Source organism: Microbacterium sp. JB110 (genome assembly GCF_003335195.1).
GTDB lineage: Bacteria > Actinomycetota > Actinomycetes > Actinomycetales > Microbacteriaceae > Microbacterium.
Genome location: NZ_QPGM01000010.1, coordinates 113472 through 170818 on the forward strand (window position 1 = coordinate 113472; position 57347 = coordinate 170818).

Annotated in this window: 54 protein-coding genes and 1 tRNA gene (2 of these 55 cut by a window edge); 38 read left to right on the forward strand and 17 right to left on the reverse strand. The window is 68.2% G+C overall.

What is annotated here, in order from left to right; translation table 11 throughout:
* The 4 genes from CIK77_RS16005 to CIK77_RS16020 form a co-directional block, all read left to right on the forward strand.
* Positions 1-508, forward strand: the 3' portion of a protein-coding gene (locus CIK77_RS16005; RefSeq protein WP_087056369.1) for a DUF3097 domain-containing protein. Its footprint begins 332 nt before the window's first position; the window shows 508 of its 840 coding nt (coding positions 333-840); its start codon lies off the left edge, out of view; its stop codon occupies positions 506-508.
* Positions 509-620: 112 nt separating this feature from the next.
* A complete protein-coding gene (trmB, locus tag CIK77_RS16010) occupies positions 621-1283 on the forward strand; it encodes a tRNA (guanosine(46)-N7)-methyltransferase TrmB (protein WP_087056605.1) in 663 nt (220 codons plus the stop codon).
* Between the two features lie 4 nt (positions 1284-1287).
* On the forward strand, positions 1288-1872 hold the full coding sequence (locus CIK77_RS16015) for a hypothetical protein (RefSeq protein ID WP_087056370.1): 585 nt from the start codon (positions 1288-1290) through the stop codon (positions 1870-1872).
* 64 nt (positions 1873-1936) lie between these two features.
* On the forward strand, positions 1937-2647 hold the full coding sequence (locus CIK77_RS16020; RefSeq protein WP_170934251.1) for a YcnI family copper-binding membrane protein: 711 nt from the start codon (positions 1937-1939) through the stop codon (positions 2645-2647).
* A gap of 56 nt (positions 2648-2703) precedes the next feature.
* Here CIK77_RS16020 and CIK77_RS16025 read toward each other — a convergent pair whose 3' ends face one another.
* Together CIK77_RS16025 and CIK77_RS16030 are read right to left on the reverse strand one after the other, a co-directional pair.
* A complete protein-coding gene (locus tag CIK77_RS16025; RefSeq protein ID WP_087056372.1) occupies positions 2704-4650 on the reverse strand; it encodes an HNH endonuclease signature motif containing protein in 1947 nt (648 codons plus the stop codon).
* A gap of 407 nt (positions 4651-5057) precedes the next feature.
* Complete coding sequence (locus CIK77_RS16030) at positions 5058-6173, reverse strand: fatty acid desaturase family protein (RefSeq protein WP_249268744.1); 1116 nt, start codon at positions 6171-6173, stop codon at positions 5058-5060.
* 235 nt (positions 6174-6408) lie between these two features.
* Here CIK77_RS16030 and CIK77_RS16035 point away from each other — a divergent pair, with 235 nt between their 5' ends.
* Both CIK77_RS16035 and CIK77_RS17775 read left to right on the forward strand, forming a co-directional pair.
* Complete coding sequence (locus tag CIK77_RS16035; protein WP_087056373.1) at positions 6409-7395, forward strand: aldo/keto reductase; 987 nt, start codon at positions 6409-6411, stop codon at positions 7393-7395.
* 406 nt (positions 7396-7801) lie between these two features.
* Complete coding sequence (locus CIK77_RS17775) at positions 7802-7954, forward strand: hypothetical protein (protein ID WP_170934252.1); 153 nt, start codon at positions 7802-7804, stop codon at positions 7952-7954.
* 149 nt (positions 7955-8103) lie between these two features.
* Here the strand turns inward: CIK77_RS17775 and CIK77_RS16040 are convergent, their stop codons facing one another.
* The gene (locus CIK77_RS16040) at positions 8104-9354 is read right to left on the reverse strand and encodes an IS256 family transposase (protein WP_087056374.1); all 1251 of its coding nucleotides are present in this window, start codon (positions 9352-9354) and stop codon (positions 8104-8106) included.
* A complete protein-coding gene (locus CIK77_RS16045) occupies positions 9287-9688 on the reverse strand; it encodes a transposase (protein ID WP_087056375.1) in 402 nt (133 codons plus the stop codon). Before CIK77_RS16045 ends, CIK77_RS16040 begins: the two co-directional genes overlap by 68 nt.
* Positions 9689-10061: 373 nt before the next feature.
* Here CIK77_RS16045 and CIK77_RS16050 point away from each other — a divergent pair, with 373 nt between their 5' ends.
* The 3 genes from CIK77_RS16050 to CIK77_RS16060 are packed head-to-tail and all read left to right on the forward strand — an operon-like array spanning position 10062 to position 12030.
* Complete coding sequence (locus tag CIK77_RS16050) at positions 10062-10421, forward strand: GntR family transcriptional regulator (protein WP_087056376.1); 360 nt, start codon at positions 10062-10064, stop codon at positions 10419-10421.
* On the forward strand, positions 10418-11314 hold the full coding sequence (locus CIK77_RS16055; RefSeq protein WP_087056377.1) for an ABC transporter ATP-binding protein: 897 nt from the start codon (positions 10418-10420) through the stop codon (positions 11312-11314). The genes CIK77_RS16050 and CIK77_RS16055 overlap by 4 nt, the downstream gene beginning before the upstream one ends.
* A gap of 5 nt (positions 11315-11319) precedes the next feature.
* On the forward strand, positions 11320-12030 hold the full coding sequence (locus CIK77_RS16060) for a hypothetical protein (protein ID WP_087056378.1): 711 nt from the start codon (positions 11320-11322) through the stop codon (positions 12028-12030).
* A 413-nt stretch (positions 12031-12443) separates the two neighbouring features.
* Here CIK77_RS16060 and CIK77_RS16065 read toward each other — a convergent pair.
* Positions 12444-12516 (reverse strand) — tRNA-Arg (locus CIK77_RS16065).
* A 91-nt stretch (positions 12517-12607) separates the two neighbouring features.
* A complete protein-coding gene (locus CIK77_RS16070; RefSeq protein ID WP_087056379.1) occupies positions 12608-13387 on the reverse strand; it encodes an SGNH/GDSL hydrolase family protein in 780 nt (259 codons plus the stop codon).
* Between the two features lie 172 nt (positions 13388-13559).
* On the opposite strand from CIK77_RS16070, the gene argS reads away from it, so the two are divergent.
* The 9 genes from argS to CIK77_RS17785 all read left to right on the forward strand — a co-directional run bounded on the left by argS (position 13560) and on the right by CIK77_RS17785 (position 26841).
* Complete coding sequence (gene argS / locus CIK77_RS16075) at positions 13560-15215, forward strand: arginine--tRNA ligase (protein WP_087056380.1); 1656 nt, start codon at positions 13560-13562, stop codon at positions 15213-15215.
* 18 nt (positions 15216-15233) lie between these two features.
* Positions 15234-16055 (forward strand): LmeA family phospholipid-binding protein, encoded by an 822-nt coding sequence (locus CIK77_RS17780; RefSeq protein ID WP_170934253.1) that lies wholly within the window; start codon positions 15234-15236, stop codon positions 16053-16055.
* A gap of 81 nt (positions 16056-16136) precedes the next feature.
* Positions 16137-17570, forward strand: a complete 1434-nt coding sequence (gene lysA / locus CIK77_RS16085; protein WP_087056382.1) for a diaminopimelate decarboxylase — start codon at positions 16137-16139, stop codon at positions 17568-17570.
* On the forward strand, positions 17567-18883 hold the full coding sequence (locus tag CIK77_RS16090) for a homoserine dehydrogenase (protein WP_087056383.1): 1317 nt from the start codon (positions 17567-17569) through the stop codon (positions 18881-18883). Before lysA ends, CIK77_RS16090 begins: the two co-directional genes overlap by 4 nt.
* A gap of 30 nt (positions 18884-18913) precedes the next feature.
* Positions 18914-19861, forward strand: coding sequence for a homoserine kinase (thrB, locus tag CIK77_RS16095; protein ID WP_087056384.1), 948 nt, complete (start codon positions 18914-18916; stop codon positions 19859-19861).
* Between the two features lie 166 nt (positions 19862-20027).
* Positions 20028-22139: a transcription termination factor Rho gene (gene rho, locus CIK77_RS16100; RefSeq protein WP_087056385.1), complete on the forward strand. Its 2112-nt coding sequence runs from the start codon at positions 20028-20030 to the stop codon at positions 22137-22139.
* Positions 22140-22151: 12 nt separating this feature from the next.
* Entirely contained in the window at positions 22152-23225 is a 1074-nt protein-coding gene (gene prfA, locus CIK77_RS16105) for a peptide chain release factor 1 (protein ID WP_087056386.1), read from the forward strand.
* A gap of 121 nt (positions 23226-23346) precedes the next feature.
* The gene (locus CIK77_RS16110) at positions 23347-24297 is read left to right on the forward strand and encodes a hypothetical protein (protein ID WP_087056387.1); all 951 of its coding nucleotides are present in this window, start codon (positions 23347-23349) and stop codon (positions 24295-24297) included.
* A 354-nt stretch (positions 24298-24651) separates the two neighbouring features.
* Positions 24652-26841 carry a prealbumin-like fold domain-containing protein gene (locus CIK77_RS17785; RefSeq protein WP_181861429.1) on the forward strand — a complete coding sequence of 730 codons (2190 nt, stop codon included), beginning with the start codon at positions 24652-24654 and terminating at the stop codon, positions 26839-26841.
* Positions 26842-26958: 117 nt separating this feature from the next.
* Here the strand turns inward: CIK77_RS17785 and CIK77_RS16120 are convergent, their stop codons facing one another.
* Genes CIK77_RS16120 through CIK77_RS16135 form a run of 4 tightly spaced genes read right to left on the reverse strand, consistent with a single transcriptional unit; the run spans position 26959 to position 29219 of the window.
* On the reverse strand, positions 26959-27723 hold the full coding sequence (locus CIK77_RS16120; protein WP_087056388.1) for an ABC transporter permease: 765 nt from the start codon (positions 27721-27723) through the stop codon (positions 26959-26961).
* Entirely contained in the window at positions 27720-28520 is an 801-nt protein-coding gene (locus CIK77_RS16125; protein ID WP_087056389.1) for an ABC transporter ATP-binding protein, read from the reverse strand. Before CIK77_RS16125 ends, CIK77_RS16120 begins: the two co-directional genes overlap by 4 nt.
* Positions 28517-28888: a DUF1048 domain-containing protein gene (locus tag CIK77_RS16130; protein WP_087056390.1), complete on the reverse strand. Its 372-nt coding sequence runs from the start codon at positions 28886-28888 to the stop codon at positions 28517-28519. The genes CIK77_RS16125 and CIK77_RS16130 overlap by 4 nt, the downstream gene beginning before the upstream one ends.
* Position 28889: 1 nt before the next feature.
* Positions 28890-29219 carry a PadR family transcriptional regulator gene (locus tag CIK77_RS16135; RefSeq protein WP_087056391.1) on the reverse strand — a complete coding sequence of 110 codons (330 nt, stop codon included), beginning with the start codon at positions 29217-29219 and terminating at the stop codon, positions 28890-28892.
* 133 nt (positions 29220-29352) lie between these two features.
* Between CIK77_RS16135 and CIK77_RS16140 the strand changes: the two genes are divergently transcribed.
* A complete protein-coding gene (locus CIK77_RS16140; RefSeq protein ID WP_087056392.1) occupies positions 29353-30756 on the forward strand; it encodes an amidase in 1404 nt (467 codons plus the stop codon).
* A gap of 3 nt (positions 30757-30759) precedes the next feature.
* On the opposite strand, the gene epsC is transcribed toward CIK77_RS16140, so the two are convergent.
* The 5 genes from epsC to cysK all read right to left on the reverse strand — a co-directional run bounded on the left by epsC (position 30760) and on the right by cysK (position 37778).
* Positions 30760-31323, reverse strand: a complete 564-nt coding sequence (gene epsC, locus CIK77_RS16145) for a serine O-acetyltransferase EpsC (protein WP_087056393.1) — start codon at positions 31321-31323, stop codon at positions 30760-30762.
* Positions 31324-31414: 91 nt separating this feature from the next.
* Positions 31415-33028 carry a GMC family oxidoreductase gene (locus tag CIK77_RS16150; RefSeq protein WP_087056394.1) on the reverse strand — a complete coding sequence of 538 codons (1614 nt, stop codon included), beginning with the start codon at positions 33026-33028 and terminating at the stop codon, positions 31415-31417.
* Positions 33025-34542: an aldehyde dehydrogenase family protein gene (locus CIK77_RS16155; RefSeq protein WP_087056395.1), complete on the reverse strand. Its 1518-nt coding sequence runs from the start codon at positions 34540-34542 to the stop codon at positions 33025-33027. Before CIK77_RS16155 ends, CIK77_RS16150 begins: the two co-directional genes overlap by 4 nt.
* Positions 34539-36608 carry a choline BCCT transporter BetT gene (gene betT, locus CIK77_RS16160; protein ID WP_087056607.1) on the reverse strand — a complete coding sequence of 690 codons (2070 nt, stop codon included), beginning with the start codon at positions 36606-36608 and terminating at the stop codon, positions 34539-34541. The genes CIK77_RS16155 and betT overlap by 4 nt, the downstream gene beginning before the upstream one ends.
* Before the next feature lie 231 nt (positions 36609-36839).
* The gene (gene cysK / locus CIK77_RS16165; protein ID WP_087056396.1) at positions 36840-37778 is read right to left on the reverse strand and encodes a cysteine synthase A; all 939 of its coding nucleotides are present in this window, start codon (positions 37776-37778) and stop codon (positions 36840-36842) included.
* Between the two features lie 185 nt (positions 37779-37963).
* On the opposite strand from cysK, the gene prmC reads away from it, so the two are divergent.
* The 16 genes from prmC (at position 37964) to CIK77_RS16245 (ending at position 53468) form a co-directional block, all read left to right on the forward strand.
* The gene (gene prmC, locus CIK77_RS16170) at positions 37964-38860 is read left to right on the forward strand and encodes a peptide chain release factor N(5)-glutamine methyltransferase (protein WP_087056397.1); all 897 of its coding nucleotides are present in this window, start codon (positions 37964-37966) and stop codon (positions 38858-38860) included.
* Positions 38861-38939: 79 nt separating this feature from the next.
* Positions 38940-39728 (forward strand): L-threonylcarbamoyladenylate synthase, encoded by a 789-nt coding sequence (locus CIK77_RS16175; RefSeq protein WP_087056398.1) that lies wholly within the window; start codon positions 38940-38942, stop codon positions 39726-39728.
* On the forward strand, positions 39725-40930 hold the full coding sequence (locus CIK77_RS16180) for an MraY family glycosyltransferase (RefSeq protein ID WP_087056399.1): 1206 nt from the start codon (positions 39725-39727) through the stop codon (positions 40928-40930). Before CIK77_RS16175 ends, CIK77_RS16180 begins: the two co-directional genes overlap by 4 nt.
* The gene (locus CIK77_RS16185; RefSeq protein WP_140403576.1) at positions 40902-41384 is read left to right on the forward strand and encodes a hypothetical protein; all 483 of its coding nucleotides are present in this window, start codon (positions 40902-40904) and stop codon (positions 41382-41384) included. The genes CIK77_RS16180 and CIK77_RS16185 overlap by 29 nt, the downstream gene beginning before the upstream one ends.
* Positions 41385-41605: 221 nt before the next feature.
* Positions 41606-42373 (forward strand): F0F1 ATP synthase subunit A, encoded by a 768-nt coding sequence (gene atpB, locus CIK77_RS16190; protein ID WP_087056401.1) that lies wholly within the window; start codon positions 41606-41608, stop codon positions 42371-42373.
* A 43-nt stretch (positions 42374-42416) separates the two neighbouring features.
* Positions 42417-42656, forward strand: a complete 240-nt coding sequence (gene atpE, locus CIK77_RS16195) for an ATP synthase F0 subunit C (RefSeq protein ID WP_087056402.1) — start codon at positions 42417-42419, stop codon at positions 42654-42656.
* Positions 42657-42691: 35 nt separating this feature from the next.
* Positions 42692-43240 carry a F0F1 ATP synthase subunit B gene (locus CIK77_RS16200; RefSeq protein WP_087056403.1) on the forward strand — a complete coding sequence of 183 codons (549 nt, stop codon included), beginning with the start codon at positions 42692-42694 and terminating at the stop codon, positions 43238-43240.
* A complete protein-coding gene (locus CIK77_RS16205) occupies positions 43240-44025 on the forward strand; it encodes a F0F1 ATP synthase subunit delta (protein ID WP_087056404.1) in 786 nt (261 codons plus the stop codon). Before CIK77_RS16200 ends, CIK77_RS16205 begins: the two co-directional genes overlap by 1 nt.
* A 64-nt stretch (positions 44026-44089) precedes the next feature.
* Positions 44090-45733: a F0F1 ATP synthase subunit alpha gene (atpA, locus tag CIK77_RS16210; protein WP_087056405.1), complete on the forward strand. Its 1644-nt coding sequence runs from the start codon at positions 44090-44092 to the stop codon at positions 45731-45733.
* Between the two features lie 21 nt (positions 45734-45754).
* Entirely contained in the window at positions 45755-46666 is a 912-nt protein-coding gene (locus CIK77_RS16215) for a F0F1 ATP synthase subunit gamma (protein ID WP_087056406.1), read from the forward strand.
* 36 nt (positions 46667-46702) lie between these two features.
* Positions 46703-48154 (forward strand): F0F1 ATP synthase subunit beta, encoded by a 1452-nt coding sequence (gene atpD / locus CIK77_RS16220; protein WP_087056407.1) that lies wholly within the window; start codon positions 46703-46705, stop codon positions 48152-48154.
* Positions 48155-48156: 2 nt separating this feature from the next.
* Complete coding sequence (locus tag CIK77_RS16225; protein ID WP_087056408.1) at positions 48157-48417, forward strand: F0F1 ATP synthase subunit epsilon; 261 nt, start codon at positions 48157-48159, stop codon at positions 48415-48417.
* A gap of 11 nt (positions 48418-48428) precedes the next feature.
* Entirely contained in the window at positions 48429-49178 is a 750-nt protein-coding gene (locus CIK77_RS16230; RefSeq protein ID WP_332841618.1) for a YaaA family protein, read from the forward strand.
* Positions 49179-49283: 105 nt separating this feature from the next.
* Entirely contained in the window at positions 49284-50195 is a 912-nt protein-coding gene (locus CIK77_RS16235; RefSeq protein WP_249268724.1) for a PP2C family protein-serine/threonine phosphatase, read from the forward strand.
* A gap of 103 nt (positions 50196-50298) precedes the next feature.
* Positions 50299-53124 carry an FtsK/SpoIIIE domain-containing protein gene (locus CIK77_RS16240; RefSeq protein WP_114347285.1) on the forward strand — a complete coding sequence of 942 codons (2826 nt, stop codon included), beginning with the start codon at positions 50299-50301 and terminating at the stop codon, positions 53122-53124.
* Entirely contained in the window at positions 53121-53468 is a 348-nt protein-coding gene (locus CIK77_RS16245) for a hypothetical protein (protein WP_114347286.1), read from the forward strand. Before CIK77_RS16240 ends, CIK77_RS16245 begins: the two co-directional genes overlap by 4 nt.
* A gap of 18 nt (positions 53469-53486) precedes the next feature.
* Here the strand turns inward: CIK77_RS16245 and CIK77_RS16250 are convergent, their stop codons facing one another.
* On the reverse strand, positions 53487-54482 hold the full coding sequence (locus CIK77_RS16250; protein WP_087056411.1) for an asparaginase: 996 nt from the start codon (positions 54480-54482) through the stop codon (positions 53487-53489).
* A 46-nt stretch (positions 54483-54528) separates the two neighbouring features.
* Between CIK77_RS16250 and CIK77_RS16255 the strand changes: the two genes are divergently transcribed.
* Complete coding sequence (locus CIK77_RS16255) at positions 54529-54999, forward strand: OsmC family protein (RefSeq protein ID WP_087056412.1); 471 nt, start codon at positions 54529-54531, stop codon at positions 54997-54999.
* Between the two features lie 47 nt (positions 55000-55046).
* Here CIK77_RS16255 and CIK77_RS16260 read toward each other — a convergent pair whose 3' ends face one another.
* Positions 55047-55835, reverse strand: coding sequence for a lysophospholipid acyltransferase family protein (locus tag CIK77_RS16260; protein WP_087056413.1), 789 nt, complete (start codon positions 55833-55835; stop codon positions 55047-55049).
* A 163-nt stretch (positions 55836-55998) separates the two neighbouring features.
* Here CIK77_RS16260 and CIK77_RS16265 point away from each other — a divergent pair, with 163 nt between their 5' ends.
* A complete protein-coding gene (locus tag CIK77_RS16265) occupies positions 55999-56949 on the forward strand; it encodes an FKBP-type peptidyl-prolyl cis-trans isomerase (protein WP_114347287.1) in 951 nt (316 codons plus the stop codon).
* Positions 56950-56955: 6 nt separating this feature from the next.
* A protein-coding gene (gene dxr, locus CIK77_RS16270; RefSeq protein ID WP_087056415.1) for a 1-deoxy-D-xylulose-5-phosphate reductoisomerase crosses the window boundary here: on the forward strand, positions 56956-57347 show its start. It continues 688 nt past the right edge of the window; only the first 392 of its 1080 coding nucleotides appear in the window; it begins with the start codon at positions 56956-56958; the stop codon falls past the right edge of the window.

Sequence of the window (57347 nt, forward strand, 5' to 3'; positions counted from 1 at the left end):
CATCCTCGTCGAGGGCAAGCACGATGCCCAGCTCGTCGAGAAGGTGTGGGGTGCCGACCTGCGCGCGGAGGGCGTCGCGGTCGAGTTCCTCGAGGGCGTCGACCTGCTCGACGACCTGCTGGCAGCGGAACCGCCGTCGCGGGAGCGGCGCTACGGCGTGCTGGTCGACCATCTCGTGCCCGGATCGAAGGAGCAGCGGGTCGCTCAGGCGGTCGAGCGCGGGCCGCACGGCAGACACGTGAGGATCGTCGGGCATCCGTTCGTCGACGTGTGGCAGTGCGTCAAGCCGGCATCGCTCGGCATCCGCGCGTGGCCTGTCGTGCCGCGGGGCATCGACTGGAAGACGGGCATCTGCCGCGGACTCGGGTGGCCGGCAGAGGACAAGGCGGATCTCGCCCGCGCATGGCAGCACATCCTGTCGCGGGTGACGACCTTCCGCGACGTCGAGCCCGAACTGCTCGGCAGGGTCGAGGAACTCATCGACTTCGTCACGGAACCCGCCGTCTGACGCCGCTGACGCGTACGCACGCCCCAGGTCGCTCGCGTAGCCTGGTCGGGTGAGTGATGAAGCGCCCCGCTACCGTGACCAGCCCGTGTCGTTCGTGCGCCGCGGCGGCCGGATGAGCGAGGCACAGGATCGCGCGTGGAGCGAGCTGAGCGACTTCTACCGCTTCGACGTGCCGCGCGATGCCGCATCGACATCCGTGCATCCGGATGCCGTGTTCGACCCGGCGCAGGAGTACGGCCGCACCGCTCCGCTCATCGTCGAGATCGGTTCCGGCCAGGGGCACGCGATCGTGAACGCGGCGTCGACCAGGCCCGACGAGGACTTCCTCGCGGTCGAGGTGTACGTCGGGGGACTGGCGCGCACGATGCTCGACGCCGATAAGGCCGGCGCGCGCAACCTCCGCGTGATCGAGGCGAACGCGCCAGAAGTGCTCGAGACGCTGCTGCCAGAGGGGTCGGCCGACGAGGTGTGGATCTTCTTCTCCGACCCGTGGCACAAGAAGCGCCACCACAAGCGCCGGATGATCAAGGACGGCTTCGGCGCGACAGTCGGCCGAGTGCTGCGGGATGGCGGTCTGCTCAGGCTCGCGACCGACTGGGAGGACTACGCGCTGCAGATGCGCGAGGTGATGGACACCGCGCCCGAGTTCGAGCGCGCGTTCGACGGCGAGTGGGCCGAGCGCTGCGAAGGTCGCGTGATGACCGCGTTCGAACGCAAGGGGATCGCCAAGGGTCGTGAGATCCGCGATCTCACCTACCGGCGCGTCGCCCGATAGCACGATGACCCCACGGCAGCTGCTCGCACTGCGGGGAGGCGCGGCATCGGCCGTGGCCACCTTCGTCGCGGCGCTGTCGCACTCCTGGGCGGGCGGGGCGCTGCCCGCACCGTTGCTCATCGTCGGGATGGCGGTGCTGCTGGTGTTCCCGGGGATGGCACTGATGGGCAGGCGGCCGCGGGTGGGGCGCATCGCGGTGACGGTGCCGGTGCTGCAGGGCATCTTCCACGGGGCGTTCTCCGTGCTCGGCGCTCCTGTCTCCGGCACCAGGACGATCGGCGGCCATCATCACGACCACGCCGGTGCGTGGGAGCTGCTGGCTGGCACGGGCGCGGCGGCGCAGATCGACGCCCCCATGCTCGCAGCCCACGCAGGTGCTGCCGTGGTGACCTTCGCCATGCTCGCGTACGGCGAACGCGCCGTGCTGATGGTGCGTGCGTGGGTGTCGGGGTGGGCGCGTTCGCGCGTCGTCGTTCCCGGATGGCCGACGCGGCCCAGGGTCTCGGTCGTGGCGTCGTCGCGGGTTCTCCGCTCGCGCCTCGGCGACCGCATCGCCTGCCCGAGGGGTCCTCCCGTTCCTGCCGTCTGATTCATCCGGTCCGCCGATTCGACGGACCGCCATCGACGCATGCAGGAAAATGAGGAGTACCAACATGTCCGTGAACAGGACGAAGAAGAAGCTGAGCATGGGCGCCGCGGGGATGGCGGTCGCGGCCGGGATCGTGCTGGCGCCGGTCGCCGCGAGCGCACACATCGCAGTGGAGCCCGATGGTGCGCCGACTGCCGGATCGACGCGGAACCTCGCGTTCGCGATCGGCCACGGCTGTGACGGCTCGCCGACCACGAGCATCGAGATCGAGCTGCCGGCCGAGGGCATCTCGGGGGTGAAGCCTGTCGTTCAGGCGGGATGGGACATCGAGATCGCGCATGACGGCGATGCCGGCAGGCCGTCGGCGGTGACGTTCACACCGGATGAGCCGGTGTCCGACGAGATGCGCGCGGAGGTGGTGCTGAACGTGGGGCTGCTGAGCGACGCATCGGGCACGATCGCGTTCCCCGTCGAGCAGACCTGCGAGGAGGGTTCGCACTCGTGGAGTGAGATCGCCGAGGACGGGCAGGACCCGCACGACCTCGATTCACCCGCGCCGGTGCTGGAGATCGAAGCCGCGGATGAGGCGACGGACGGTGACGCGGCCGGCCACGACGACCACGCGGGGTCGGGTGCCGAGGAGGCCGCTGAGGAGACGGGAGCGTCGGATGGCGAGTCCAGCGCGCTCCCGACCGTCCTGGGCGGCGCGGGCCTCGGGGCCGGCGTCGTCGCACTGGTGGTCAGCATCGTCGCGCTGCGCCGGAAGAAGGCGTAGCCGAACGAAGCGAATGCTGCCCGCCTCGGATCGCGCTGAGCCGGGGCGGGCAGCATTCACATTCCGTGGGTGGTGAGACTGGGCCCGAGGGCACCGTGCTCCAGCACGAGCGAGTCGTCGCCGTGCCGGAAGTCGATGCGGGGGCGGACAGATGTCGCTGTTGACAACCGTGCGGCGGTGAGCGGCTCGTCGCTGCCGGCCCGGCCGAGCAGCGCATGACAGCGGCTGAGCCACGCCCGCTCAGCGGCCGAGAACTCGACCATCGCCGGCGGGAGCGGGGAACTCGAGGCACGGTCGAGGCTCGCCGCCAGATCGGCGATGCTCGGGCGCCCGCGCAGGGCCGCGGCCGGAACGTCGGCGTTCGCAGCGTCAAGAGCCGCGGCGAGTTCGACCAGCGGAATCGCGTCGGTTCCTGCGCCGTCTGTGCGGGACGCTTGTGCCGAAGTGTCGCCGGCATCGGACACCGGGGCATCGACGGCGAACGAGGGCAGGTCGGAGTCGTCGGGGATCGCCCAGTCAGCTGACGCGGCGGCGGCGTCGATCGCCGCGACAGACGTTGTGCCGGTGCGCGTGGGATCGGCGTCGGCGTCTGTGCCGGCACCCGTGTCAGCAGTCGCTGCCTGCTTTGGCTCATCGGCGCACGGTGCTTCGCGGAACGCGACGGTGCTGACCGGCTCGTCGATGTAGATCCTGCCGGTGGGGCTCGTCCACTTGAGCAGACCCCCGCCGAGTTGCCTGATGCGCCAGTCGGACTGGTGCCGCATGACGTGGTGGGCGCGGCAGAGCGCGGCGAGGTTGTCGAGGCAGGTCTGTCCGCCGCGGGCGTACTCCTGGGAATGATCGAGATCGCAGTCTCGGGCGGGGGCAGTGCACCCGGGAAAGCGGCAGGTGGCATCGCGGGCGATGAGTCTGCGTCGCTGATCGGCGGTGGGCCGGTATCGATCGGTGGCGAGGATCTCGCCGGTATCGGGGGAGCGGAACAGCCTGTCCCAGCCTGAAGCGTGCGCAGCGGCGGCGAGGGCGGCATCGGGGTCGATGAGAGCGCCGCGTTCGTTCCATGCGGTGCCCTGGTCGCGGTCGAGGACCATGCGGGCGGGGATGGTGACCTGTACCTGCGCGGTCACATTCGCCAGAGCGCTGTCGGGGCCAGTGGTGTGGAATTCGTGCCCGGTGGGCGCGGCGGAGAGGATCAGATCGGCGGCGAGGTCGGCGCGGATCTGGTCGAATGTGCGCCGGTCGCTGGCCCGCACAGCGTCGTCGGTATCACCCATACCGGTGACCGCCCAGTCGTTCTCGGATGTGGCGCCGTGGCGCTCGCGGAGGAGCTTCCGGGCCTGGCGGCGCTCGTCGTTGATCTGCCTTGCCATGGCTGTGAGGCGGTTGTGGATGGCGTGCGCGTGGAACGACGGCATCAGAACGCACAGTTCGCTCATACCGTCGTCGAGGTCGGTGACCGACACACGACGCTGCTCACGGGCGTCGAGGTGCCGCTGCCGCAGAGAACGCGGTGCGAGTTCCGCGGCCTGCTGCTTGGCGATCTTCTTCATCTCGCCCGGCGTGCGGGTTTCGGCGAAGCCTGCTGCCTGCGTGTCGAGGGACGCTCGTGCCCCCGTGCCGAGGTTCGCACCGGCGTCGGCGATCACTTTGGCGTGCTGACGCGAGATCCGCCCTTCCTCAAGCGCCCGGAGGGTGGTCGGGAAGTCGTCGACGAGTCGCTCTGCATCGTCGAGCTGTGCCCGCGCGGTGTTCGGGTGCACGCGTGTGGCGGCCGCAACCTCTGCCGCCATCGCGCGGCGTGCGTACTCGGGGCCGTCGGAGTTGTGCGACCGCTCGCCCTGCGCATGTGCGATCCGAGCGAGCGCGGCGGTGCGCTGAGCGATCTCGCCCTCCGCTCGCGCGATCACTCGACGCAGCTCGTCGATCCGATTGACGTGCTCGCGCGCCTCTGCCAGCTCATCGGGGTCCAGACCCGTGAGCCGATCGTTGATCGAGGCATCGTCCATGCGTTCATTCTATCGAACAAAAGTACGATCGACAAGAGTTATCGCCGAGGTTCTATAGAAGAAATGTACGCACCGTGGGGTCTGTGCAGTACCCATCACCGCCAGTGCCATTCGTTCACGCGGCCCACGTCATGCAGCTCGGTGGTGGCGCACGTGCGCCGTACGCGTCGGCATCGCTTGTCGTGCCGTCAGACTACCCATGGCCTGCGACATTCGATGGCCGGTCGGGCATCGCCGCGTATCGGGTGCCGAGTGTCCGGTACCGCACGTCTGGCATGGCGTGTGCGGCATCGTTCGTCCAGTACCGGTCCGGCACCGCCCATCCGGCGCTATGGCGTCGGGGCCGCGCGTCCGGCACTGTCACCGGTCCGGCACCGCCCACTGGGCGCTGCCGAACGGTCGGAGCGCTATACCCGCCGGTACTCCGTGACCATCGGGCAGTCGAACGGGTCGCGAGCGGCGAGGCCGACGCGGTTGAGGTATTCGATCACGATCGCGTACGAGCGCAGCAGTGAGGTCTCGGTATAGGGCACCCGGTGCGTCTCGCAGAACTCACGCACGATGTCGCGCGTCTGGGCGAGGTGAGGGCGGGCCATGCTGGGGAACAGGTGGTGCTCGATCTGGTAGTTCAGACCGCCCATCAGCCACGTCGCCCACCAGCCGCCGCGGATGTTGCGCGAGGTGCGGACCTGCTTGGAGAAGAAGTCGAGCTTCGCGTCGGGGGCGATCACGGGCATGCCCTTGTGGTTGGGGGCGAAGGCAGCACCCATGTAGACGCCGAAGACTGCGAGCATCACGCCGACGAAGGCGAATGCCATGCCGAGCGGAAGGAACATGAAGATCGGGGTGTAGACGAGCCCGAACCGAACCGCGAGCAGCGCGATCTCGATCCAGCGGTTCTTGACGGGGCCGGGACCGAAGACGTGCTTGAGGCTGAGGAAGTGCAGGTTCAGACCCTCCAGCGTGAGCAGAGGGAAGAACAGCCATCCCTGGCGCTTCGTGATCAGACGCCGGATGCCGCGGGCCTCGGCCGCATCGACGTCGAGGAAGGAGATGGTGTCGACGTCGATGTCCGGGTCCTTGTCGACGCGGTTCGGGTTCGCGTGGTGACGGCTGTGCTTCGAGTCCCACCACGAGTAGCTCATGCCGACGAAGGCTCCCAGCACGACTGCGAGGCGATCGTTGGCAGGACCCGACGTGAACACCTGGCGGTGGCCGGCCTCGTGTGCGACGAAGGCGACCTGTGTGAACAGGATGCCGAGTGCGCCGGCGATGAGGAGCTGGAACCAGCTGTCACCGAGCAGGACGAAGCCGGTGATCGCACCGCCGAAGCCGAGCGCGATCAGGCCCGCGACGAGGATGTAGAACCACGGCGTGCGTGCGAGCAGGCCGCTGTCGCGCACGGCGTGGGACAGCTGGCTGTATGCCCGCGTGATCGGCGGGAAATCCTCTTTTCGCGCGTAGGTCTGGCGGATGGGGCCGAGTGTGCTGGTCGCGCCAGCGGCGGTGGAGGAGATAGGGATGCCTTTGCGTCGGCCAGGCTCTGCGTCGCCTGTTCGGGAAGCCAAAGGCGGGTGCCGATCGCTTCCCTCCACGGTACGGCACGGTCCATGCTTCCGTCAGTATGAACGGCCGAGACATAGCGGATCCTCTGCGGGCACTCGGCCGCGCGCAGCGCGATCCCGCGGACATTTGGACTCTGCCCTCGGGAGCGGCGAGACTGAGAATGTTGCTGAAGCGGACGATCTGAGGAGCCACATGGAACAGCGGGAGATCGACAGGCTCGGACGTTCGGTCTCAGCGATCGGGCTCGGAACCTGGCAGCTCGGCGCCGACTGGGGCGACGTCGACGGGGACAGTGCCGTCGCCGTGCTGCAGGCGGCAGCGGACGGCGGCGTGACCTTCTTCGATACGGCCGACGTCTACGGCGACGGACGCAGCGAGCAGACGATCGGGCGATTCCTGCGCGAAGGCGGGGCGGACGGCATCACGGTCGCGACCAAGATGGGTCGCCGTGCGCAGCCGCACGAGTCGGAGCAGTACACGCTCGAGAACTTTCGCGCGTGGACCGACAGGTCGAGGGCGAACCTCGGCGTGGACCGGCTCGATCTGGTGCAGCTGCACTGCCCGCCGACGCCGGTGTTCTCGACCGACGCCGTCTACGACAGGCTGGACGCGCTCGTCGATGAGGGCGCCATCGCCGCCTACGGCGTCAGCGTGGAGACGCGTGCGGAGGCGCTGGAGGCCATCGCTCGCCCTGGTGTCTCATCGGTGCAGATCATCCTCAACATGATGCGGATGGGTCCTCTGGAAGAGGTGCTGCCCGCAGCACGTGAGGCAGGCGTCGGCATCATCGTTCGGGTGCCGCTGGCGAGCGGACTGCTCTCGGGCCGGTACGACGAGAACACGACTTTCGCTCCGAACGATCACCGCACATTCAATCGCGACGGCCAGGCCTTCGACGTGGGGGAGACCTTCGCCGGGGTGCCCTTCGCCACGGGCCTCGAAGCCGTTCGCCGTCTCGTCCCACTGGCTCCAGCCGGTGCCACGATGGCGCAGTTCGCGCTGCGCTGGGTCATCGATCAGCCTGGCGTGAGCACGGTGATCCCCGGCGCACGTTCGCCCGAGCAGGCGAAGGCGAATGCCGCGGCGGCCGACCTGGAGCCGCTGTCCGCCGATGTGCTCGCCGCCGTCGAAGAGGTCTACCGAGACGTCGTGGCGCCGGAGGTCGCCGGGCGCTGGTGATGCGGTGAATCGGCACCGGTGTGACCGCAGCACTCTTCCGCTGGGATCGAACGGCATCGTTCTGCTCCACGGCGGGAGATTGTCCGGCTGGATGTGGCAATCGCAAGTAGAACGCATGCCAGAAAGGCATCCGCTCACACCAGGCCCGCCCGGATAGTCGCGAACGCTCGGGACGGCGAGCGTTCCGCAAGGCGAACGTGGCCGCGGCACAAGATTTCTCATCATCATCTGGCACGTGATGGCGCCCAGCCGCTCCTATCAGGATCTCGGAGTTGACCGCTCCACCGCCGGCACGGACCCACAAGTCGGAACCGATTCGACTCGTCCGCCGCCTGCGGATGCATCGTCATGAACCGTCCCCGGTTTGATGCCGTTTCCTTTCGAGTTTGGAAGGAAGATGGAGATGATGCCGAAGAGGATTCCGAAGGAGACGAAGCAGCGTGCGATCCGGCTCGTGCTCGATCACCTCGATGAGTACCCGAACCTGACGTCCGCGTGCGAGACCGTCTCGAAGCGGTTGGGGTTCGGGGCCGAGTCGCTGCGTCGCTGGGTGCGGTAGGCGCAGATCGATGGCGGGGAACGCCAGGGCGTGACGTCGAGCGAGTCAGAGCGGATGCGTCGGCTCGAACGGGAGAATCGCGAGTTGCGTGAGGGGTCAAGTCCCGTGGAGTGGTGTAACGCTCGCGTGATCGATCGAGCTGGGGTTGTTCAGGCGGACAGGGCGAGGACGGGATCGTTGGTGTTGGTCTCCTCTCCGGTGTCGGGGACGAGGCTGAGTCGACAGCGGCCGAGGAGGTCGAGGCCGAGGTAGCGGCGTCCTTCGGCCCATTCATTGGTCTGCTCGGCCAGGACTGCGCCGACCAGGCGGACGATCGCGTCTCGATTGGGAAAGATGCCGACGCTGTCGGTGCGGCGGCGGATCTCGCGGTTGAGACGCTCGTTGGGGTTGTTCGACCAGATCTGCTGCCAGACGTCCTTCGGGAAGCCCGTGAACGCGAGAACGTCCGCTCTCGCGGCGTCGAGATGGTCGAACACGTCGGGGAGCTTCTCCGAGACATAGTCGAGAAGCCGATCGAACTGCGCGTTGACGGCGTCGGCGTCGGGCTGGTCGTAGACCGAGTGCAGCATCGCCTTGACTGCGGGCCCGAGCGACTTGGGCGTCACGGACATCAGGTTCGCGGCGTAGTGGGTGCGACAACGCTGCCAGACCGCGCCCGGCAGGTTCGCCGCGACCGCCTCAACGAGCCCCGCGTGTGCGTCGGATGTGATGAGGTGGACTCCCGTCAGACCGCGGGCTGTGAGATCGGCGAAGAACTGGTTCCAAGCCGCTCCGGTCTCGCTGGTGGCGACACGCAGGCCGAGGACCTCGCGGCGCCCGTCGGCGCTGACGCCGGTGGCGACGAGCACGACCGTGTTCACCACGCGCCCTCCCTCGCGGACCTTCATCGTCAACGCGTCCGCCGCGACGAACGTGAACGGGCCAGCCTCGTCCAGCCGCCGATTGCGGAACTGATCGATGTGCTCGTCGAGCTCGGTCGCCATCCGAGACACCTGAGATTTCGACAACGAGTCGATACCGAGGGTCTTCACGAGTTTGTCCATGCGCCGGGTGGAGACACCGGCGAGGTAGCAGTCGGCGACGACGGTGATCAGCGCCGTCTCCGCGCGTTTGCGGCGCTCGAGGAGCCATTCCGGGAAGTAGGACCCTTGCCGGAGTTTCGGGATCGCGACATCGACGGTCCCGACACGAGTGTCGAGATCACGGTGTCGGTAGCCATTGCGATGCGTGACCCGGTCGGGTGAAGGGCGCCCGTACTCGGCTCCGGCGATGGCGTCGGCCTCGGCGGACAGGAGGGAGGTGATGATCGTCTGCAGCAGCTGCCGCATCAGATCAGGCGACGCGTCGCCGAGGGCTTCGTGCAGAACCGTCTGTGGGTCGAGAATGTGAGGAGCGGTCATCGTGTGTCTTCCGTTCGAGAGGCTGTAGGAGGTTTCCTCGAAGGATCACACGGTGGCCGCGTCTACGTTGGCGACGGGGCCGGCCACCGGGCGTTACACCACTATGCGGGACTCCACTGATCTTCTCAGCGTCGGTCTCTTCCACACGCGCCGGCGCCGGGCTCCCGCCCGGCTGGGTCGTCATCCCAGTGCCGAGTTGTCTCACCCAGTCAGCAAGAGTGTATCGAGAGACACCGAGGTCCCCGCCGATCTGACGCATGGACGCGCCGGGAGTCGTCTCGTAGAGCTCCACCGCTTGACGGCGGAACTCGTCGGAGTAGTGCTTGCGAACCATGGATTTGATTCTCGCTTCCCCGGCCCAAGGCCGGACTCAGCGTGTCCAACATCCGGGGCAAGGCCCAGGTGTGTCCCGCATGATGCCCCATCCCAGGGCACTCTCTCGGACGGGCCGTGCGAACGTCCGAACACGCGCGCCCGATGACCCGATGACCCGATGACCCGATGACCTGCACCGTTCCACCGTTCCCGTCATGGGTTCCTCAGCTGGGATGCAGCGGCCTGTCTCCGAGCGATACTGGCGCAGACTAAGGCTGGTGCGCTCGATCGAGCCCGCAGTCCGCAACCCCCGCCACCGCTGATCGGGCTTGACCCGTTCTTGCTTGATCGCTTAGGTTCTATAGTGCACTATAGAACCTAAGTGGGTGGCAATGTTCGCAGGTGATGGTCTTCTCTATCAGCAGCTCGCGGATCGAATCGCTGAGGACATCCTGGTCGGTACGTATCCGGAGGGGTCCGGGGTCCCGTCGACGAACGAGTACGCGACCTTCTATCAGATGAGTCCCATCACGGCAGCGAAGGGACTCAACCTGCTCGTCGAGCAGGGGGTGCTCTACAAGAAACGCGGAGTTGGGATGTTTGTTGCGGCCGGGGCGAGAAGCAAATTGCAGTCGCGGCGCCGCGCGGCGTTCACCGAAAGTCATGTGGTGCCCCTGGTCCGCGAGGCCCGTTTGCTCCACATCCACAAAGACGAACTCGCCGAGATGATCGACAAGGAGGCCAGCAAATGACAAACGCAATCGAGGTCCGATCCGTGACGCGGAGCTATGGTGGGGTGTACGCGCTCCGCGACGTCAGTTTCGGTGTTCCCCAGCACTCGATCCTCGGACTTTTCGGCCGAAACGGGGCTGGCAAGACCACGATCATGTCGATATTGGCGGGACAGGACCGACCCTCCTCCGGCCGTGTCGAGGTCCTTGGGCACAGCACGTTCGAGCACGAACCCACTCTCGCCCAGATCAGCTATGTCCGAGACAACCAGCGCTACCCCGACGACTACCGACTCCACCACGTGCTGCGGATCGCCCCCGATTTCGCTCCGAACTGGAGCACGGAGGTCGCGCATGAGCTGGTCGAGGGCTTCCGCATCCCGACAAAGACACCCATCAAGAAGCTCTCCCGTGGCCAGCTGTCCTCCATCGCGATCGTGCTCGGCCTGGCGTCACGTTCCCAGATCACCCTGCTGGACGAGCCCTACCTCGGACTCGATGTCACCGCCCGAGCACTGTTTCACGAAGTGCTGCTGCGGGAGTACCAGAGGCAGCCGCGCACCGTGGTTCTCTCCACCCACCTGATCGAAGAGTCCGAGTCGCTCTTCGACCGTGTGGTGATCATGGATCAAGGACGCGTCCTCTTGGACGCCGACCGCGACGAGGCTGGAGAAGCTGCATGGCTTGCCAGCGGTACGACCGGCGCCGTCCACCAGGTGATCGGCGACCGGCGCATCCTGCAGCGCAACACAGTCGGTGGCCTGACATCAGTCACCGCCACTGGTGTGGTCGACGACGCGACTCAAGCGCGTGCCGGTGAGCTTGGGGTGCAGGTCTCGCGAGCGTCGTTACAGCAACTCGTCGCGGCGTACGGCGCGAATGAGGTCGAGTCCTTCGACGCCCAGGAGGTCTGACGACTATGGACACGATGATTTTGACCACCAAACTGCACCTCAACAAGCGCGAGATCACCTTCCTGGTACCGCTCTACATCACCGGCGTGGTGACGGTGATCTCCGTCTTGATCTCATTGCTGTTCTGGCGTTCGGGCAGCCTCCCCGGCACGCCCGGCTGGATACAGGGTTCACAGAGCAATCCCGGTATCGCCTGGGCGCTTGCAGGATTCCTCGTGTATCTGGGCGTCCAATCGGTGGCGACGACGTTTCCTTTCGCCCTCACACTCGGGGCAAGCAGGCGTGGATTCGTCGGGGGGACCTTTCTGTGGAATGTGACGGTTTCCGCCTACCTGACGCTCGTGTTCGCCGTCTTGACGATGGTCGAGGTCGCGACCGGCCACTGGTTCTCCGAGTTCTACATCTTCGATGTCTATATCCTCGGGGCGGGCGATATGACGCTGCTGATCCCACTCGTCTTCCTCAGCGTGCTGTCGATGCTCATGATCGGTGGGGTGTTCGGTGCCTCCTGGATCAGGTACGGAGCACGCGGACCACAGTTCGTCGGCATCGGTATCGCCATCGTGCTGATACTCGCGCTGATCATCATCCTCCCGGCCGCACCCGACATTCTCGCGGCATTCCAGTTGTGGTGGCTCGCCATAGCAGCAGGCTGCGCCATCGGGATCTCGGCGCTCGGCACCTGGCTCCTGCTCCGGTCGGCACCCGTGCGCTGACACGTGAATCAAGGGCGCCCTAGGTGTGATGTCCAGGCAGGTTGAATCGTGCTGGGTTCTCTGCCGCTTCTATGCGGGGAGAACCCAGGACGGTTCAGTCAGACCAAGCCCTCGCCGCTTGACAAACCACATAGGGGCACCCCCGAGGCAAACGTCCTCGCTCTTCGTGCATCCGCTTCGAGGCCGCGCAGCCGAACGAGACCTGGCAATCCGACTTTCACCCACTGGCGCCTCGCCGACGTCACCGTGATCCACCTCGACACCGGCGAGATCCTCGCGACCAACACCATCGACCCCATCAGGAACTACTGTCGCAACCACGAGAAGGAGCCGGCCGATGGCCGGGCTCCTTCTCGTGGTCGTCAACTATGTCGCGACTCAGATTTCATCCATGTCCCGACTCATCACTTCTGTGCCCCCGGAGGGATTCGAACCCCCGACCTTCGGTACCGGAAACCGGTGCTCTATCCCCTGAGCTACGGAGGCGGACTGGGACGAGCCTACCAGGATCGCCGGGGCGCTCCGTGCCGCGCGGCGCCCTGCGCATGCCCGCGTGCGACAGCCGGACCTTCGCACACTAGCCGCCGATCGCGGGTGTCGGCTGCTCGGTGACAGCCTCGACGGTCGCGGGGGAGAGCAGTGGGCGCACCGCCGCGGCGACCTGCTCGGCGAGGAACCGGTGCCCGGCGTCCGACGGGTGGTCCGCACCCTTCGCCGATGTGTCGATCACGTCGAGATAGTTGTCCGGTGTGATCCACTCATCGGCGATGGGGGAGACGTACGGCCAGCCTCGCGCCTCGGCCAGCTCTGCGAGATCGCGGTCGATGCGCGCCGTCGCCTTCTCCACGGGAAGCACCTGCGGTGCGGGGCCCAGCACGAGGATCTGCGCGTCTGGAAACCGATCCGCCAGCGCGTCCCACGCGTCCACGACGGCGCTCCGATACCCGTCGGCGCCGAGACGGCGGTCGTTGATCGACCCCTGCACGACGATCAGCTCGGGCTCCAGCGCCGGGTCGAGCAGGTCGATGCGCTCGCCGTAGGTGCGCCCCCAGACGCCGGCGCGCAGGTAGCCGCTGGCGGGTTCGCCGGCGACCGTGACCTGCCATCCGCCGATCGCTGCGAGTCGGTAGGCGTAGCCGTGCTCGCGCTGGGTCGCCGCCTGACCGTACGTCCACGAGTCGCCGAGAACCAGCACGTGCGCACCGTCGCCGCTGCCGGCGGCGTAGGGCCCCTCCGCCTGCGCGACCGGTTCGCTCGGCGCGGGGCGCAGCACGAGAGCGGTCATCGCGATCGCGGCGACGGCGCAGAGTGCGGTGACAGCGAGGACGAGACGGCGGGCGGGAATGCGGAGACGCATGCGAGCGACGTTAGGCGAGCAGCATCACGAGGCGGAAACGCTGGGCGCAATCGTGACGAACTCGAAACCGGGCAGCGGCGCCGCGCACGACCAGCGCGATTCCGGATGATCGGATCGAGTGCTCATCCGGATCAGTGAAATCGCAACCATGGCGGCCGTAGAATCGTTGGCTATGGGTCCTGAAGCTCTCGCCGCCGCCATCTACGACGTTCTCACCACCGCAGCCAGGCGGATCCGACCCGACGAGGAACTCGGCGCGAGCGCCGCGGACATCGTCGTCGAGCGGCCCAAGAACCGCGACCACGGCGACTGGGCGACCAGCACGGCGATGAAGTTCGCCAAGCGGCTCGGCACGAACCCGCGCGAGCTGGCGCAGGAGCTCGCCTCCGGCCTCGAGAGCGTCGACGGCATCTCCTCGGTCGAGGTCGCGGGCCCCGGCTTCATCAACGTGCGCCTCGACGCCGCCGCAGCCGGTGAGCTGGCGCGCACCATCGTCGATGCGGGCCCCGGCTACGGCCGCACCGAGGCGCTCGCCGGTCAGAGCATCAACCTGGAGTTCGTCAGCGGGAACCCCACAGGCCCGCTGCACATCGGCCACACCCGCTGGGCCGCGCTCGGTGACGCGATCGGGCGTCTGCTCGAGGCGAGCGGCGCGAAGGTCGCCCGTGAGTACTACATCAACGACGCCGGCACCCAGATGGACCGCTTCGGCGAATCCGTGTACGCGTCCATCATGGGTGAGCCGGCGCCGGAGGACGGCTACAAGGGCGAGTACATCGATGCTCTCGGCGCACGCGTGCGCGCGGAGATTCCGGATGTCGCTGGCCTGCCACGCCTCGAGGCCATCGCGCAGGTGCGAGAAGCCGCGTACCGGCTGCAGCTCGATGAGATCAAGACCTCTCTGGGCGACTTCAACGTGCACTTCGATGTCTGGTACTCCGAGCGCGAGCTGCATTCAGGCGAGCCCAGCGCGATCGACCAGGCGGTCGACCGACTGCGCGAGCAGGGCCACGTCTTCGACGCCGACGAGGCCGTGTGGGTGCGCACGACCGACTTCGGCGACGACAAGGATCGCGTCATCCGGCGCGGCAACGGCGTCTACACCTACTTCGCGGCCGACGCCGCCTACTACCTGAGCAAGGGCGATCGCGGCTACGCGCACAAGATCTACCTGCTCGGCGCCGATCATCACGGCTACGTCGCGCGTCTCAAGGCGCTCGCGGGTGCGGCCGGCGACGATCCCGAGCGCGACATCGAGGTGCTGATCGGCCAGCTCGTGTCGATCAACGGGGCCAAGCTCTCCAAGCGCGCGGGCAACATCATCGAGCTCGACGACCTGCGTGCGTGGCTCGGCACCGACGCGCTGCGCTATTCGCTCGAGCGGTACCCAGCCGACTCGCCGCTCTCACTCGATCCGGATCTGCTGCGCAAGCGCACGAACGACAATCCGGTGTTCTACGTGCAGTACGCCCACGCGCGCACCCACAACGTGGGGCGGAACGCAGCGGAGTCCGGCGTCACTCGTGAGACGTTCGCGCCGGAGCTGCTCGCGCACGAGACGGAGTCGGCGCTGCTGGGAGCGCTGCAGGAGTTCCCGCGCATCGTCGCCTTCGCCGCCGAGGAGCGTCAGCCGCACCGCGTCGCGCGCTACCTCGAGGAGGTCGCAGGCCTCTACCATCGCTGGTACGACAACTGCCGTGTCACGCCGAGGGGCGATGAGCCGGTCGAACCGGTGCACGGCACCCGCCTCTGGCTGAACGACGCCACAGGCCAGGTGCTGCGCAACGGGCTCAGCCTGTTGGGCGTCGGAGCCCCAGAGCGGATGTGAGAGGAACGGATGGCCGGGATGAATGATGCGCGTGCTTCGGAGTCCTGGCTGCCCGAGGTGCTGGACGAGGCGGAGGCGCACGTCCCACGCAGGAGGGGGCGGTGGATCCTGCCGCTGCTCGTCGTGCTCGTTCTCCTCGCCGCCGCCTTCGCCGTGGCCGAGTGGATCAGCCGGATGGTGCTGACCAGCGCCGTCGACGCGGCGGTGATGCAGGCCGGAGTCGATGTCGACGGCCCGGTCGAGGTCGTCGTACCTGGGCTGCTGCTTCCGCAGGTCGCAACGGGGTCGGTCGGCGAGGTGAGAGTGGCGGTCGCCGACGCGAGCTTCGAGGGCATATCCGCCGATGTCGAGATCACAGCGCACGACGTGAGTGTGCTCGGCCGCACGGCGGATTCCATCGACCTCGTCGCCGTGACCGACGCCGACGGCGTGCACGCTCTGCTCGAGCAGGCAGACGGCGAATGGGAGGCGCTGGGCGGGGCGCCTGATGTGGCAGTGGAAGAGCCCGTCGTGGCGCTCTCGGCCGAGGTGTCGGTCCTCGGCGCGGCCGTCCCGCTCTCGTTCGACGTGCGGCCGAGCGCCGAAGACGGCGACCTGCTGCTCGAACCGGATGCCGTCAGAGTCGCGGGGGCGGAGGTCGGTCAGGATGCGCTCGCACAGCTCCCGCCCGTCGCGTCGATGCTGTCGGCGCCCATCCCGGTGTGCGTGGCAGGTTCCCTGCCGACAGGGGCGACGCTCACCGGCGTCGCTGTCTCGGGCGACGAAGTGGTGCTCAGCCTGGACGTCGACGGCGAGATCCTCGTCACGCCGTCGCTCCGCGCGCGCGGCTACTGCGAGTGACTTCTGGGGGCGTCCGGCGCCGAGGGGCGCAGGGGCGGTCTGGTGCAGGATCGCCGACGTCGTGGCCGTAGACTCGGTGTCGTGTCCGCCGACAACTCACCCGTCCTCGCGCCAGAGTGGCTGGCCGTTCCCGACGATCCGAACGACCTCGCCGCCGGTGTCTGGCCGATCACAGCCCACCGCACCGGCGACGGCGAACTGAACCTCGGCGGCGTCGACGCATCGGATCTGCGCGCCGAATTCGGCACGCCGCTGCTGGTGCTCGACGAGGAGGACGCCCGCGCCCGCGCGGTCGAGGCGCACAGGGCCTTCACCCGCGCGGCCGCCTCCCACGGGACCGAGGCGCGCGTGTACTACGCGGGCAAGGCGTTCCTCAGCGTCGAGGTCGCACGTTGGATGATCGAGGCAGGACTGAACGTCGACGTGTGCTCGCGCGGCGAGCTCGAGATCGCACTCGCCGCCGGCGTGCCGGCGGACAGAATCGGCTTCCACGGCAACAACAAGCTGGTCTCCGAGCTCGTTCGCGCCGTCGAGGTCGGAGTCGGCACGATCATCGTCGACTCCGACGTCGAGATCGAGCGACTCGGTGAGATCGCCTCCCGCTTCGACGCCGTGCAGAGCGTGCTCGTGCGGGTGCGCAGCGGGGTGCACGCCGACACTCATGAGTTCCTCGCCACCGCCCACGAGGACCAGAAGTTCGGATTCTCCCTCCCTGACGCCGAGCGCGCAGTCGAGCGCATCAGAGAGTTCGACGGCCTGCGCTTCCTCGGCCTGCACTGCCACATCGGCTCGCAGATCTTCGGCGTCGACGGGTTCCGCGAATCGGCTGCCAGGGTGCTCGAACTGCACGCCCGTCTGCTGGAAGGCGGTGACGTGCCGGTGATGAACCTCGGCGGCGGCTTCGGCATCGCCTACACGCGCGCCGACGAACCCACCCCCATCGCCGAACTGGCGGGCGACATCGTCGCGGCCGTCGCCGAGGAGTGCTTCGCGCTCGGCGTCGCGCTGCCCGCACTGGCCTTCGAGCCCGGCCGCAGCATCATCGGCCCGTCAGGAGTGAGCCTGTACGAGGTGGGGACGACCAAGGCCGTCGAGCTCGACGACGGCGAGCGCACCTACATCAGCGTCGACGGCGGCATGAGCGACAATGCGCGCCCCGCGCTGTACGGCGCACAGTACTCCGCTCGCCTCGCCTCGCGCAGCGGCGAGGGCGAACCCGCGCTGAGCCGCGTGGTCGGTCTGCACTGCGAATCGGGCGACATCGTCGTCGACCATGAGTATCTGCCGAGCGACGTCGGTCCCGGCGACCTGCTGGCTGTGCCCGTCACCGGTGCGTACTGCGCCGCGCTGTCGAGCAACTACAACCACACCCCCCGCCCGCCGATCGTCGCCGTCCGGCGGGGAGCGGCGCGGCTGCTGGTGCGAGGCGAGACGCTCGATGACCTGCTCGCCCGCGATATCGCCTACACGACCGAAGCGGCAGACCCCGAGGCTGCCGGAGAGGGAGAAGAATGAACGAACAACGCCGACTCCGCGTTGCGCTGCTGGGTGCCGGATCCGTGGGCTCCCAGGTGGCCAGCCTGCTCCTGAAGCAGGGCGACGCGCTCGCTGAGCGCACCGGCGCTCAGCTCGAGCTCGCCGGCATCGCCGTGCGCAACCTCGACGCCCCGCGTGATGTGGAGCTGCCGCGGGAGCTGCTCACGACGGATGTCGAGAGCCTGATCGTCGGCAGCGACATCGTGATCGAGCTGATGGGCGGCATCGAGCCGGCGCGCACCCACATCCTCACGGCGCTGAGGGCCGGGGCCGATGTCGTCACGGGCAACAAGGCGCTGCTCGCCGAGCACGGCGCGGAGATCTTCGACGCCGCCGATCAGGTCGGCGCCTCCGTCTCCTACGAGGCCGCTGTCGCTGCAGCCATCCCGATCATCCGGCCGCTGAAGGACTCGCTCGCCGGTGACAGGATCGACCGCATCTCCGGCATCCTGAACGGCAGCACCAACTTCATCCTCGACAAGATGGACCGAGAGGGGATGCCTGCTGCCGAGGCGCAGCGGATGGCGACCGACCTCGGATACCTCGAGGCTGACCCCACGCTCGACCTCGCCGGCTACGACGCGGCGCACAAGGCGGCGATTCTCGCCAGCCTCGCCTTCCACACGAAGGTCTCGCTCGACGACGTGCACCGCGAGGGCATCGAGTCCATCACGGACGAGATGATCGAGGGTGCCCGTCACGCCGGCTACGTCGTGAAGCTGCTCGCCGTGTGCGAGCGACTCACGGAGCCGGAGGGCGACTCGGTGTCGGTGCGGGTGTACCCGGCGCTGATCGACAGGCAGCACCCGATGGCCAACGTGCACGGCGGCAACAACGCCGTGTTCGTCGAGGCGGCATCGGCGGGGCCCCTGATGTTCTACGGCGCAGGAGCGGGCGGTCGCGAGACCGCATCGGCCGTGATGGGCGACGTCGTCTCCGCGGCACGGCGCCACATCGCAGGGGGCGTCGGCGTCGGCGAGTCACCGCGCCTGAGTCTGCCCGTCGCCCCCGTCGGACGCATCTACACGCGCTACCAGGTGCGCCTCGAGGTCGCTGATGCGCCTGGCGTGCTGCAGGAGATCGCCGGCATCTTCAACGATGCGGGCGTCTCGGTGGCGACCGTCGACCAGACGCAGGTCGAAGAAGGGCCGGACGGAGCGCGCAGCCGAGCGATGATCGTGCTCGCGACGCACCGGGCGCGCGAGGAGGCACTCAGGGCGACTGTCGAGCGGCTGAACGCCAGCGACGTCGTCGTGGACGTCGTGTCGGTGCTGCGCGTAGAGGGTGAGTGACATGGCGCGCCGTCCCTCGGGGGTGCGTGCATGAGCGCGGTATCCGAGCGCACCGTCTGGGTGCGCGTTCCGGCGACGAGCGCGAACCTCGGGCCGGGCTTCGACACGCTCGGCCTCGCGCTGAGCGTCTATGACCGACTGACCGTCACGGCGCTGGACTCCGACGCGCTCGAGATCGAGGTGACCGGCACCGGGGCCGAGGAGATCGCGCGCGACGAATCGAACCTCGTCGCACGGTCGATCTGGCACGTCTACGCGCAGCTCGGAATCGAGCCGCCTGGTCTGCGGATCATCGCGCACAACGAGATCCCGCACGGCCGAGGGCTGGGCTCATCCGGATCGGCCGTCGTATCGGGAATCCTCGCTGCGAAGGGCCTGCTGGCGGGTGCAGCCGAGCTGAGCGCGGACGACCTGCTGCGGCTGGCGACCGAGCTGGAGGGGCACCCGGACAACGTGGCGCCCGCACTGTTCGGAGGACTCACGATCGCCTGGGTGGACCACGGTGTGCCGCAGCACAAGAAGCTGCTCGTGCACCGGGGCGTGTCACCGCTGGTGTTCGTGCCGTCCTTCACGATGTCCACGTCCGTGGCGCGCGGACTGCAGCCGGACCAGGTCTCGCGCGAGGACGCCGTGTTCAACCTCTCGCGCTCCGCGCTGCTGATCGCGGCGCTGACGCAGAGCCCAGAACTGCTGCTGGCGGCGACCGATGACAAGCTGCACCAGACATACCGTGCAGGAGCAATGCCCGAGACGCATCGCCTCGTCACCGCGCTGCGCAAGGCGGGGTTCGCTGCGGTCGTCTCAGGAGCGGGACCGAGCGTGCTCGTGATGGCAGATGGACCTGGTCGCCGCCTCGAAGCGGTCGATGTCGCGAACGCCGTGACGGACACCCCGTGGGAGTCGCTGATCGTCGCCGTCGACTTCAAGGGTGGTACAGTGAGGAGCACAGCGGAGGGTGCCTTCGAGCACGAAATCTGACCTCCGTCGCAAATCTGCGAAGCCCCGCACGGTGCCTTTCTGTCTGCTCGGATGCAGTACGCCGTCCTCAGTCTGACAAGCACCGGCGCACGACGTGGCGCGCGCATGGTGATTCCCCCGAGGGGAACCCCTGCGGTGGCTCATTTCCACGCCCCATCAAGGAGTCATGTTGGAGTCCATCTCCGAGAACCCGGACGTTCACGGCGAGAGCGCTGGCGCCGCCGCGACCGAGTCGGCAGCCGAAGCGCCAGCGAAGGCGCCGCGCAAGCGGGCGCCGCGCCGTCGCACGACGAAGGCCGCGTCGGCCGACGACGCACAGAAGACCGAGACCGCCGAGGCCACGGAGGCCACGGCGGATGCCGCAGCGGCAGCGGATGCGCCGACGGAGAAGCCGAAGCGCGCGCCTCGCACGCGCAAGACCGCCGCCGTCGCAACGGACGAGGCACAGAAGCCGGAGGAAGCTGCGGAGCAGAACTCCGAGGCTGCCGCTGCCGACGCTCCGGCCGAGAAGCCGAAGCGCGCGCCGCGCCGCCGGACGACGAAGGCCGCAGAGGCGGAGAAGCCGGCCGACCAGGTCGAGGCGGCTGAGGCTCCGGCTGCTGAGCAGTCGCAGGGCGGGAACGCCGACGCGAAGCCGGCCGACGAGAGCACTGAGGCCGACAAGCGCGACGCTCAGGGTGCTCAGGGCGACGCGCCCAAGCGCGGCAGGAAGCCGCAGCGGTCGGCGGCCGACGCCGACGCCGAGAAGAGCAGCGAAGACGAGCAGTCGAGCGCTGACAAGCAGTCGAGCGCTGACAAGCAGTCAGGTGACAGGCCGGACGCCGACGGCGACGATGCCGAGGACGGTTCGGGGCGCGGACGCCGCAGCCGGAACCGGAACCGCAACCGCAACAAGAACAAGTCGGACGCGGGCGACGGCGAAGGCGACGACAGGTCGGCGCAGAACGGCGGCCAGAACGGCGGCCAGAACGGCGGCCAGAACAGCAATGGCCGCGGCGGGCGCAACGCCGGCGGCGGCAGCAACGAGCAGAGCGACGCCGCGTCCTCGCGCGGACGCGGTCGCAACAAGCGTCGCGGCGGCCAGGGCGACGAGTTCGAGCCGGAGGTCACCGAGGACGATGTGCTGATTCCGATCGCCGGAATCCTCGATGTGCTCGACAACTACGCATTCGTGCGCACGACGGGCTACCTGCCTGGTCAGCAGGACGTCTACGTCTCGCTCGGCCAGGTCAAGAAGTACAACCTGCGCAAGGGCGACGCCGTCGTCGGCTCGATCAAGCAGCCCCGCGAGGGTGAGCAGCACGGGCGCCAGAAGTACAACGCGCTCGTGAAGGTCGACTCGATCAACGGTCTGTCGACGGACGACGCGGCCGACCGCGTCGAGTTCGGCAAGCTCACGCCTCTCTACCCGCAGGAGCGCCTGCGGATGGAGACGGCGCCCGAGAAGCTGACGCAGCGGATGATCGACCTGGTCTCACCGGTCGGCAAGGGCCAGCGCGGCCTGATCGTCGCGCCCCCCAAGGCGGGCAAGACGATCGTGCTGCAGCAGATCGCGAACGCGATCGCGCAGAACAACCCGGAAGCCCACCTCATGGTGGTGCTGGTCGACGAGCGTCCAGAAGAGGTCACCGACATGCAGCGTTCGGTGTCCGGCGAGGTCATCGCCTCGACGTTCGATCGTCCTGCCGAGGACCACACCACGGTGGCCGAGCTCGCGATCGAGCGCGCCAAGCGCCTCGTCGAACTGGGTCGCGACGTGGTCGTCCTGCTCGACTCGATCACTCGCCTCAGCCGTGCCTACAACGTCTCGGCTCCGACATCCGGTCGTGTGCTCTCCGGCGGCGTCGACGCGGCGGCGCTGTACCCGCCGAAGAAGTTCTTCGGCGCGGCGCGCAACATCGAGAACGGCGGCTCGCTGACGATCCTCGCCACTGCGCTCGTGGAGACCGGGTCCAAGATGGACGAGGTCATCTTCGAGGAGTTCAAGGGCACAGGCAACATGGAGCTGCGCCTGTCGCGCCAGCTCGCCGACAAGCGCATCTTCCCGGCCATCGACGTGAACGCGTCGTCGACCCGCCGCGAGGAGATGCTGCTGTCGAACGACGAGGTGCAGATCACCTGGCAGCTGCGCCGTGCCCTGGCTGGCATGGACCAGCAGCATGCGCTCAGCGTCATCCTCGAGAAGCTCAGGGAGACGCAGTCGAACGTCGAGTTCCTCGTGCAGATGCGCAAGTCGATTCCGGCGAACGGCAACGGCCGCGACACCGACATCCGATAAGGGGAGCAACGAGTGTTCGAGTCGGTTGATGCGCTCATCGACGAGCACCGTCGGGTTCAGGAGGAGCTCTCCGATCCGGCGGTGCACGCCGACCCCGCGCGAGCGAAGCGCGTCAACCGGCGCTACGCCGAACTGAACCGCATCGTGCAGGCGCACCAGACGTGGGTCAGCGCGGGGGAGGACCTCGACGCCGCGCGCGAGCTCGCCGCAGAGGACGAGGCGTTCGCCGCCGAAGTTCCCTCGCTCGAGGAGCATCTCGCCGAGTCGCAGGAGCGGCTGCGCCGTCTGCTGATCCCGCGCGACCCGGATGACGCCCGCGACGTGATCATGGAGATCAAGGCGGGGGAGGGCGGAGCGGAGAGCGCTCTGTTCGCCGCCGATCTGCTGCGCATGTACCTGCAGTACGCGGCGTCGCAGGGGTGGAAGACCGAGATGATCGAGTCGGACCACTCCGATCTCGGCGGCTACAAGAACGTGCAGGTGGCGTTCAAGAGCTCGTCGAACGACCCGGCCAGCGGCGTGTGGGCGCACCTGAAGTACGAGGGCGGAGTGCACCGCGTACAGCGAGTGCCTGCCACCGAGTCGCAGGGGCGCATCCACACGTCGACGACCGGAGTGCTGGTCTTCCCCGAGGTGGATGAGCCGGATGAGGTCGAGATCAGTCAGAACGACCTCAAGATCGACGTGTACCGCTCATCCGGCCCAGGCGGGCAGTCGGTGAACACCACCGACTCCGCCGTGCGCATCACGCACGTGCCGACCGGCATCGTGGTGTCGATGCAGAACGAGAAGTCGCAGCTGCAGAACCGCGAGGCGGCCATGCGGGTGCTGCGGGCCCGCCTGCTCGCCAGGCAGCAGGAGGAGCTGCAGGCCGCCGCGGCGGATGCGCGCAAGAGCCAGATCCGCGGCATGGATCGTTCTGAGCGCATCCGAACGTACAACTTCCCCGAGAACCGCATCGCCGACCACCGCACGGGGTACAAGGCGTACAACCTCGACCACGTCATGGATGGCGCACTCGCCCCCGTGGTCGAGTCGTGCATCGAGGCAGACGAGGCCGAGCGCCTCGCCTCGCTCGGGGAGTGACGGCGTCGTTCACGAGTGCCGTTGTGCGCGTTTCGGCGCCGATATCGACGGTTTCGCACTCGCGAGCGCGGGTTGTGGATAGGTTCTGCGAGGAGAGCGCGCAGCGGGGCATGATCGGTGGATGCGCGGGTCGGGGAGGCTGCCGGACGGTCTCGGCGAACAGTTCTCGGTAGTCGAGGCCGCCTCGCGCGGCGTCCTCCCCGGGCGATTGCGCTCGGCCGATCTGGAGCGACCGTTCCGCGGCGTGCGCGTGCGTGCGGTGCGGGATGCCGTTCCTCGCGCATCCGCGGCAGAAGCCGAGCGGGATGACGCCTGGCAGCGGATCATGGCGTATGCGCAGATCATGCCGGAGCATGCGTTCTTCATCGGGCCGACCGCCGCCCTCATCCGCGGAGTCCCGATGCCGATGAGGACGCACGAGATGCTTCACGTCGGAGTGCGATACCCCAGGACGCCGCCGCGGCGAGCGGGGATCAGGGGGAGCCGACTGTGCGTGGCTGATGCCGAAGTCGTGAACGGTCTCAGCGTCGCGACTCCGGCACTGACGTGGGCGACGCTCGGCCCCTTCCTCAGTGAGTACGATCTCGTTGCGGCGACCGATTATCTGCTGCGTCTTCCTCGTTCGCCCGGAGGGTTCCACGCACTCGCCCGCACCACACCCTTCGCGACTCGCGACGAACTCGCCACCGTGCTCCGCTCGAACCGCTGGCAGAGCGCGCCCGCACTGCGCCGAGGGCTCGAGCGGGCACGAACCGGGTCGTCGTCGCGGCCGGAGAGCCGGGTGCGTCTGATGATCGTCGATGCCGGATTGCCCGAGCCCGAGATCGACTACGACATCCGCTCCGAAAGCGGCATGTTCATCGCGTGCGCCGATCTCGCCTATCCGGATCGCCGTCTCGCAATCGAGTACGAAGGCGACGGGCACAGGGAGCGAGCGCAGTTCGAGCACGACATCAATCGTTTCGCTCGCATGGAGGAGCACCGCTGGCGCGCCGTGCGCCTGACATCCGAGCACGTATTCCGCATCCCGCGCGAAGCCATCCGGCGTATCCTGCGCGCCTACCGGCGGTGACTCGTCGTTCACGAGTGCCGTTGTGCGCGTTTCGGCGCTGATATCGACCATTTCGCACTCGCGAATCGGCGTCGCCATCAGGGGCGGGACGTGGAGAGCGCTGCCCTTGTCAGCGCGGGTGTGCGGGCGTAGGATTCGGGACAAGCGCTATACCGGTTGGAGCGGAACCCGAAACCGCTCCTATCCGAACTGGCCGACACGACATGCTGAACACCTGGTTGTCGGCGCGGTTTCGTCAGAGTTGACGCCGCGCCGTTCTGCCCACGATCCGATGATCGAGTGCCGTGGCGACACAGCCGGGCGTGCCTTTGTGCATGCCCGCCCATTGTGTTCGTCCACTCTCAAAGGAACAACGTGGATACCCGAAAGCGGGGACTCACCCTGCTCACACTCGGCGCGCTCTGTGCTGCGCTCTTGTCATCCTTCGCCGCTGCGCCCGCGTTCGCGGACGACAGCGCGCCGCCGCCGGCGGAACAGCAGGCGGCCGACGAATCGGCCCAGGACGCGGAATCGACCGCGCCTGAACCGAAGACCGAACCCGAACCGCCCGCGCCGGAACCTGAGCCTCCCGCGCCCGAGCCGGAACCCGAGCCTCCCGCGCCCGAACCCGAACCGGAGCCGGCGCCTGTGGTGCCCGAATCCGAGCCGGTCGCGCCGGAGCCCGAACCCGTTGAACCCGACGCTCCCGTGGAGGAGCCGCCAGGCGATGACGTCGGGACGGCTGCTGACGACACGGCCGACGGCGGCGACGACGCTGCCGCGTCGGATGTCGCACAGGAAGGCGAGAGTGAGAAGGACGCCGAACTCGCGAAGGACGAGGAGCTCGCCGTCGCTGCCGAGGAAGAAGAGCAGGTCTGCGAGGGACTCGACAGCGGCAAGATCGATGTCGTAGGGAGCGATGAATCTCTCGTCATCACGGCGCCCGATGGCAAGCTCATCTCCGCGTACTGCGTCAAGGCGGGATCCGCGCAGCAGGACGAAGGCCCGGAGTATGTCGACGTCGACCCGCCGCAGGAGGAGGTCACGATCAGTCACTCCAGTGGGAAGGACATCTCGCACTATTCCGTGGCGTACGTCGACATCGAGCCAGGGATGGTGACCGTCACCAAGAGCGTCGACGGCACGGCCGACGGCTACTGGTGGGAGTTCGAGATCTCGCTGGACGGGGATGCCAGAACCGTGAACAGCGATGCTCCGACGGCTGAATGGGGCGACCTCGCCCCTGACGTCTACACGCTGTCCGAGCCGAGCCTGCCCGATGGCTGGACGAACGGCGACATCTCGTGCAATGCACCGGATGCCGATGCCGGCATGGCCGGTCACCAGATCGAGATCACGTCCGGACTGTCGGTCGTGTGCTCGCTGACGAACACCGCCGCGCCCGGTCAGGTCTCGCTCACCAAGGGCGTGAACGGCGTCTCCGACGACTACCCGTGGAGCTTCGCGTTCCAGCTGGACGGCGATGAGCGGACGGTCACGAACGAGAGCCCGATGGAGACATGGACCGGCCTTGTCGTCGGTGACGTGGTCACGCTGATGGAGACCGATCCCGGCGGCGTCTGGACGGCGGGGGCGATCGGGTGCGATGCACCGGATGCCGACGCCGGCATGGCCGGATACCAGATCGAGATCACACCCGGCCTCATGGTCGAGTGCTGGGCGGAGAACACCGCGGTACCCGGCAGCGTCACCGTGACCAAGTCGGCGCTCGGCGGTGACGGAGAATTCGACTTCGTGCTGCAGCCGCTGGACGGCTCCGGCGAGGCGATGACGGGTACGGCGACGACATCCGGCGGTACGGGGCACACGACGTTCCCCGCACTGCAGGGAGGGTCGATGTACTCGCTGAGCGAAGTCGACGCCGGGGACATATGGGTCGGCGGTGACCTGATGTGCGCCGTCGACGGCGACGCCATCGATCCGTCGGGCTTCATGGTGCATCCGGGAGACGAGATCTCCTGCGAGATCGAGAACGTCAAGCGCGGAGAGATCATCGTCGACAAGGTGACGGATCCGGGCCACGACGATACGGCCTTCGACTTCTCGTGGGGGCCGGGCGGTGACGCATCCGGTGCGTTCTCGCTGACGGATGATGACGCGGCCTTCTCGACCGGTCTGCTCGACCCCGGCGGCTACACCGTGGCCGAGGCGGAGCGCGAGGGCTGGATGCTGAGCGGGCTGGCCTGCGTCGACGACGGAACCGGTGATGCCGCAGCGGCTTCGTACGACGGCGCGGCGGCCATGATCGACCTCGCGCCCGGACAGGTCGTCGTGTGCACCTTCACGAATGAGAAGGAGGAGACACCGGCCATCGTCCCGCCGACTCCCGCTGAGCCGACTCCCGCTGCACCGGTGCCCGCCGCACCGATGCCAGCTGAGCCGACTCCCACTGAGCCGACTCCCGCTGCACCGACGTCGGGGCTGGCGGTGACAGGCGGCGGGGCATCTTCGACCGCCGCGGCTGTCGCACTCGGCATGCTCCTGCTCGGAGCGGCACTGATCGGATACAGGCGGCTCACCCGTCGGGGAGGTGAGCACCTGTAGGGGAGGGACCCCACCGGGGGCATCGCCCGGATCGTCGAAGGGCAGACGATACGATCCGAATGGGCGATGCCCCCGGTGGTCTGTGTGCTGTTCGCGGCGCGACCGTGCCGGATACCGTCATCCGAATCGCCGGCGCGAGAGCAGGGAGGCCGCGAGCCATCCGGCCGCGAGGATAGCCGCGCACCAGGCGAGGGCGATCCAGATCTCCGCGCCCACGGGCGTGCCGCCGAACAGTGCGCGCAGAGTCTCGACGATCGGCGTGACCGGCTGGTTCTCCGCGAACCAGCGCACGGGGCCCGGCATGCCATGAGTCGGCACGAATGCCGAGCTGAGGAAGGGCAGGAAGATCAGCGGGTAGCTGAACGCGCTCGCGCCGTCGATCGACTTCGCGCCGAGGCCCGACAGCACGGCGACCCACGTCAGGGCGAGGGTGAACAGGACCAGGATGCCGACGACCGCGAGCCATTCCAGCGGGCCCGCGCTGGTGCGGAACCCCATCAGTGCGGCCACGCCCGTGACGATCGTCAGCGCGACGAGGTTCGCCACCACCGAGGTCAGCACGTGCGCCCACAGTGTGGCCGATCGGGCGATGGGCATGGAGCGGAACCTCGCGTTCAGTCCGCCCTGCATGTCGAGGAAGAGGCGGTATGCCGTGTACGCCACACCGGATGCGACGGTGATCAGCAGGATGCCTGGCAGCAGGTAGTCGACGTACTCTGCGCCTCCCACATCGATCGCACTGCCGAACACGTAGACGAACAGCAGCAGGAACGCGATGGGCATCAGCGCTGTCGTGACGATCGTGTCGGGGCTGCGCAGAATGTGCGTCAGCGACCGCTTCGTGAGCGTGAGGCTGTCGCTCAATGCGTGTGACGCACTCATCGGTCTGCCTCCCCCTTTTCGGCACCAGGGGCGGGAGCCATCTGCTTTCCTGTGATCGCGAGGAAGATGTCCTCGAGACTCGGCTGCTTCTCGACGTACTCGACCTTCGCCGGCGGGAATCGGCTCTTCAGCTCGTCGAGCGTGCCCTCGGCGATGATCGTCCCGTCGCCGAGGATGGCGATGCGATCGGCGAGACGTTCGGCTTCGTCGAGGTACTGCGTCGTCAGCAGCACGGTCGTCCCACCGGACGCGAGCTCCTCGACGATGCCCCAGACCTCCTGCCGCGCGTGCGGGTCGAGGCCCGTCGTCGGTTCGTCGAGGAAGATGACCGGCGGATCCCCGATCAGGCTCATCGCGATATCGAGCCGCCGTCGCATGCCGCCGGAATACGTGCCGGCACGTCGGTCGGCGGCATCCGAGATTGAGAAGCGGTGCAGAAGCCGGTCCGCGACGCCCCGGGGATCGGTGATGTGGCGGAGCTTCGCCACCAGCACGAGGTTCTCCCGGCCCGTGAGCACCTCGTCGACGGCGGCGAACTGCCCGGTGAGGCTGACCGAATCCCTGATGCCCGGCGCCTGCGTTCGGATGTCGAGGCCCGCGACCTGAGCGGAGCCTGCGTCGGCACGCGACAGCGTTGCGAGGATCCGCACGAGCGTCGTCTTCCCCGCACCGTTCGCGCCGAGCAGTGCGAAGACGCTGCCAGGCGCGACATCGAAGCTCACTCCGCGCAGGACCGCGAGGTCCTTGAACGACTTCTCGATGCCGTCGACCCGGATGGCGGGTGCGATCGCAGTCACGATGTCCCTTCCTGAGCCGCGGCGCGATCGATGGCGTCGCGCAGCCTTGCGCGCTCCTTGTCCATCCACGTCTTGTCGGTGTAGCTGGTGATGAAGGTCTCGATGAACTCGACCGGGTCCTCGCCGACCACCTCTCTGACCGGTGATCGGTTCTCGGCGGTGGATTCCATCAGCTCCAGCAGGTCGCGCATCATCTCGAGCAGCACCGCTCCGCCCGCGAGCCCGCCCACCGACATCAGGTAGCGCTCCAGCGCCTCCGCGGTTTCGCGATAGGGCGACGGCAGCTGCTTCTGCCTCTCCTTCAGCCGACGGTAGGTCTTCTTGTCCTCCAGCGAGCCCGTGACGAGCTCGATCCATTTCGGTGCCATGTCAGTTCCCTCCGTTGCGGATGTGGTCGAGGCGGCCGGAGATGGCGCCCCATGCTGTCCAGAATTCGTCGAGTCGTTCGACCCCTGCGGCGTTCAGCGTGTACACCTTGCGCGGCGGCCCCTTCTGGGAGGGGACCTTCTCGACGTCGACCAGCTCGCGGCGCTCTATGCGCACGAGCAGGGCGTACACGGTGCCCTCGACGACATCGGTGAAGCCGAGCTCCTGCAGGTGAGTCGTGAGGTCGTATCCGTGCCACGCCCTGCCGCGCAGGAGTTCGAGGATGACGCCCTCGAGCACTCCCTTGAGCAGCTCGGTCTCCTGTTTTCCCATTGCTCCTCCGATAGTCAGTGATGCTGAGTACTGCTACACAGTAACGCTGAGTACTGGTAATAAGCAATACTGAGTACCGATTCGGCGTGTCGTGTCGACGCATCAGGAGCGGACCAGGGGCGAAGATGGGGGAGTGGAGCTTCATGAACTCGGCCTCGTCCCGCTGGCGCGCGCGCTCGCCGTGCGCGAGGTGTCACCTGAGGAGGTCGTGCGGCACTTCCTCGCCCGGGTCGGAGCGCTGTGCGATCTCGGTGCGTTCGTCGAGGTGACGCAGGCCGCAGCGCTCGAGCGTGCGAGGGCGCTGAATCCGGATGGCAGAGGCGCAGCGCCGCTGTGGGGCGTGCCGGGCGCCGACAAGGACCTCGTCGCCCGCGCCGGGGTGCCCACCAGATACGGGTCGCGTGCTTTCATCGACTTCGTGCCAGAGACCTCCGACCCCCTGGCGCTGGCCCTCGACAGCGCAGGCTCGATCAGCCTCGGCAAGACGAACACCCCGGAGTTCGGCCTCACCGGCTACACCGAGTCGGAGATCGCCCCGCCCGCGCGCAACCCGTGGCGACCGGAGACGGGCGCCGGCGGATCCAGCGGCGGTGCGGCCGTCGCCGTCGCGACCGGGCAGCTGCCAGCCGCAGCGGCCTCCGACGGCGGAGGCTCGATCCGGATCCCCGCGGCCACTGTCGGCGTGGTCGGCATCAAACCCTCACGCGGGAGGCTGCCGATCGCGAACGGGCTCGATTCTCCTGGCGGGCTGTCGGTCGCCGGGCCCATTGCCCGCTCCGTCGAAGACGCGGCCCACCTGCTCGACGCTCTGGCGGCATCCGGACCGCCGCGTCACGCCACGACGGCTCAGGGCAGCGGGCCGTTCGCGGAACACGCACGCAGGGATCCGGATATCCGGATGCGCGTCGGCGCCACCCTCGTGACGCCGTGGGACGGCTGGACGGACACGACCCTCGACCCGCGCGCGCTCGCCGCGTACGAGCTCGCGGCGCGGGCGCTGGCGACGGCCGGCCACGACGTCGACGAGGCGACGTGGGATCCGAAGGGCTACCCGGAGATGTTCACGACGATCTGGAAGGCATCGGCCGCTCGTGTGCCCGTCGCGGACGACCGGCTCGACGCGGCCGTCGGCCCCTTCACCGCCTGGATGGTGCGGCAGGGGCGTGCGCTGAGCGCGGAGACCGTGATCGGCGGATACCAGGCGGCGACGGCGTTCGAGCGCGCCACGATCGAAGCGTTCTCGGCGTACGATGCGGTGCTCACACCGGCCCTGGCGATGGAGCCGCAGCCGATCGGCTGGGCGAGCCGAGGAACCGAGCCGATGGAGAACTTCGCCAGGCAGTGCAGCTATGCTCCGCACACCAGCTTCGTCAATGTCGCCGGTCTGCCGGCCATCACCGTGCCGGTCACGTCAGAGCCTGATGAGCGCCCCTGGAGCGTGCAGCTGGTCGGCCGCCCAGGCGGCGAGTCGGCGATCATCGCCCTTGCCGCGCAGCTGGAGCGCGCCCGCGGCACCCTCCCGCTCCCGCCCGTCTGAAGCTCAGATCTGGTACTCGGGGGCCTGAAGGAGAGCTTGGGTGTCGGCGCCGGGCTCGCGAGGGCGGACCTTGGCGGGGATGCCGAGCAGCACGCTGCCTGCGGGGGCGTCGCGGGTGACGACAGCATTCGCACCGACCGTGGAGTTCTCACCGATCGTGACGGGGCCGAGCACCTTCGCCCCTGCGCCGACCGCGACGCCGTCGCCGAGGGTGGGATGGCGCTTCCCCTTCGCGAGGGAGCGGCCGCCGAGCGTCACACCGTGGTACAGCATCACGTCGTCGCCGACCTCGGCGGTCTCGCCGATCACGACGCCTGAGCCGTGGTCGATGAAGAATCGGTGACCGATCGTCGCGCCCGGATGGATCTCGATCCCTGTGATGGCCCGCATCAGCTGCGAACCGGCACGGGCGATGAAGCGGAACCCGCGACGCCACAGCCGGTGATTGATGCGGTGCGCCCAGATCGCGTGCAGGCCGGGGTAGAGCAGCGCGATCTCCACCGCACCGCGCGCGGCGGGGTCCCGCTGCCTGGCGGCGGCGATGTCCTCGCGGATGCCGATTTCCATACCTCGAACCTACCGAACCGGGCAGGGCCCGGGATCGATGTTGCAGATATCGACGCCGGGCCCGTGCGCGGGATCGGGCGTGCCGGATCGATCAGCGCGGGGCGATCTCGTCGACCGGAACGCCGAGACGATCGGCCTTGACGAGGTCGGCGCAGCGCTCACCGATCAGCATCACGGTGATGTTCGGGTTCACCGAGACGATCTCCGGCATCACAGAGGCGTCGGCCACGCGCAGTCCGGAAACGCCCTTGACCCGCAGCTGCGGATCCAGCGGCGACGAATCATCGTCGACGGCGCCCATCCGCACCGAACCGGTGGGGTGATACACCGTGTTGTGGGTCTTCGCCATGTAGTCGGCGATCTCCTCGTCGGTGTTCACGTCGGGACCGGGGAACAGCTCGCGTCCCGTCCACTCCGCCATGGCGGGCTGAGCGGCGATCTCCCTGGCAAGCTTGATGCCGTCCACCATCACCTGCATGTCATGCGGGTCGGTGAAATAGCGCGGGTCGACCTTCGGCTTGTCGCGGAAGTCGCAGGAGCGCAGCCGCACCGTGCCACGGCTGCGGGCGTGCGTGACGTTCGGCGTGAGCACGAACACGTTCTCCGCCGTCGGGTAGCCCTGCCGCAGCGTGTGCATGTCGAACGGCGCCGTGCCGTAGTGGAACATCAGGTCGGGCCGGTCGTCGCCGCGCTCGACGGCAGTGGGCGTTCGGGAGAAGATGCCGATTTCCCACCACTGCGTCGACTCGGTGACCATCGGCTGCTTCGCCTCCCACGAGATCACGCCCTCAGGATGATCCTGCGAGTGCGAGCCGACCCCAGGGGAGTCGACGAGCACGTCGACGCCGACCTCGACGAGATGCTCGGCAGGACCGACGCCGGAGAGCATCAGCAGCTTGGGGGAGTCGATCGCCCCCGCCGAGAGGATCACTTCGCGGCCTGCGCCGATGCGCACCGTGCCGGCGAGGTCGGCCGCCTGCACGTCGACGCCGATTGCGCGCTGATCGTCGTCGAACACGATCCGCTTGACTCGATGCTCGGTGAGGATCGACAGGTTCTCACGCTCGAGCACCGGATGCAGGTAGCTCACGGACGACGACGAACGCACGCCGTCCTCACGTGCGTTGATCTGGAAGAAGTTCGCGCCCTCGACGACCGTGGTGCCGTTGTTGAACTGCATCCGAGGGATGCCGACCTGCTCGCACGCGTCGAGAACGGCAACGCCGCACGGGTCGGTGTCCGGCACCTGGCGCAGCGTGACGGGGCCGTCGTGCCCGTGGTGCGCGCCCGGCTGGTCGTTGCTCTCGAGCCTGTGGAAGTAAGGCAACAGGTTCTCCGACTGCCAGCCGTCCGCACCCATCTCCACCCACTGGTCGAGGTCCTCCGCCGGGGTGTGGAACGCGATGCACGAGTTGTGCGAGGAGCAGCCGCCGAGCACTCTGGCGCGAGCCTGGCGCATGAAGGAGTTGCCGAACTCCTGCTCTTCGATCGGGTAGTCCCAGTCGAAGCCCGACTCGAGCAGTGCCGGCCAGCGGTCCAACTGCAGGATCGCGTCGACGCCGACGTCGCTCGGCCCGGCTTCCAGCAGCGCGACGGTGACGTCGGGGTCCTCCGACAGGCGTGCCGCCACCGCAGCACCGGCAGAACCGCCGCCGATCACGACGTAGTCGTACTCCCCTGGCGCGGGGGTGCTGTGGGCCGTCATGCTCCTGAAACCGTCCCCTCGTCGCTGCTGCGTCGGTCGGCGAACCATCCCGTCACCGCCGGTCGCAGGTTCTGATACACGTGCTTGGCCTCTACGTACTCGCCGAGGCCGGTGGGCCCGAGCTCGCGCCCGAAGCCGGACTGGCCGTACCCGCCCCACTCGGCCTGGGGAAGGTACGGGTGATAGTCATTGATCCAGATGGTGCCGTGACGCAGCCGACCGGCGACCCGCTGGGCGCGGCCCGCATCCTGGGTCCACACGGCGCCGGCGAGCCCGTAGATGGTGTCGTTGGCGATCTCGACGGCCTCGTCCTCCGTGGCGAACGACTCCACCGTGACGGTCGGCCCGAACGCCTCATCCGTGACCGCGGAGGAGCCGCGCGAGACATCGTCGATCACTGTCGGCAGGTAGTACCAGCCGCTGCCGAGGCCATCGCCGTCTTCGTCGGTGGCCTCGCGTCCACCGCAGCGCACGACGGCGCCCTCGGCGACGGCGCGCTGCACGTAGTCGTTGACCTTCGACCGGTGCGCCTCGGAGATCAGCGGGCCGGTCTCCGCATCCGGATCGTACGGACCGCCCATCCGGATGTGCCGCGCTCGCTCGACCAGCGCGTCGACGAAGCGCTCTCTGATCGACTCCTCGACGACGAGCCTGGCGCCCGCGGAGCAGACCTGGCCGGAGTGCACGAATGCGGCGTTCAGTGCGTTGTCGACGGCGGCGTCGAAGTCGGCGTCGGCGAACACGACGTTCGGGTTCTTGCCGCCCAGTTCGAGTGCGACCTTCTTGACCGTCGCCGCGGCGTTCGCCATGATGTGGCGGCCGGTGATGAGACCGCCCGTGAACGAGACCAGGTCGATGTCGGGGTGCGAGCTGAGCGGCTCTCCCGCCGTCGCGCCCGCGCCAGTGATCAGGTTGGCCACGCCCGCGGGGACGCCGACCTCCGTGAGCAGGCCGACGGTCATCATCGCTGTATGCGGCGTGAGCTCGGCTGGCTTCAGCACGAAGGTGTTGCCCGCGGCGAGCGCCGGAGCGATCTTCCACGCTGCCTGCAGCAGCGGATAGTTCCACGGCGAGATGAGGGCGCACACGCCGACTGGTTCGTGCTGCACACGCGAGAGCACGTCAGCCGATCCGGCGTCGACGATCCTGCCGGCCTCGTTCGCGGCCAGCTTGCCGAAGTAGCGGAAGCAGGCCGCGATGTCTTCCATGTCGATGCGCGCCTCGATGATGCGCTTGCCGGTGTCGTCGGCCTCCGCCCGCGCGAAGTCCTCCTGGCGCTGGTCGAGCAGGTCGGCGAAGCGCAGCAGCATGTCGCCGCGCTCCGCCGCGGTCGTCTCGCGCCATGGTCCGGAGTCGAAGGCGCGCCGCGCCGCGGCGATGGCGCGCTCGGTGTCGACTGCCGACGCCTCGGATACCGTGTCGACCAGCCGCCCATCCGCGGGGCAGCGGATCTCACGTGTCGCGTCGTCCGCGGCGGACTGCCAGGAGCCGTCGATGTACAGGGTAGAAGTCATTGCGCGTTCTCCTCGTCCGGGTCCTCCACGGTGGGTGCCGCGGAGCTCTGCAAATACATCAGATGCAGCTCGTAGGCGTCGAGCACGTCGTCGATGAGCTGGCTCTTGGTCCATCCCTCGACGTCGTATCCCTGTGCGCCCTCCGTGAACACCACCTGCATGCGGTAGTACGTCGCGTCGCTCAAGTCGACGCCGGCGTACGAGGGTACCGGCGTCTGCGTGGGAACGAGCTCGTAGCGGAAATCCTCCTCATCGCCGTGCAGAACCACGAGCCGCAGCGATGGCAGGTCGTCTTCGCCGTTCGTATGCTCGGTGAACTGTGTCGTGACGCCGCGCTCGTTGAGCTCCGTCGCGACCTCCGTGAGCGCGGGGCGGCAGGTCTGATCGATGAAGCGCCTGGTCGGGCGCGCTCCGGGGAAGCTGAGCAGCTGGCGCAGGCGCTTCTGCCACTCGCTGCTGCGCCCCGCCAGCCGCGACGGCAGCGCCATCCGGGTGGTGTCCTGTTTGCGAGATTCGCTGCGCAGCGACTTCCAGAACGCGACCATCACGCCGAGGATCACGAACGAGAACGGCAGCCCCATCACCATGGTCGCCTGCTGCAGCGCCCAGATGCCACCGGCGACGAGCATGCCGAGCGTGACCAGGCCGACCAACACCGACCATACGATGCGCAGCCAACTCGGTGCGTCGTCATTGTGTGCCTTCGGGTCGACTGAGAGCTTGGCCAGCACCAGCGCGCCGGAGTCGGCGCTGGTCACGAAGAACAGCATGCCGGTGATCAGAGCCAGACCGATCGTCGCGGGTGCGAGCGGGAACTGCTCGAGCATATAGAACAGGCTGCCCGTCGCGTCGTTCACGCCGAGATCGGCCATCGTCTCGCCAGTCTCGCCGCCGCCCCGGATGATCTCGAGGGTGCTGTTGCCGAAGATCGACACCCACAGCATCATGTACACGAACGGGATCGACATGGTGCCGACGACGAACTGCCGGATGGTGCGTCCGCGCGAGATGCGCGCGAGGAACAGCCCGACGAACGGCGCCCATGCGATCCACCACGCCCAGAAGAACAGCGTCCACAGGTTCATCCACTCGGTGGGCGCCTCGAATGCCATGGTGTCGAGCGTCATCGCCGGCAGCGAGGCGATGTAATCTCCGAGGTTCATCACCAGACCGTTGAGCAGGAACGACGTGTTCCCGGTGATCAGGATGAACGCCAGCAGCACCAGCGCGAGGATCGCCTGGATCTCCGACAGGCGCCGCACGCCCTTGGCGACGCCGGAGACGGCGGACAGGGTGGCCATCACGACGGAGATCACGATCAGTGCGATCTTGAGCACCAGGTCATCGGGGATGCCGATCAGCCCGCTCAGTCCGCGGGAGAGCATCGAGACGCCGATGCCCAGCGTCACGGCGACACCGAAGACCGTGCCCATGATCGCGGCGATGTCGATGGTGTGGCCCCAGCGGCCCCACACCCGGTCGCCGAGCAGCGACTCGAGCGCGGAGCGGATCGACAGCGGCCTGCCGCGGCGGTAGTGGAAGTAGGCGAGTGCGAGGCCCATCAGGGCGTACATGGCCCAGCCGATGTGGCCGTAGTGGAACATCGTCCAGACCACGGCCTCTCGTGCCGCCTCCGTCGTGCCGCCTTCGCCGACGGGAGGCGCGAGGAACTGCGTGGCCGGCTCGGCGACCGCGTAGTACATCAGGTCCGTGCCGATGCCGGCTGCGAACAGCATCGCCGACCAGGTCAGCAGCCCGAAGTGCGGCTTGGAGTGGTCGGGTCCGAGTCGGATGTTTCCCGCGCGGCTCACGGCGACGACGATCACGAACACGAGCACGGCCGCGCTGATCAGGAAGTACCACGGGCCGAACCAGGTCGAGATCCATCCGACGGCCACGCCGATCGTTCCTGATGCATTGGCGGAGCTGACCAGCGTCCAGATGCCGACCGCGAGCACGATCACGGCCGAGATCCAGAAAACGGGTCGATTGACCTTCGATCTGGCAGGCGGGGTCTTCGGAGAAGCGGAGGGGGTGGGCGGGGTGTTCTCTTTGTGCGTCTTCATCTCGTTTCCGTTCATTCGCGAACGCACGTTCCGCGAACTGCCGACGAAAACGGGAACCGTCCCGTCCCGCCCCGTGCCCGCCGGGCCGGCGGAGGAAGGTACGATCGCTCAACACGCTAGCGCGTTCTCAGCGTTTTCGCAGATTCGGCGTTTCGTTCCCTCGAGCCGTCGGCAGCGCGTTCCATGCAGAAGGGCCCGGTTCCAGCTGAACCGGGCCCTTCTGCATGGCTGTCACGCGTCGCGGAGGTGCTCCCACAGGAACGTCGACACATAGCGCTCGCCCGTGTCCGGCACGATCACGACGATCGACTTGCCCGCGTTCTCAGGGCGCCGTGCCACCTCGAGAGCCGCCCATACCGCGGCACCTGACGAGACGCCGGCCAGGATGCCCTCGTCGGAGGCGAGTGCGCGGGCCGTCTCGACCGACTTGTCCAGCGGTGCCGGGATGACCTCGTCGATGACGTCGCGGTCGAGGATCTCCGGAACGAAGTTCGCTCCGATGCCCTGGATCTTGTGCGGGCCGGCCTTTCCTTCGCTCAGCAGCGGCGAGTCGGTCGGCTCGACGGCGACGATCTTCACGTCTGGCTTGCGCTCCTTGAGCACCTGGCCCACGCCCGAGACCGTGCCGCCCGTGCCGACGCCTGCGACGAAGATGTCGACGTCGCCGTCGGTGTCGGCGAGAACCTCCTCCGCCGTGGTCTCACGGTGCACCTTGATATTCGCCTGGTTGGCGAACTGGCTCGCCAGCACCGCGCCCGGCGTCTCGGAGACGATGCGCTCGGCCTCTTCGACGGCGCCGTTCATGCCCTTGGCTGGGTCGGTGAGCACCAGCTCTGCGCCGAAGGCCCGCAGCAGCACCTTGCGCTCGTTCGACATCGACGACGGCATCGCGAGCACGACCTTGTAGCCGCGGGCTGCGCCGACCAGGGCGAGAGCGATGCCCGTGTTGCCCGACGTGGCCTCGACGATCGTGCCGCCCTCGGGGAGCTCGCCCGACGCCTCAGCGGCGTCGACGATCGCGACACCGATGCGGTCCTTCACGCTCGACCCCGGATTGAAGAACTCGAGCTTCGCGAGCACGGTCGCGCCTGCGCCCTCGGTGACGCGGTTCAGGCGCACAAGGGGCGTGCCCCCGAACGTGCTGGTGATGTCTTTGTGGATGCCACTCATCGACAGGCCTTTCGGTCGGGAACGTTGTGGCCACACTACGGCGCACCCGCTGCCCTGGGGCGAAAATGACGTAACGGATCGTCAAACAACTCCGCATGGGGTTCATTCCGGTTCGGTATCGGCTCGCCGAGACGGGCCGTCCCGTGACGCCGGCGTGACCGAGCACCGGTAGCGTTGAGCCGCCTATGCCGACACCAACTGCCTCCCTCACCACGGCGATCCCGCTGCGCGACGCCCTCCGTTCCGCCGCAGAGCGGCTCGCCTCCGTCGGCGTGCCAGATGCGCAGGTCGACGCCGAGCTGCTGCTCGCGCACCTGCGCGGCACGAGCAGGGGCGAGGTGCAGGCTGCAGGAATCCGCGGCGACATCCTCGAGATTCCGCAGGCCGAAGCCTTCGGCCGCCTCGTCGCGCGCCGCGCCACTCGCGAACCGCTGCAGCACATCACAGGGATCGCCGCCTTCCGCGGGCTCGAGCTCGCGGTCGGCCCCGGCGTCTTCGTGCCGAGGCCGGAGACCGAGACGGTCGCCGGCCTCGCCGTCGAAGCGCTGCGCGCAGCGGCCGAACCGGAGCCGATCGCCGTCGATCTGTGCACGGGCAGCGGGGCGATCGCGCTGTCGCTGGCGACCGAGGTGCCGCATGCCGCCGTGCACGCCGTGGAGATGTCGGTCGACGCCTATATGTGGGCCAAGGAGAACGTCTCGCGCACCGGGGCGCAGAACGTCTCGCTCGTACTCGGCGACGCGGGAGAGGCAGCGACGCTGGCCGAGCTGGCGGGGCGCGCAGCCGTGATCGCCACGAACCCGCCGTACGTTCCGGATGACGCCGTTCCGCGCGATGACGAGGTGCGGCTGCACGACCCGCACCAGGCGCTGTACGGCGGTCAGGACGGCCTCGACGTCGTGCGACGCATCAGCACAGCGGCCATGGCACTCGCACGCACCGGCGGCACGATCGTGATCGAGCACGGCGAATGGCAGGGCGAACCCGTCCGCGCCGTGCTCGCCGCCGACGGCTGGCTGACCGCGGCCACGCACCAGGACCTCACCGGGCGCGACCGCGCGACCACCGCCGTCCGGCCCTGAGGCCCCTCGCGCGGATCGCGGTGCCCCTGGCCGCGTCTGACAGGCGTTCCGCGGCGCCGCCCAGTAGACTGACCGCGCTATGAGCTCGCTTTTCGAATGCGCAGATGAGTCGCAGCTGCTGACGGGGATGCGTCATGCGCGACAGGCGATCGCGCGTGGGCAGCTGGTCGTCCTGCCGACCGATACGGTCTACGGCATCGCGGCGGACGCGTTCAGCCCCGTCGCCGTCGCCGGTCTGCTCCAGGCGAAGGGCCGCGGTCGCCAGCAGCCGCCGCCCGTACTGGTGTCAGGCCCAGACGCGATGCGCGCGCTCGTCGAAGCGGTGCCGGATGAGGTGCAGACCCTCGTCGAACGGTTCTGGCCGGGCGGTCTCACGATCGTGCTGCCGTCGCAGCCGTCGCTGTCGTGGGATCTCGGTGACACGGAGGGAACCGTCGCCGTGCGCATGCCGGACCAGCGCATCGCTCGCGAGCTGCTCGAGGAGACCGGGCCGCTGGCCGTGTCGAGCGCGAACCTCACGGGGAAGTCGGCGGCGATCAGTGCGCACGACGCGCAGCGGATGCTGGGCGACTCCGTCGCGGTCTACCTCGACGACGGCCCGTCGAGCACGGGCATCGCCTCGACCATCATCGACGCGACAGCACTCGTCTCGCAGACCGGCGACGAGCGGGTCGTGCGCATCCTGCGCGACGGTGCCGTCAGTCGCGAGGAGCTGGCCGAGGTCCTGGGCGATGCGCTCGAACCGGCACCGGACGAGCCGACGGGCGACCCGCACGCCCACGTCGCACCCCGGCCTCCCGTCGATCCCCGCGCGGCATTCGCCGACGCACTGAAGAACGCGCAGGACGAGGCACAGGGGAGCGCGTGAGGCAGTACGTCTTCACGCTGATCCTCACGGCGGCCGTCACCCTCGCGCTGTCGTGGGGCGTGTGGCGGCTCAGCCTGCGCTTCAAGCTGTATCCGGGCATTCGGGAGCGCGACGTGCACACCACGCCAACGCCGCGCCTGGGCGGCATCGCGATGTTCCTCGGCATCGTGTTCGCGCTGATCGTCTCGTCGGCCAATCCGTTCTTCGAACTGATCTGGGTGGATCCCGCGCTGATGTGGTCGCTGCTGGGCGCCAGCGCACTCATCGTCGTCGTGGGCGTCGCGGACGACCTGTGGGATCTCGATTGGATGATCAAGCTCGCCGCGCAGTTCCTCTCGGCGGGGATCATCGCGATCGGCGGCGGTCTGCAGGTGTACGCCCTGCCGCTCGGCGATCTCACGGTGTGGTCGAGCTGGGTGAGCATCGCACTGACGATGTTCTCGATCGTGATCGTGATGAATGCGGTCAACTTCATCGACGGCCTCGACGGGCTCGTCGCCGGCACCTGCCTGATCGCGAACGGCATCTTCTTCGTCTACTCCTACGTGCTGGTGCGCGACACCGGCGCGAGCACCTACTTCAACCTCGCCACGCTCATCGCCGTCACGCTGATCGGCGCGTGCGCGGGGTTCCTGCCGATGAACTGGAACGGTGCCAAGCTGTTCATGGGTGACGCCGGCGCCCTATTGCTCGGCTTGCTGATGGCTACGAGCGCGATCGCCATCACCGGCCAGCTCGATCCGGCGCTGCTCGACCCTGAGACGATCGGACGCTCGCAGCTGGTGGGTGCGTTCCTGCCGATCCTGCTCCCGCTCGTCGTGGTGCTGCTGCCGCTGCTCGACTTCGGTCTCGCCGTGGTGCGCAGGCTCGCTGCAGGCAAGTCGCCGTTCTCCGCCGACCGCAAGCATCTGCACCACCGCATGCTCGACATGGGGCACTCCGACAGAGGCTCCGTGCTCATCTTCTACGCGTGGACGAGCATCGTCGGTCTCGCCGTGCTGCTGATGTATCTCGGTGCGCGCGAGGACTGGCCCGGCGAGTACCGACCAGGGATCGCCTTCGGGGCGATCGGAGTCGTCGCCTGCCTCGTGGTCACTTTCCTTCCCGATCGCCGGCCGTCCGACTCGGCCGGCCGTAGAGTCCCTCCCCGCACCCGACCCCTGCTGAGGCCTGATGTCACCGCGCAAGACCATCTCAAGTAACCCGACTTTCCGTCTCGGGCTGATCTGGACGATCGTGGCGGGCGCCGCAGTGCTCGTCCTCTCCTCGATAGTGGGTTGGATCGTCTCCGGAGCCCCCGGACTCGGCAGCGGCGCGCTCGGTGCCGGGATCGGCATCCTGTTCCCGATCATCACCGTCGCGACCCTGCTGTTCGGCAATCGCTGGTACGGAACGCCATCGTTCCTGACGATGTTCTTCGCAGTGAACGCCGGGTCGTTCCTCGTGAAGATCGTCGTGTTCATGATCGCGCTGAACATCGTGTTCGGGCTGCCGTGGGTCGACCGAATCGTTCTGTACGGGGCGCTCGTGGCTGCCGCGCTCGCCTCTCTCGTCGTCGATGTCATCGTGGTCGCACGGACCCGCATCTCCGGCGCGAGCGACGTCGCGCTGCCAGAGCGCGGCGAAGGGGACGAGCTGCCGGAGGAACGCGATTGACACCTGAGGAGCGCGGCAGGTCCGCAGATCCCGAGAGGCTCTGCGGAGAATCGATTTCTACACAGTGTCAAACATGATCCGATCCTTTGGTAGTGTTGACCCGTTACCGCGACGGAACGCCTCGCACAGTGCTGTGGGTCCGCGGGGAACGAACTTCTGAACTCATTCACCGCCCGATCTTTGCCGGGCGAGAACTTGGAGCCACTGAGTTGACTCACGCGATGACGATCGTCCGGATGGCGGAGTTCCATGGCCCGGACATCGCGGACTTCTTCCCGGAGCCACTGTTCGGCGTTATCACCCGGATCAACATCGCGCAGCTGCTCGCGACTGCTCTCCTGGTCCTGATCCTCGTTCTCGGCACCCGTCGGCTCACAGTCGTGCCAGGGCGCTTCCAGAGCGTGATCGAGCTCGGGTTCGGATTCGTCACCAATGGCATCGCATACGACCTGCTGGGGAAGAAGGACGGCAAGCGCTTCCTGCCGCTTCTTCTGACGATCTTCTTCGGGATCCTCTTCCTGAACCTCACGGGAATCGTCCCTGGGATCAACATCGCGGGAACGAGTGTCATCGGCGCGCCGCTGGTCTTCGCCGCCGTCGCATACGTGGTGTTCATCTATGCGGGCATCAAGAAGCACGGTGTCTTCCGCTTCTTCAAGAACTCGCTCGTGCCAGGCGGCGTGCCGATCCTCCTCGCGCCGATCATCGCGATCATCGAGCTGATCTCGACTTTCGTCGTCCGCCCGGTCTCGCTCACCCTGCGACTGCTGATGAACATGATGGTCGGGCACTTCATGCTCGTGCTGTTCTTCTCCGCGACGAACTTCTTCTTCTTCAGCTTCAACGGGTTCACGGCGCTGTCGGCGGGAACCTTCGCTCTCGGGATCGGATTCACACTCTTCGAGGTGTTCGTCGCCTTCCTGCAGGCCTATGTCTTCACCATCCTCACCGCGGTCTACATTCAGCTGTCGCTCGCGGACGAGCACTGACGGTCAGCTAACCGGCTGACCGCCCTACGAAAGGAAATATCCAGTGGACGCAACGACGGTTCTCGCAGCCATCGAGGGAAACATCGCCACCGTGGGTTACGGCCTCGCGGCGATCGGTCCGGCCATCGGCCTGGGCATCCTCTTCGGCAAGGTCATCGAGTCGACCGCTCGCCAGCCCGAGCTGGCCGGAAAGTTCCAGCAGACCATGTGGATCGGTCTCGCCTTCATCGAGATCCTCGCCTTCATCGGCATCGCCACACCGTTCATCTTCGCGGCCGTCTGATCCACGTTCCGCGACCTCAGAGATAAGGAGACAGGATGCAGAATCTTGTCACTGTCGCGGCGGAGCCGGCGTCTCAGAACCCGCTGATTCCGGCGCTGTACGACATTGGCTGGTCCGCACTGTGTCTCGTCATCATCCTGCTCGTCGTGTGGCGCTTCGCTCTTCCGCGCGTCACGAAGATGCTCGATGAGCGCTCCGCTGCCATCGAGGGGAACATCGAGAAGGCCGACGCCGCGCAGAAGGAAGCCGAGGCTGTGCTCACGGAGTACAACAAGCAGCTTGCCGACGCGCGTCGCGAGGCCGGCGAGATCCGCGAGTCGGCTCACGGCGACGGCAAGAAGATCGTCGCCGAGGCGAAGGCCCAGGCCACTGCAGAGGCGGAGCGTGTGATGACTTCCGCACAGACTCAGATCGAGGCCGAGCGGCAGTCCGCCATGGTCTCGCTGCGCACCGAGGTCGGCGGGATCGCACTCGATCTCGCGGGCAACGTCATCGGCGAGTCGCTGAGCGACGATCAGAAGGCGCAGTCGGTGGTCGACCGCTTCCTGGCTGACCTCGAGGCATCCGAGAAGGCGGCGAAGTAATGGGCAGCGCGACCACTCAGGCACTGGCATCGACCACCAGCGTGCTCGACGCGCAGCAGGTCGACGCCGGCACGGCGCGCGACCTGTTCGCTGCCGCGCGCACGGTTGCCGGCTCGTCGCAGCTGGGGGCCGCGCTGACCGAATCCGGCGCAACGCAGGACGCCCGTTCCGCGCTCGTCTCCGACGTGTTCGAACAGTTCGGCGACACCGCCATGGCGGTGCTCACCGCTGCGGTGCGCGAGCGCTGGTCCTCGGCGGCCGACTTGGTCGACGCCATCGAGGAGCTCGCGATCCGTGCGGCGGCGAAGGCTGAACCGTCCGACGACGTCGCCGGCGAGCTGTTCGACATCTCGCGCATCGTGTCAGGCAGCCCGGAACTCGAGCTGACGCTCGGCAGCACTCTCGGCGACCCGGCCGCGAAGGCGGCCATGGTCGAGAAGCTGCTCGACGGCCAGGCCAGCGGCGCCGCAACGCTGATCGTCACGGAGCTCGTCCACGCGCTCCGCGGGCGCAGGGTCCGCGGCGTGCTGAGCGACGCGATCGACGTGGTCGCGAAGCAGGCAGGCCGTACCGTCGCGACCGTCACGACGGCGCGACCGCTCGGCTCAGCGCAGTCGGAGCGCCTGCGGGCGTCGCTGGCTCGCACCTACGGTGGCGACATCGCGCTGAACCAGATCATCGACGCCGGCGTGGTCGGCGGCATCCGGGTGCAGATCGCTGACGACCTGATCGACGGCAGCCTCTCCACGCGACTGAACGACCTGCGCCAGAAGCTGGCCAGCTGACACGACTTCCCGCGCATCGCGGAGGGCTTCGGGGCCTTCGGGCCCCACAACACGAAGGAAGAAGATGGCAGACATCGCAATCAGCCCCGACACCATTCGGGATGCGCTGAAGGACTTTGCCGCCGCATACGAGCCGACCGGTTCCGCGGCGAGCGAGGTCGGCACCGTCGTTGACGCTGCTGACGGCATCGCCCACGTCGAGGGCCTCCCCGGCGTGATGGCGAACGAGCTCATCAGGTTCGAGGACGGCACGCTGGGCCTGGCCCAGAACCTCGAGGAGAGCGAGATCGGTGTGGTCGTGCTCGGCGAGTTCACCGGCATCGAGGAGGGCAAGCAGGTCACCCGCACCGGCAAGGTCCTCTCGGTCCCCGTGGGCGAGGGCTACCTCGGCCGTGTGGTCGACCCGCTCGGCACGCCGATCGACGGCCTCGGCGAGATCGATGGCATCGACGGCGAGCGCGAGCTCGAGCTCCAGGCCGCCGGCGTGATGGACCGCAAGAGCGTGCACGAGCCGATGCAGACCGGCATCAAGGCGATCGACGCCATGATCCCGATCGGCCGCGGCCAGCGCCAGCTGATCATCGGCGACCGCCAGACCGGCAAGACGGCGATCGCGATCGATACGATCATCAACCAGCGCGAGAACTGGGCATCCGGTGACGCTTCGAAGCAGGTGCGCTGCATCTACGTCGCCATCGGGCAGAAGGGTTCGACCATCGCGTCCGTGAAGGGCGCGCTGGAGGACGCCGGCGCCATGGAGTACACGACGATCGTCGCCGCTCCGGCATCTGACCCCGCCGGCTTCAAGTACATCTCCGCGTACACCGGTTCGGCCATCGGCCAGCACTGGATGTACCAGGGCAAGCACGTCCTGATCGTGTTCGACGACCTGTCGAAGCAGGCGGAGGCCTACCGCGCCGTGTCGCTGCTGCTGCGCCGCCCGCCGGGCCGCGAGGCATACCCCGGTGACGTCTTCTACCTGCACTCCCGCCTGCTGGAGCGCTGCGCGAAGCTGTCGGACGAGCTGGGCGCCGGTTCGATGACCGGTCTGCCGATTATCGAGACGAAGGCCAACGACGTCTCGGCCTACATCCCGACCAACGTGATCTCGATCACGGACGGCCAGATCTTCCTGCAGTCCGACCTGTTCAACGCGAACCAGCGGCCAGCGGTCGACGTGGGCATCTCGGTCTCGCGAGTCGGCGGCGACGCACAGATCAAGCACATCAAGTCGGTGTCCGGAACGCTCAAGCTCGAGCTCGCCCAGTACCGTTCGCTCGAGGCGTTCGCGATGTTCGCCTCCGACCTCGATGCGACGTCGCGCCGCCAGCTCGACCGCGGTGCGCGCCTGACTGAGCTGCTCAAGCAGCCGCAGTACTCGCCGTACCCCGTGGAGGAGCAGGTCGTCTCGATCTGGGCCGGCACGAACGGCAAGCTCGACACCATCCCCGTCGAGGACGTGCTTCGCTTCGAGGCGCAGCTGCTCGACCACGTGCGTCGCAGCACGAGCATTCTCGACACTCTCAAGTCGGTCGGCAAGCTCGAGGACGACACGAAGGCCGAGCTGGAGAAGGTCGTCGACGACTTCCTGCTCGAGTTCCAGGCAGGCAAGGGCCAGAACCTCGCCGCTCCCGGTCACGAGGAGCACGACGCCGCGGTTCACGAGGATGTCGGCCAGGAGAAGATCGTCAAGGGCCGCAAGGCGTAAGCCGGGCGGAGCAGAAGCACTATGGGCGCGAAACTCAAGGAGTACAAGCAGAGGATCTCCTCTGCCCAGACCACCAAGAAGATCACGAAGGCGATGGAGCTCATCGCGGCTTCGCGGATCCAGAAGGCGATGGCGCGCGTGCGCGCGTCGTCGCCCTTCTCCCGCGCGGTGACGCGTGCGGTCTCGGCCGTCGCGACGATGAGCGATGTCGATCACGTGCTGACGCGTGAGTCCGAGCAGACCACGCGCTCGGCGATCCTGCTGCTGACCAGCGACCGCGGGCTCGCGGGCGCATTCAACTCGCAGGTGATCCGCGAGGCTCTGGAACTGGCTGAGCTGCTGCGAGACGAGGGCAAGGACGTCGTCTTCTACCTCTACGGTCGCAAGGCGGTCGGATACTTCCAGTTCCGGCAGATCGTCAGCGCGGCGCAGTGGACGGGCTCGGCCGATGTGCCGCAGTTCGACAACGCGGAAGAGATCGCTCAGGCGCTGCTCGAGGCCTATCTGCTCGATGAGGACGCGGGCGGCGTGAATGAGATCCACGTCGTCTACAACCGCTTCGTCAGCATGATGGTGCAGACGCCGGAGTCCGTGCGTCTGCTGCCGCTCGAGGTCGTGGAGGCCGATGAGGCCGGCGGTTCCGATGCCTCGTCGGCGAACGTCGAGGTGTTCCCGCTCTACGAGTTCGAGCCCGAGGCGGATCAGGTGCTCGACAAGCTCCTGCCCGTGTACATCCAGAGCCGAATCTTCAACGCGCTGCTGCAGTCGTCCGCCGCCAAGCAGGCGGCCACGCAGAAGGCGATGAAAGCGGCCAGCGACAATGCCGACAAGCTCATCACCGAATACACGAGCCTGCGCAACAACGCGCGTCAGGCTGAGATCACCCAGCAGATCGCGGAGATCGTCGGCGGTGCCGACGCACTGGCCTCCTGACCGGTCCGAGAGATTTCCCAAGAAGGAAGAGACAACATGACTCCCACCGCTACGGCTGAGGCCGAGACGGCGGTCGTCGGGCGCGTCGCACGCGTCACGGGACCGGTCGTCGACGTCGAGTTCCCGCACGACTCGATTCCCGACATCTACAGCGCGTTGAAGACCGATGTGACCGTCGGCGGCGTGACCGCCGAGATCACGCTCGAGGTCGCCCAGCACCTCGGCGACGACGTCGTCCGCGCGATCTCGCTGAAGCCGACCGACGGCATGGTCCGCGGCCAGGAGGTGCGCGACACCGGTTCCCCGATCTCGGTGCCCGTCGGCGACATCACCAAGGGCAAGGTGTTCAACGCCACCGGCGACGTGCTGAACCTCGGCGAGGGCGAGACCTTCGAGGCCACAGAGCGCTGGCCGATCCACCGCAAGGCGCCGAACTTCGACCAGCTCGAGTCGAAGACGACGATGTTCGAGACCGGCATCAAGTCGATCGACCTCCTCACCCCGTATGTGCAGGGCGGGAAGATCGGCCTGTTCGGCGGTGCGGGCGTCGGCAAGACGGTCCTCATCCAGGAGATGATCCAGCGCGTCGCACAGGACCACGGTGGTGTGTCGGTGTTCGCCGGTGTCGGCGAGCGCACCCGTGAGGGCAACGACCTCATCGTCGAGATGGAGGAGGCAGGCGTCTTCGACAAGACGGCCCTGGTCTTCGGCCAGATGGACGAGCCGCCTGGGACGCGTCTTCGCGTCGCACTGTCGGCGCTGACGATGGCGGAGTACTTCCGCGACGTGCAGCAGCAGGACGTCCTGCTGTTCATCGACAACATCTTCCGCTTCACGCAGGCCGGTCAGGAGGTGTCGACCCTTCTCGGTCGCATGCCCTCTGCCGTGGGCTACCAGCCGAACCTCGCCGACGAGATGGGTGTGCTCCAGGAGCGCATCACGTCGACGCGCGGCCACTCGATCACCTCGATGCAGGCGATCTACGTGCCGGCCGATGACTACACCGACCCGGCGCCCGCCACGACGTTCGCTCACCTCGACGCGACCACCGAGCTCTCGCGTGAGATCGCGTCGAAGGGTCTGTACCCGGCGATCGATCCGCTGACCTCGACCAGCCGCATCATGGACCCGCGCTACCTCGGCGAGGACCACTACCGCGTCGCCACGAACGTGAAGCAGATCCTGCAGAAGAACAAGGAGCTGCAGGAGATCATCGCGATCCTCGGTGTCGACGAGCTCTCGGAAGAGGACAAGATCGTCGTCGCGCGCGCGCGCCGCATCCAGCAGTTCCTCTCACAGAACACCTACATGGCGAAGAAGTTCACCGGTGTCGACGGGTCGACCGTGGCGCTCAAGGACACGATCGAGTCGTTCGACGCCATCGTCAAGGGCGATCTCGACCACGTCGCGGAGCAGGCGTTCTTCAACGTGGGCGGCATCGACGACGTCGAGGCCCAGTGGGCGAAGATCCAGAAGGAGAACGGCTGAGAATGTCGCTTCAGGTGAGCCTGGTTTCGGCCGAGGAAGAGGTCTGGACGGGGGAAGCGACTCTCGTGGTCGCGACGACGACGGAGGGTCAGATCGGTTTCATGACCGATCACGAGCCCGTGCTTGCGATCCTCGGCGACGGCCCCGTCCGGATCACGCAGGAGGACGACTCCGTGGTCACGGCGACCGCGAAGGACGGCTTCGTGTCGGTCGAGTCCAATCGGGTCACGATCGTCGCGGGTCACGCCGCGATCGCGTCCTGACCACGATCCTGCTGCCGCCTTCTGAGACGAAGCGGGCAGGAGGATCGGGCGAGCCGCTTGACGTCGACGGCCTCGCGCTGGGAGCACTGCGCTCCCCGCGCGAGGCCGTCGCCGCGTCCATAGTCGAACTCGCCGCGGATCCGGATCGCGCCACGGCGGTGCTGAAGCTCCCGCAGCGGCAGCGCCCCGCGGCGATCGCAGACAACGCCGCACTGCGCACGGCGCCGACGATGGCGGCGATGGACCGCTACACGGGTGTGCTGTTCGACGCGCTGGAGGCGGGGTCCCTCGAACCGGCCGGCCGCGCATGGCTCGGCAGGAACGCATTCATCCATACGGCGCCGTTCGGGCCGGTGAGGGCGAACGACGAGATCCCGTCCTACCGCCTGGCTGCCGGCGCCTCGCTTCCCGGCCTGCCCCCGCTGAAACGCGTGTGGGCGAGTGCCGTCACCGAGGCGCTCGCCCACGAGGCGCGTCCGCTCGTGATCGATCTGCGTTCGCAGGCCTACGTCGCACTCGGCCCCGTGCCGCCCGGTGTGGCGAGCACGTACATCAGAGTCGTCACGGATCAGGCGGATGGCACCACTCGCGCCCTCAACCACTTCAATAAGAAGGCCAAGGGCGCTCTCACCCGTCGCCTCGCCGAGGAGCGGCCCGTCCTGCGCACCACCGGCGAACTGATCGAATGGGCCGAGGCGGCAGGACTGCGGATGCGCAGCGGTGCCGCGGACGGTGAGACGGAGCTGGTCACTGATGGGTGAACGACCCTGCGGCGGTCCGCGTTCGCGAGCTGCGCAGACTGCGCGGTTAGGATGTGGGGAGCGTCGGCACGACCCGCGGCTCGACGCCGGAGATCTGGAGGCCGCGTGAGCGACACGACGAGTTCGGTGCATTCGCACACTGTCGCCCTTGAAGAGGGCGGGGAGCTGGCCGTGCGCTGGGCCGGCGTCACCGATACGGGGCGCAAGCGCGAGGTCAACCAGGACGCGATCCTGATGGAATGGCCGATGTTCATCGTCGCGGACGGCATGGGCGGGCACATCGGCGGCGAGGTCGCGAGCGCCGTCACCGTCGAGCGGCTCTCGGCCGTGGCGTCATCTGGCGAGGCGATCACGCCGGAGACCGTGGAGCTCGCACTGGAGAATGCGGTGCGCGACATCGCCGACCATCCCGAGACCACGGATGAGGGAACCGGCACGACCGTCACCGGCATCTACCTCGACCCTGCCTCAGCACCCGCGTCATGGGTCGTGCTGAACATCGGCGACTCGCGCGTCTACCTGCTCCGAGACGACAAACTCGTACAGGTCACCGTCGACCACTCCCTCGTGCAGGAGCTGGTGCACGCGGGAAGGCTCAGCGCTGAGGAAGCGGAGAGTCACCCGTACGGCAACGTGATCACACGCGCTGTCGGCCCGAGCGAGTCCGTCGTGCCTGACTATGTGCGCATCGAGGTGGAGAACGGCGACCGGTTCGTGATCTGCTCGGACGGCCTCACCAAGGAGCTGACCGACTACGGCATTCTGCATTTCCTGCGCGAGCACGCCGCTCCGGAAATCGCCGTCGACGGCATGTTGGAAGCCGCGCTCGGCAACGGCGGACGCGACAACGTGTCGGTCATCGTGGTCGACGTCACGCACTCGGGCGGCACGCACGGCGACGCCGACCAGCCCGGGGACGAAGCGCCGGATGCGGGCGCGCAGACGATGGACCAGGCCGCGGATGGGACCGCGGCGGCCGACGTCCCGCCCGACGATGAGGCCGAGGAACGGCACTGACGGGGCCCGTCCTCTCCCTCACAGCCTCCGCGACGCGGCGAGTCACGTCCACAGGGGGTGGCGTGCTCTTCCGCTGACATCGTCAGCGCGATGAGCTGGACGTGTGAGCACACTTCATCGTCCGGACGAACCGATCGTTCTCCCTGCGCCGGCGGCCCCGGCCAGACGCGGTGCGATTCCGATCGTCGCGGCGTTCGTGCCCATGGTGGGCGCAGTGGCGATGTGGCTGCTGACCGGCTATGTCATGATGCTCTGCTTCGCGGCGATCGGCCCCCTGATGGTGCTGGCCTCTCTGGTCGACGGCGCCCGCAACCGGCGCAAGGAGAGGCGCAGGGCGGCGCGGGAGCTCACCGCGGCGTGCGCCGCCGCCAGAGAGGAGCTGTCCGAGCGTCACAGCGAGGAACGGTCTCAGCTCGACCGGTTGAGGCCGAGCACTGGCAGATTGGCTGAGGCGCGCACGCTGTGGCGGCACGGGCCGATCGAGGTTGTCCTGGGTCTCGGCAGGGTCCGCAGCGACATCCGTGTGACAGGGGGCGAAGGCGCCGAGGCAGAGCAGCTGCGGCGGGATGCCGCCTGGGTCACCCTGGCGCCGGTGACGGTTCCGCTTCGTGAAGCCGGCGGCGTGTGCGTGCAGGGCCCTCCTGCCGCGGCCACGGCGGTTGCGCGGGGGCTGCTGATGCAGCTCTGCCTGCGCGCGGCGCCGAGCGAGCTCGTCGTCTCCCATCTGCTTCCGGGCGACGAGGCCGCCTTGGAGCAGCTGCCGCACCTCGGCACGGCGGCAGGGCGGAGCACGCAGGGGCGGGAGGGTCGTGAGCCGATCAGAGTCGTTGCTGTCGGTCTCGTGCACGAGGATCCGGCGGGAGCGGAGACGGCCACGACGATCGCATCCGCTCGGGGGAGAACCGCTTCTCTCGAGTCGGAGGGGCGTCCGGCCGCTGCGGAGCCGCCTGGCACAAGGGACGCGCGACGTGCGGCCGCCATCGCAGAGGCCGATTTCGTCATCGCTGTGACGGAGAGCGGCGCCGACGCGCCTGCGGCGTGCGGCGTCATTCTGGAGTTGGAACCCGGTGCGGCGCTGCGCGCCCGGCGCCTCGATGACACGGCACTCGACCCCGAGGGCGAGCCGCTGCGAGTCGAAGCGCTCGCCCGTGCGCAGGCCGAGCGGCTGGCATCTGTGCTCGCCGGTCGGTCGGATTCGAGCGGAGGCGAGGTGCCTCTTCCCGAGGTGCGTCTGGGCGCACTTCTCGAATCGGCCTCCCCGCATGAGCGGTCGGCGGAGGCCGCGGCGGCGGGCGGCAGAGGAGACCGGCCGCATGGGCCGGGGCTGGACGCACCGATAGGCAGGGGAGCGGACGGTACGACGAGCGTCGACCTCGTGCACGACGGGCCTCACGCCGTCGTCGTCGGCATCACCGGCAGCGGTAAGAGCGAACTGCTCACCACGTGGATCGCCTCGCTCGCTTCACGCTATGACAGCGAGCGTGTGGCCTTCCTGCTGGCCGACTTCAAGGGAGGAACGGCGTTCACCTCGCTGCTCGCGCTGCCGCACGTGACGGGCATGATCACCGACCTCGACGGCGCGGGCTCGCGGCGCGCGGTCGAGAGTCTGCGCGCGGAACTGCGCAGGCGGGAGAGCGTGCTCGCCGCAGCGGGAGCGACCGACATCGGCGACGAACGCGTCGACATGCCCAGGCTGGTGATCGTGGTGGACGAATTCGCCGCGCTGCTGCAGGACCACGGCGATCTGCACCAGGTGTTCACAGACGTCGCGGCACGCGGACGGGCGCTCGGCATGCACCTCGTGCTCGGCACCCAACGCTCATCGGGCGTGCTCCGCGACGCACTGCTGGCGAACTGTCCTCTGCGCATCAGCCTGCGCGTGGCGGAGAGGGCCGACAGCTCGGCCGTCGTGGGCGTCGACGACGCCGCATACCTGCCAGGGGACGTGGCCTCCCGCGGCCTGGCGCTCGTGCGCCGCGGCGGCGACGTCGCACCAGAGCGCACTCGCATCGCGCGCACGGAGGCAGAGCTGCTCGCACGGCTCGCCTCGGCAGATGCGCAGCGTGCGCAGGGTGCCGGGGCGCCGGGAGAACCGGGGCACGCGCCGTGGCTGCCGCCGCTGCCGCGCGAGCTGACGCTGGGCGAGCTGGGTGCACCCGAGCACGGAGGGGGAGCGGTGCTGCTCGGCCTCGCCGATGAGCCGGATGAGCAGCGCCAGCCCGTCGTGACGATGCACCGTGGCGGCGGTCGCGGGATGGCCGTCATCGGCGGGTCGGCGTCAGGCAAGACCAACGTCGTGCGGCTCGTCGCGGGGCAGGTGCCGGGAGCCGTGGTCGTGCCAGGTGATCTCGAGGGCGCGTGGGACGCGGTCGAGCGCGCGGCCGACGATCCTCCGCCCCTCATCGCGATCGACGACCTCGATTCGCTGCTCGGCCGGTTCCCTGCCGAGTACGCGCACGAGTTCGCCGCGCGGGCGGAGTCTCTCGTGCGCGAGGCAGGGGCACGCGGTACGACGGTCGTTGTGGCGGCCTCGCGGGTCACGGGGCCGGTCGAGCGCGTGATCGCCGGCCTCGGAAGACGGGCGCTGCTGCGGCTGCCGTCCCGCGCCGATCATGTGCAGGCGGGAGGGAACGGCGGCGACTTCGATCCGCGCCGCCCGCCGGGAAGGGCGGTGATGGACGAACGAGAAGTGCAGTTCGCAGGTGCCGCTGCCCAGGACGAAGCTGTGCCTGACAGGAGAGCGGCGGCGGGGAGAACGACGGAGGCTGGGGCAGTCGGCACGCGTGCCAGCGCGGCAGGGGCGCTGCGCGAGTCGTTGCGCCCCGCCGGTACCGCGGGGCGCGCGCCCGCCCCGACGCTCGCACATCGTTCCGGGGAGCGGCGGCGCTGTGGCGGCGGTCGGTCGCGGTCGCGGTCGCGGCGATCGTGACGAACGGTGCGGTCGCCCGCGCGTCGCTGCTGGCAGAGGCATGGGGGAGAGCGGTGCGGGTCGTCGCCCTGGATGCGCTCGAATCCGGAGCGTCGATCGACGACCTCGCGGCAGGAGCCGAGCACCTGGTCGCCGTCGGCGACGGTGAGAGCTGGCTGCGACACGGCGCGCTGCTGCGCCGCATCCGGTCATCCGGCGACGTGCTCGTGGCCGCCGAATGCAGGAGCGAACTCCGCTCGATCGCAGGAGAGCGATCGCTGCCGCCTTACGCCGAGTCGCGCGCCGGTCGCGCATGGCTGGTCTCGTCCTCGGCCCCACCGCTTCGGGTGCTCCTCCCGGTGTGAGGACGGCCCCGCGCAGTCTCAGACTGTCGGACGGATGCGGCCGACCTCGTCATCGCCGCCGCGGACGGCATAGAGCGGGTGCGCGGCGAGGAAGTCGGACACCGCGTCGGCGGGCAGCGCGCCCGTCTTCGCCAGCAGCGACAGTGCGACGGCCGAACCCGCGCGGCGGGAGCCGTCGAGCACCTTGAGGGCGACCGTGGTGCCGTTCGGAGCGACCATCACCTGCACACCCTCCGCACCGAACTTCGAGAACACGCCGAACTGCTCGATCGCCGCAGTGTCGGGGCGTCCGGCGCCCTCGACGACCCACGGATTCTCCCGCACAGCCCGGATGAGGGCACCGGAGACGCGGTGCAGTGCAAACGGCGACGTCTCGCTCGACGTGCCGATCCGCTGCATGCCGCGGGCCAGCGACGACAACGCGACGGCGTGCACGGGCGCTCCGCACCCGTCGACGGCCGTCGCAGCGATCTTCGCGCCGCCGCACAGACGTTCGACGGCCTCTCGAATGTGCTGCTGCAACGGGTGGGTGGGGGAGAGATACGAATTCGTGTCCCAGCCGTTCACTGCGCATGCGGCGAGCATCGCCGCATGCTTTCCCGAGCAGGTCATCCGCACACGCGACATCGGCGCGCGATCGCGGATCATCTCCTGCCTGGTCGATGAATCATCAGGCAGAGCGGGAGGGCAGCCGAGATGATCTTCGGTGAGACCCGCGTCGAGCAGCATGCTGCGCACGAGCTCGACGTGGCGGTCGGTGCCCGCATGGCTCGCAGCCGAGACCGCCAAGCGCTCGCCCTCGAACGCCGCTCCTGCCGTCGCGCACGCGATCGCCTGGAACGGCTTCATCGCCGATCGCGGAAGCACGACGGCTTCTGGGTCGCCCAGCGCCAGCGCGGCGTCACCATCAGGCGTGAGCACGATCGCGGCACCTGCGTGCCGCGATTCGACGAAACCGCCCCTGTCGGCGGTGGCGAGTTCGACCGAGGAGTCCACTGAGAGCGTTCCGGGCATGCCCTCCAGGATATGCCTCGCGCTCCGTACGCCATACTCTGGTGGCATGATCCAGCGCCACAGCTACGCACTCACCGCGACGTGGACGGGCAACCGCGGCAGCGGTACGAGCGGCACTCGCGACTACGACCGCAGCGTCACGCTGCGCGTGGACGGCAAGCCGGACCTGCTGGGGTCGGCCGACAAGCCGTTCTTCGGCGACCCGGAGCGCTGGAACCCCGAAGACCTGCTCATCGCGGCGCTCGCGCAGTGCCACCTGCTGTCGTACCTGCGCGCCTGCGTGCTGCGCGGCGTCGTGGTCACCGGGTACACCGACAGCGCGACGGGCGAGATCGAGCTGTCGGGCGACGGCGGCCGCTTCATCGGCGTCACGCTGCGCCCGAGCGTCACGGTAGCCGACGCGGGGATGCGCGAGGCGGCTGCAGAAGCGCATGCGGATGCGCACGCGTGGTGCTTCATCGCCAACTCCGTCAGCTTTCCCGTCGGCTACGAGCCCATCGTCGAGGTCGCCGCATAGGGCACACGCACCCCGCGGATCCAGGGTGCGCCGGTGGGTGCGGCCGCTCAGCGCCTCTCGTGCGGCAGAACGCGCTTGAGCTTCTGCACGGGTCCCTGAGCAGGCAGCTCGTTGTACGTTCCGGCCAGCTCCTGGCCTGAGAGCTCGTGGATGGCCGCCATGATCTCGTCTGTGGCGTGGCGGCGCGCCTTGCCGCTGGTCGCCGGTCCGTGCGTGGAGACGTCGATCGGGGCGCCGAACCTCACGACGACCCGCTCGGACAGCTTCGGCATCTTCGCGCCGACGGGCATCACTCTGTCCGTGCCGACGAGCCCGATCGGTACGACAGGGGCGCCCGTCTGCAGAGCCAGGAAGGCGATGCCGGTGCGCCCCTTGTACAGCCGGCCGTCGCGTGATCGGGTGCCCTCAGGGTGCAGTGCGACCGCGGCACCGGTCTCGAGGATCCGGCGCTGCTGCTCCAACGCGTCGAGAGCGGCCTGTCCTGCGCCGCGATCAACCGGCACGGCGCCGACCGACGTGAAGAAGGTGCGGGAGAGCCATCCGGTCAGACCCTTGCCGGTGAAGTAGTCGGACTTCGCCAGGAAGTGCACGGCCCGGGGAGCAGCGGCGATCGGGATGGCGAACGAGTCGATGACCGAGAGATGGTTGCTCGCGAGGATCACGGCGCCGTGCTTCGGCAGATTCTCTTTGCCCTCGACGCGCGGCCGATAGATCATCCGCGCCAGCGGTGCGATGACGGTGCGGCCGAAGGTGTACAGCCAGCTCGGGCGATGCGGGGCGCTTTCGGGCAGACCCGTGGGATCGTCGCCTTCTTCGTGCGAGCCGGAGGACGTCATCCCTCCAGCTTAATGCGGGAGTATGCGGGCAACGGCATGCGTGACGCCCGTGGTCATCCGTACGTCGTGACGCCCGATGTCAGCGGGCGCATGGATTCGTGCGCAAAGATGGGGTGTCCCCCAACGAACGAGGTTCTCCGTGCGCATTCGATCGATTGCACTGATGTCCACCGCGGCGGTCGCCGCCCTCGCCCTCGCCGGCTGCTCCGGCGACGCTGATCCCGACACCGACGGCACAAGCGACAATGCGCTCTGCGCCGCTGCCGGCGAAAGCGGCAGCGCCGTCGATTCGCTCGACGTCTCGGGCGAGGCAGGAGGGGACGTACCGGAGAGCCTCGACCTCGCCGATCCGCTCGACCCTGCCGACTTCGAGCGCGCGGTCGTGACAGAGGGTGACGGCACACAGCTCGCGGAGGGCGACTTCTTCTCCTACGCGATCACGGCGTACGACGCGGAGACGGGCGAGCAGGTCGGCCAGGCCGGTTATGAGGACGGCGAGGTGCAGCCGCAGCAGATCTCGGCGTCGACGATGCTCGGCCAGGTCTTCGGATGTGCGACTGTCGGTACGCGCATCGCGACCGTGTATCCGGCGTCCACCGATGAGTCCGGCCAGGAGACGCCAGCCCAGGTTCAGGTCGTCGACGTGCTCAGCACGCCGGAGAAAGCGGCATGGGGCGAGGACCAGGAGCCCGTGGACGGCATGCCCGCCGTCACCCTCGCCGACGACGGCGCGCCGACCATCGAGATCCCGGACGGCATGGAGATCCCGGAGACCACCAAGGTCGAGGCCACGAAGGTCGGCGACGGCGCGGAGATCGCCGACGGTGACACCGCCTACGTGCAGTACAAGGGCATCAAGGCGAGCGACGGTGAGGAGTTCGACTCCAGCTGGAGCGGCGGCATGCTCGCGGCGTTCCCCACTACGGGCGTCGTCGAGGGCTTCCAGAAGGCGCTCGTCGGACAGACGGTCGGCTCCCAGGTGGTGGCCGTGATCCCCAAGGAGGAGGGCTACCACCAGGAGGGCGGCGAGAGCCACGAGCTCTACGACGAGGACCTGGTCTTCGTCGTCGACATCGTCGACGTGTTCCACCCGGCGACGCCAGCAGCCGAATAGGCCACCATGCGGCGCATCCTGATCCTCGGATCCACCGGCTCGATCGGCACCCAGGCGCTCGAGGTCATCCGGGACAACCCCGGCCTATTCGAGGTCGCGGGCCTCGCCGCTGGACGCAACGCCGCGATGCTGCGCGAGCAGGCGGAGCGGTTCGGCGTCGCGCACACCGCGCTCGGCGCGGACGATGCCGCTCGGCTGGTGCGGGAGGTCGACGCCGACGTGGTGCTCAACGGCATCACGGGCTCGGTGGGGCTCGGCCCGACGCTGGCGGCGCTCGAGGCGGGCCGCACGCTGGCGCTGGCGAACAAGGAGTCGCTGATCGTGGGCGGCCCGCTCGTGAAGCAGGCGGCGGCTGCCGGTCAGATCGTCCCCGTCGACAGCGAGCACTCCGCGATCGC

Coding starts and splice junctions, on each gene's coding strand:
- trmB (WP_087056605.1), top strand. CDS start 621: ATGAGCGAGGCACAGGATCGCGCGTGGAGCGAGCTGAGCGACTTCTAC.
- CIK77_RS16015 (WP_087056370.1), top strand. CDS start 1,288: ATGACCCCACGGCAGCTGCTCGCACTGCGGGGAGGCGCGGCATCGGCC.
- CIK77_RS16020 (WP_170934251.1), top strand. CDS start 1,937: ATGTCCGTGAACAGGACGAAGAAGAAGCTGAGCATGGGCGCCGCGGGG.
- CIK77_RS16025 (WP_087056372.1), bottom strand. CDS start 4,650: ATGGACGATGCCTCGATCAACGATCGGCTCACGGGTCTGGACCCCGAT.
- CIK77_RS16035 (WP_087056373.1), top strand. CDS start 6,409: ATGGAACAGCGGGAGATCGACAGGCTCGGACGTTCGGTCTCAGCGATC.
- CIK77_RS17775 (WP_170934252.1), top strand. CDS start 7,802: ATGCCGAAGAGGATTCCGAAGGAGACGAAGCAGCGTGCGATCCGGCTC.
- CIK77_RS16040 (WP_087056374.1), bottom strand. CDS start 9,354: ATGACCGCTCCTCACATTCTCGACCCACAGACGGTTCTGCACGAAGCC.
- CIK77_RS16045 (WP_087056375.1), bottom strand. CDS start 9,688: ATGGTTCGCAAGCACTACTCCGACGAGTTCCGCCGTCAAGCGGTGGAG.
- CIK77_RS16050 (WP_087056376.1), top strand. CDS start 10,062: ATGTTCGCAGGTGATGGTCTTCTCTATCAGCAGCTCGCGGATCGAATC.
- CIK77_RS16055 (WP_087056377.1), top strand. CDS start 10,418: ATGACAAACGCAATCGAGGTCCGATCCGTGACGCGGAGCTATGGTGGG.
- CIK77_RS16060 (WP_087056378.1), top strand. CDS start 11,320: ATGGACACGATGATTTTGACCACCAAACTGCACCTCAACAAGCGCGAG.
- CIK77_RS16070 (WP_087056379.1), bottom strand. CDS start 13,387: ATGCGTCTCCGCATTCCCGCCCGCCGTCTCGTCCTCGCTGTCACCGCA.
- argS (WP_087056380.1), top strand. CDS start 13,560: ATGGGTCCTGAAGCTCTCGCCGCCGCCATCTACGACGTTCTCACCACC.
- CIK77_RS17780 (WP_170934253.1), top strand. CDS start 15,234: ATGAATGATGCGCGTGCTTCGGAGTCCTGGCTGCCCGAGGTGCTGGAC.
- CIK77_RS16090 (WP_087056383.1), top strand. CDS start 17,567: ATGAACGAACAACGCCGACTCCGCGTTGCGCTGCTGGGTGCCGGATCC.
- thrB (WP_087056384.1), top strand. CDS start 18,914: ATGAGCGCGGTATCCGAGCGCACCGTCTGGGTGCGCGTTCCGGCGACG.
- rho (WP_087056385.1), top strand. CDS start 20,028: ATGTTGGAGTCCATCTCCGAGAACCCGGACGTTCACGGCGAGAGCGCT.
- CIK77_RS16110 (WP_087056387.1), top strand. CDS start 23,347: ATGCGCGGGTCGGGGAGGCTGCCGGACGGTCTCGGCGAACAGTTCTCG.
- CIK77_RS16120 (WP_087056388.1), bottom strand. CDS start 27,723: ATGAGTGCGTCACACGCATTGAGCGACAGCCTCACGCTCACGAAGCGG.
- CIK77_RS16130 (WP_087056390.1), bottom strand. CDS start 28,888: ATGGCACCGAAATGGATCGAGCTCGTCACGGGCTCGCTGGAGGACAAG.
- CIK77_RS16135 (WP_087056391.1), bottom strand. CDS start 29,219: ATGGGAAAACAGGAGACCGAGCTGCTCAAGGGAGTGCTCGAGGGCGTC.
- epsC (WP_087056393.1), bottom strand. CDS start 31,323: ATGGAAATCGGCATCCGCGAGGACATCGCCGCCGCCAGGCAGCGGGAC.
- CIK77_RS16150 (WP_087056394.1), bottom strand. CDS start 33,028: ATGACGGCCCACAGCACCCCCGCGCCAGGGGAGTACGACTACGTCGTG.
- CIK77_RS16155 (WP_087056395.1), bottom strand. CDS start 34,542: ATGACTTCTACCCTGTACATCGACGGCTCCTGGCAGTCCGCCGCGGAC.
- betT (WP_087056607.1), bottom strand. CDS start 36,608: ATGAAGACGCACAAAGAGAACACCCCGCCCACCCCCTCCGCTTCTCCG.
- cysK (WP_087056396.1), bottom strand. CDS start 37,778: ATGAGTGGCATCCACAAAGACATCACCAGCACGTTCGGGGGCACGCCC.
- prmC (WP_087056397.1), top strand. CDS start 37,964: ATGCCGACACCAACTGCCTCCCTCACCACGGCGATCCCGCTGCGCGAC.
- CIK77_RS16175 (WP_087056398.1), top strand. CDS start 38,940: ATGAGCTCGCTTTTCGAATGCGCAGATGAGTCGCAGCTGCTGACGGGG.
- CIK77_RS16185 (WP_140403576.1), top strand. CDS start 40,902: ATGTCACCGCGCAAGACCATCTCAAGTAACCCGACTTTCCGTCTCGGG.
- atpB (WP_087056401.1), top strand. CDS start 41,606: ATGACGATCGTCCGGATGGCGGAGTTCCATGGCCCGGACATCGCGGAC.
- CIK77_RS16200 (WP_087056403.1), top strand. CDS start 42,692: ATGCAGAATCTTGTCACTGTCGCGGCGGAGCCGGCGTCTCAGAACCCG.
- CIK77_RS16205 (WP_087056404.1), top strand. CDS start 43,240: ATGGGCAGCGCGACCACTCAGGCACTGGCATCGACCACCAGCGTGCTC.
- atpA (WP_087056405.1), top strand. CDS start 44,090: ATGGCAGACATCGCAATCAGCCCCGACACCATTCGGGATGCGCTGAAG.
- CIK77_RS16215 (WP_087056406.1), top strand. CDS start 45,755: ATGGGCGCGAAACTCAAGGAGTACAAGCAGAGGATCTCCTCTGCCCAG.
- atpD (WP_087056407.1), top strand. CDS start 46,703: ATGACTCCCACCGCTACGGCTGAGGCCGAGACGGCGGTCGTCGGGCGC.
- CIK77_RS16225 (WP_087056408.1), top strand. CDS start 48,157: ATGTCGCTTCAGGTGAGCCTGGTTTCGGCCGAGGAAGAGGTCTGGACG.
- CIK77_RS16250 (WP_087056411.1), bottom strand. CDS start 54,482: ATGCCCGGAACGCTCTCAGTGGACTCCTCGGTCGAACTCGCCACCGCC.
- CIK77_RS16255 (WP_087056412.1), top strand. CDS start 54,529: ATGATCCAGCGCCACAGCTACGCACTCACCGCGACGTGGACGGGCAAC.
- CIK77_RS16260 (WP_087056413.1), bottom strand. CDS start 55,835: ATGACGTCCTCCGGCTCGCACGAAGAAGGCGACGATCCCACGGGTCTG.
- CIK77_RS16265 (WP_114347287.1), top strand. CDS start 55,999: ATGTCCACCGCGGCGGTCGCCGCCCTCGCCCTCGCCGGCTGCTCCGGC.